Genomic DNA, 54,667 nt, shown 5'->3' on the forward strand with positions numbered 1-54,667 from the left:
TTGGTGTCCATCAGGTCTCTCGGTTGCCAGGGCATGGGGCTCTTCCTCGGTCGTCTCGACCTCGAAAGTGTTTCCTATGTCCGCGCACACCTGTTTCCAAGGTCCCCGGTCCATACAGCGAAGCAAAAGAAAGTGAGTCGGCCGCCGGGCCGAGACCCGGCCCCGGAAAGAAAAATCTCACCGAGCGTGAGTAACCCCCCCATCCACAACCAACGTAGACCCCATCACATAGTCCCCAGCCCGGGAAGCAAGGTAGATAGCAGCCCCAGCCATGTCCTCAGGCACACCAATGCGCCCCGCCGGAATCCGCTCCTTCACCTCATCCCCATGGTCCCGCGCCAGCTTGTTCATGTCCGACGCAAACGCCCCAGGCGCAATAGCACTAACCACGATCCGATCCTGCGCCAACCGCAGCGCCATCCGCCGAGTCAACTGAATCAGCCCAGCCTTGCTCGCCGCATACGAATAAGTCTCCTGCGGATTGACCGAAATCCCGTCGATAGAAGCGATGTTGATCACCTTCGCAAGATGATCCGTCGCAGCCTTCTTCAGCATCGGCGTCAACGCCTTGGTCAAAAAGAACGGCGTCTTCAGGTTCAGGTCCACCACCTTGTCCCATCCACTCTCGGGAAACTCTTCATAAGGCGCGCCCCAGGCCGCACCGGCGTTGTTCACGAGGATGTCCAGCGAGCCTTCGTGCTTCGAATAGGCATCGACCAGCGCCTGCGCACCTTCGAGCGTCGACACGTCCGCCGGCAGCGACACGCAATGCCCGAAGGCCGACAGCTCTTTCGCTGTCTCGTCGCAAGCCGCGGCCTTGCGAGCCGAGATGTACACGCGCGCGCCTTGGGCCAGGAAGCCCTCGGCGATCATGCGGCCAATGCCGCGCGAGCCGCCGGTGATCAGCGCCGTGCGGCCCTTCAGCGAGAAGAGTTGGGTGGTGTCCATGGTGTGGGTGTCTCCTGAATGACTGATTGATCGGCAAGGCAAATCCAGGAAACGAGCTTAGTGCGCGCCGCGCCGCGCGCGCGTCACCTCGGTGTCAGCGACAGGCTCCGGGGGCTGGTGAAGCTGCGCAGGTCGCCGGTCACCGGGTCGAGAAAAGCCAGCGATCGGGCCAGCAGCTGCAAAGGCTTGCCGAAGTCGTCTGCACCCTCAGGCAGCAGCACTGGGTAGATCGGGTCGTTCACTATCGGCATGCCCAGCGCCATGCAATGCACGCGCAGCTGGTGCTTGCGGCCCGTGATCGGCGAGAGCTTCAGCAGCGCGTGGCCGTCGCGCATCTCCTGCACCTCGATGCGGGTTTCGGAGTTGGGCTCGCCGGGCTCTTCCCGCACGCGCATGAAGTGCTCGTCGTCGACCAGCCGGCTGCGATAAATCTCGGGCACCGACGACACGCCCTCGCGCCACGGCACGATGGCCTCGTAGTGCTTGGCGATGCGGCGCTCGGGAAACATCGCCTGGTAGGCGCCGCGCGTGGCGTGCCGCACCGAGAACAGCACCAGCCCCGAAGTGCTGCGGTCGATGCGGTGCATAGGCACGAGCTCGTCGAGCTTCAGCTTGCGTTTGAGGCGCACCAGCAGGCTTTCCTGCAGGTATTTGCCGGTGGGCGTGACGGGCACGAAGGGGGGCTTGTCCACGACAAGCAGTTCGTCGTCCTGGAACAGGATCTGCTCTTCGAAGGGGATGCGTACCTCGTCGTAGAGCGTGCGGTAGTAGTACACGCGCAGCGGCGACTCGTAGCGGCGCATCGCGGTCACGGGCACGCCGTGCTCGTCGATGACGTCGTTCGCTTCGATGCGTTCGAGCCAGGCCTCGCGCGTAATCGCGGGAAAGCGCTCTATCAGGAATTCGGCAATGGTCGGCCAGGGGCCGGAAGACAGGCCGACGCAGCTCGGGCCTACGCCGTCGCGCGTGGGTAGCGGCAGCTGCGGCGGTCGGCGCCGGGTCATGGCGATGAAGATGCTTGCTGCAGCAACGACAGCGCTTGGGCGAACGTCGGGCGCGCGGTGGGGTCGGGCTGCAGGCAGCGGTCTTTCAGTGCGGCCACCGATGCGGGCACCGCGTCGATGCAGCGTTCGAGCAGCTCTTCCAGCAGGCAGCCAAAGGCGCGCATCTCCAGCGCCTGGAACGCGCGCGCCTGTGCCGCGTCGAGCGCGCCGGTCATCCAGGCCGCGCCGAAGTCGCCGAGCCGGCCACCGCGTTGTGCGTGCCACAGGATGTTGTGTGCGTAGAGGTCGCCGTGAAGAATCCCTCGCGCATGCAGGTGCTGCATGGCCGAGGCGATGTCGCGGGCAATGCGCAGTGCCACGCCGGACGTCCACCGTGCTTCTTCGGCATAGACGTCGCGCGTGCATGAAGCGAGGCTCGGTGGCCCTGCGAGCGTGACGAATGACGGATCGACCAGCGCCATCACGAGGCCTTCCGTGCCTTCGGGATGGCCGTCGATGCGGCTTTGCGCAGCGATCAGCGTGGGGTGCATGCCTGCTGCGATGCAGGCGGCCATTTCACTGTGCGGCCAGCCGTCGCTGGTGACGGAGCCCTTGAAGAGCTTGACCGCCACCTGCTGCGCTTTGCCGAGCGCGGCTTGATGGATCACACCCGACGCGCCTTCGCCGAGCTTCTGGCCCAGCGTCAGCTCGCGCCAGTCGATGTGCGGCACCGACTGCGCGGTGATCGCCGCATCCTCGGCCTGTGTGTCGAAGGGGTTGCCCGCGCAGGCTAGCCATGACAGGCGCGGCAGCGAGGGCAGCCACGCGGGCAGTGTCTCGAAGCGGTTGGCCGAGATGCGCAGCAGTTCGAGCTGCTTGAGCGCGGCCATCGACTGCGGCAACGTGCGCAGGCGATTGCCCGCCAGCATCAGCTTCTGCATCCGCGTGCATTCGCCGAGGGAGTCAGGCAGCTCTTCGATCTGGTTGTCGGTGAGGATCAGCCAACGCAGCGAGGCCGGCAGTGCTGCAGCCGGCACGGTGCGGATCTGGTTGGCCTTGAAGCCGACGATGTCGATACCGTGGCACTGGCCGATCGACTCGGGCAGCGTGGTGAACCGGTTGTCCGAGCAGAACAGCACGCGCAGCCTGTGCAGGCGGTTCAGATCGTCGGGCAGCGTGTCGAGCGCATTGCCCGACAGGTTCAGCACCTCGAGAGAATCCGCGAGGTCGAAAAGCTCGCGCGGAAACTCGGTGAGTCCGCACGAGAGATCTATTCTTTTTGCGCCTGCCAGCCGGCCCGCGCGCAGCTCAGCCAGCGTATCGTCCATCCGGGGAGTTTAGGCGGCCTTCGCGCCGAAGCGGTAGATGCCGTCCTTGCCCAGTTCGCGCTTCACCTGGCCGGAGAACCACAGCAGGTGCAGGTGGGCCACCGTTTCGCCCATGGCGAAGGTCATCTGGTGCAGGTCGAGCTCGCGCTTGAACAGGATCGGCAGGCCCTCGGCCGCGGTCAATGCGCGCACCGTGCAGGCTTCGAGCAGTTCCGCCAGGCGGTCGCGGTGGTGCTCCTGCAGCTGGTCGACGCGGCGGTGGATGCCCCGGAAGGGCTTGCCGTGCGAGGGCAGGCCCAGCGTGTCGGCGGGCAGCGCCTTGAACTTGTCGATGCTGTCGAGAAAGAGGCGCAGCGAGTTCGCCTCGGGCTCGCCCGCGTGAACGCTCACGTTGGTGGAAATGCGCGGCAGCATCATGTCGCCGCCCAGCAGCAGCTTCAGGTCGTCGCAGTACAGCGCGATGTGCTCGGGCGCGTGGCCGTAGCCGCTGATGCAGCGCCAGTCGTGGCCGCCGATGGTGACGATGTCGCCGTCGAGCATGCGCACGTAGCTTGCGGGCACCGACGGCACCATGTTCGCGTAGTAGTTGGTGCGCGCACTGATCTTGGCGATGGACTCGGGGTCGGTCAGGCCGTGCGAGGCAAAGAAGCGCGCCGCCGGTTCGCCGCCCGCCAGAGTGTCGCCGGCAGTGCTGAGCACGCGGGCCACGTGGTAGTCGGTCGAGCTGATCCACAGCGGCGCGTTCCAGCGCTGGCACAGCCAGTCGGCCAGGCCGATGTGGTCGGGATGCATGTGCGTGACGATGACGCGCAGGATCGGCATGCCCTGCAGCTGCGTCTCGAACACCTGCTCCCACTGCGCGCGCGCCTCGTCGCGGGCGATGCAGCAGTCGACCACCGTCCAGCCCTCGACGCCGTCGAGGGTGTCGCGCAGCAGCCAGAGGTTGATGTGGTCGAGCGCAAAGGGCAGCCGCATTCGAATCCAGCGCACGCCAGGCGCCACTTCCAGGGTTTCGCCGGGCTCGGGGAGCGTGTCGCCGAGGGGGTAGTGGAGTTCACGTTCGAGGAGGTTCATGTAAGATTGACGTTTACGTAAACGTCATGGAGTAGTGGCACCATTGTAGGGATCGCAGCGCAAACCTGCTGTCGCGCCCGTAACGCCCCTTCTCCAGACCATCGCCGCCATGCCTGCGCAAACCTTCACCATCAGCCAGCTCGCGAAGGAATTCGACCTCACGACGCGGGCCATCCGCTTCTACGAGGACATGGGCCTGCTCACGCCCGAGCGCGTCGGCTTGCAGCGCATCTACAGCGCGCGCGACCGCGCCCGGCTCACGCTCACGCTGCGCGCCAAGCGCCTCGGCCTGAGCCTGACGGAGGCAAAAGACATCCTCGACATGTACGACAGCCCGCGCGACACCGTGCCGCAGCTGGAAAAATTCCTCGGCGTGCTGGGCGTCCACCGGGCCCAGCTCGAGGCGCAACTGGCCGAGCTGCAAGCCAATCTCGCTGAAGTGCGGGAGCACGAAAAGAAGGGGCGGGCCACCCTTGCCAAGGCGCAAAAAGCGAAAGAGGTGAACAAGACCCGCAAGCCCGCCGAAGCCAGAGCCTGAAAAAACACGACTCATCGACAATAGCCGCCTATGTCCGACAACACCGATAACCTCGACGACCTCTTTGCCCACAACCGCGCCTGGTCCGCCCAGATGGAGCGCGACCGGCCCGGCTTCTTCACCAGCCTGGTCAAGCAGCAGACGCCACGCTACATGTGGATCGGCTGTTCCGACAGCCGCGTGCCCGCCAACCAGATCACCGGCCTGGAGCCGGGTGAAGTGTTCGTGCACCGCAACGTGGCCAACATCGTGGTGCACTCCGACCTCAATGCGCTCTCGGCGATCCAGTTCGCGGTCGAGCACCTGAAGGTCGAGCACATCATGGTGGTCGGCCACTACGGCTGCGCCGGCGTCAAGGCCGCACTGAGCGGCAAGCGCATTGGCCTGGCCGACAACTGGATCCGCCACATCCAGGACGTGCGCGACCGCCACAGCGTGATGCTCGAAAGCCTGCCGGAAGAAGCGCGCGTCGATGCGCTGTGCGAACTCAACGTGGCCGAGCAGGTGGTCAACGTGGCCGTCAGCACCGTCATGGTCGATGCATGGGCGCGCGGCCAGAAGGTGCGCATCCACGGCTGGACCTTCGGCGTGCACGACGGCCTGCTGCAGGACCTGGGCCTGAGCGTCGACGGCGCCAAGCCGCTCGACGCGGTGTATAAGGCCGCGGTGCAGCGCATCCGCTACAAGTGGAGCAAGCCCGGCGAAGTGATCCAGTCGCTGACGCTGCAGGGCACGCAGGTGAACCAGTCGGTGCAGGAGGCGCAGGCCATGACGCCGCAGCCCGAGGCCGACGGCACGGCCGACCCTGCCGCTACCTGAGCGACTAAACCGGCCCTCCACCAGCTGCCTGCCATGTTCCCGCAGCGCCTCGATTCGCCGCTGGCCTACGACATCGCGAAGGCGATGATGGACGGCTTCAACCGGCACTACCGGTTGTTCCGCGCCGAATCGGCACGTGCCAAGCACCGTTTCGAAACCGCTGACTGGCACGGCCAGCAGCGCGCGCAGCGCGAGCGCATCGAGTTCTACGACCTGCGCGTGAGCGAGGCCGTGGCCCGGCTCGAAAAAGAGTTCAAGGCCGGCGACCAACCGATGGACGTGTGGCACCAGGTCAAGCTGCACTACATCGGCCTGCTGGTGGACCACCACCAGCCCGAGCTGGCCGAGAGTTTTTTCAACTCGGTGACCACGAAGATCCTGCACCGCGCGTATTTCCAGAACGACTTCATCTTCGTGCGCCCGGCCATCAGCACCGAGTACATCGAGCCGCGCGGCGCGCCCACCTACCGGCCGTACTACCCAGAGCCCGACACGCTGGCCGACACCCTCGAGCAGATGCTCGACGACTTCGCATTGCTCGGCAGCTTCGCCAACAGGCGGCGCGATGCGGAGCGCGTGGCGCACGTCATCCTGAACCGCTTCCACCAGGTCAAGCTGCGCGCCAATTTCCAGCTGCAGGTGCTGTCGGGCCTGTTCTTTCGCAACAAGGGCGCGTACGTGGTCGGCAAGATCATGAACGGCTTCACCGAGATTCCGTTCTCGCTGCCGATCCTGCACGACAGCCACGGCAAGTTCTACATCGACGCGGCGCTGTTCGGCGAAGACGACCTGCAGATGCTGTTCAGCTTTGCGCGCGCGTACTTCATGGTCGACATGGAAGTGCCCTCGGCCTGGGTGCAGTTTTTGCGCTCGCTCATGCCGCGCAAGCCGCGCGCCGAGATATATAACGCGCTCGGCTTGGCCAAGCAGGGCAAGACGCTGTTCTATCGCGACTTCCTTTCGCACCTGAACTATTCGAGCGACCGATTCCGCATCGCGCCAGGCATCAAGGGCATGGTGATGCTGGTGTTCGACCTGCCGTCGTTTCCGTTCGTTTTCAAGGTCATCAAGGACTTCTATCCGCCGCAGAAGGACACCACGCGCGAGCAGATCAAGGGCAAGTACATGCTCGTGAAACAGCACGACCGCGTGGGCCGCATGGCCGACACGCTGGAGTACAGCGACGTGGGTTTTCCGCTCGACCGCTTCGAGCCCGAGCTGATCGAGGAAATCCGCAAGTTCGCGCCCAGCCAGCTCGAGATCGGCGACCGCGACGGCAACGGGGAAATGGAAGTCGTGGTCAAGCACGTCTACATCGAGCGGCGCATGATCCCGCTCAACATCTACCTGCAGGAAGCCTTCGACACGCTGGCCCACCCCGAGAGCCCGGCGCATGCCAAGCGCGCGAAAGACCAACTGGAGCACGCGGTGATCGAATACGGCAACGCCATCAAGGACATGGTCGCGGCCAACATCTTCCCGGGTGACATGCTGTGGAAGAACTTCGGCGTCACGCGCGGCGGCAAGGTCGTGTTCTACGACTACGACGAAATCGAATACGTCACCGACTGCAAGTTCCGCAAGGTGCCCACGCCGCGCACCGAAGAAGACGAGATGAGCGGCGAGGTCTGGTACTCGGTGGGCCCGAAGGACGTGTTCCCAGAAACCTTCGAACCCTTCCTGCTGGGTAACAGCGACGTGCGCGAGGCCTTCATGGCGCACCATGCCGACCTGCTCGACGCCGCCTTCTGGCAGCACCACAAGGAACGCATCCAGGCCGGGCAGATGCTCGATGTGTTCCCGTACGAAGAATCGCAGCGCTTCCAGCACGAAGGGCACGCGACGCATTTCTGACCGATCGCTTTTCGATTCCGCTTTCACACCTTTGAAGGAGACCTCCATGTCCGAATCCATCGTCATCGTCGGCGCCGCCCGCACCCCCATGGGTGGCTTTCAAGGCGACTTCTCGTCCCTCTCCGCGCACGACCTCGGCGGCGCAGCCATCAAGGCCGCCGTCGAGCGCGCCGGCATCGCACCCGACACCGTGGGCGAAGTGCTGTTCGGCAACTGCCTGATGGCGGGCCAAGGCCAGGCCCCGGCGCGCCAGGCGGCATACAAGGGCGGCCTGCCCGACAGCGCAGGCGCGGTCACGCTCAGCAAGATGTGCGGCTCGGCCATGAAGGCCGCGATGCTCGCGCACGACCTGCTGCTGGCCGGCACGCACGACGTGATGGTGGCCGGCGGCATGGAAAGCATGACCAACGCGCCCTACCTCATGCTCAAGGGCCGCGGCGGCTACCGCATGGGCCACGACCGCATCTTCGACCACATGATGCTCGACGGCCTCGAAGACGCCTACCAGCCGGGCCGCTCGATGGGTACCTTCGGCGAAGACTGCGCGGCCAAGTACAAGTTCACGCGCGAGCAGCAAGATGCGTTTGCCATCGCCAGCGTCGAGCGCGCCAAGAAGGCCACCGACACCGGCCTCTTCAAGGACGAGATCGTGCCCGTCACGGTCAAGGGCCGCGGCGGCGACACCGTCATTTCCATCGACGAAGGCCCGGGCAAGGTCAAGCTCGACAAGATCCCCACGCTCAAGCCCGCGTTCAAGAAAGAGAACGGCACCATCACCGCCGCATCGAGCTCGTCCATCAACGACGGCGCCGCAGCGCTGGTCATGATGACCGAGTCGCAAGCGAAGAAGATCGGCGCCAGGCCCATCGCCCGCATCGTCGGCCACGCCACGCACGCGCAGCAGCCCGAGTGGTTCTCGACCGCACCGGTCGGTGCCGTCGCCAAGCTGTTCCAGAAGACCGGCTGGAAGGCGCGCGACGTCGACCTGTGGGAAGTGAATGAAGCCTTTGCAGTGGTGCCGATGGCGCTGATGCACGAGCTCGACGTGTCGCACGAGATCGTCAACGTGCACGGCGGCGCCTGCGCGCTGGGCCACCCGATCGGCGCCAGCGGCGCTCGCATCATGGTCACGCTGATCCATGCGCTGAAGGCGCGCGGCAAGAAGCGCGGCGTGGCCACCTTGTGCATCGGCGGGGGCGAAGGTACCGCGGTGGCACTCGAATTGCTATAAAAGCAACGGCCGGGAGCGCCCGAGGGACGGGTGCTTGCCGGCTTTTTCATTCAGATACTTCAAACAATGCGTAGAGCAGGAGATTTCATGCGCCCATCCATCCACCGTACCGCCGTCGCCGCCGTGCTGGCCACCGCCTTCGTGGCGGGCGCCGCCTGGGCCCAGAAGCGCGACAACGTGCTGTTCCAGGCTGCCACCGACGAACAGCCCGCGGTGATCAAGACGCTGGAAAAGCTGGTCAACATCGAGACCGGCACAGGTGACGCCGAAGGCATTGCCGCCGCAGGCAACTACCTCGAGGGCGAACTCAAGAACCTGGGCTTCACCGTCACGCGCAGCAAGTCGGCCGGCATCGTGGTGGGCGACAACATCGTCGGCAAGATCAAGGGCCGCGGCGGCAAGAACCTGCTGCTGATGTCGCACATGGACACCGTGTACCTGAAGGGCACTCTCGCGAAGGCGCCGTTCAAGATCGAAGGCGACAAGGCCTACGGCCCCGGTATCGCAGACGACAAGGGCGGCAACGCCGTCATCCTGCACACGCTCAAGCTGCTGAAGGACTACGGCGTGCGCGACTACGGCACCATCACCGTGTTGTTCAACACCGACGAAGAGAAAGGCTCCTTCGGCTCGCGCGACCTGATCCAGGAAGAAGCCAAGCTGGCCGACTACGTGCTCTCCTTCGAGCCCACCAGCGCTGGCGATGAAAAACTCTCGCTGGGCACCTCGGGCATCGCCTACGTGCAGGTCAACATCACCGGCAAGGCTTCCCATGCGGGCGCGGCGCCCGAGCTGGGCGTGAACGCGCTGGTCGAGGCCTCCGACCTCGTGCTGCGCACCATGAGCATCGACGACAAGTCGAAGAACCTGCGCTTCAACTGGACCATTGCCAAGGCCGGCAACGTCTCGAACATCATCCCGGCCAGCGCCACGCTGAATGCCGACGTGCGCTATGCGCGCAACGAAGACTTCGACGCCGCAATGAGGACGCTGGAAGAACGCGCGCAGCAGAAGAAGCTGCCCGAGGCCGACGTCAAGGTGATCGTCACGCGCGGCCGCCCGGCCTTCAATGCCGGCGAAGGCGGCAAGAAGCTGGTCGACAAGGCCGTGGTCTTCTACAAGGAAGCCGGCGGCACGCTGGGCGTGGAAGAGCGCACCGGCGGCGGCACCGACGCGGCCTACGCGGCGCTCTCGGGCAAGCCCGTGATCGAAAGCCTGGGCCTGCCGGGCTTCGGCTACCACAGCGACAAGGCCGAGTACGTCGACATCAGCGCCATTCCGCGCCGCCTGTACATGGCCGCTCGCCTGATCATGGACCTGGGCGCCGGCAAGTAAGTCAGCACGAACAGAAGAAAAGACAGGAGACAACGCCATGCTGCTCAGCACCGACCAGGAAGCCATCCGCGACGCGGTGCGCGATTTCTCGCAAGCCGAACTCTGGCCCAACGCCCCCAAGTGGGACCGCGAGCACAGCTTTCCGAAGGAAGCCCATCAGGGCCTCGCGGCGCTGGGCGCCTACGGCATCTGCGTGCCCGAGGAGCATGGCGGCGCCGGCCTCGACTACCTCACGCTCGCGCTGGTGCTGGAAGAAATCGCGGCCGGCGACGGCGGCACCAGTACCGCCATCAGCGTGACCAACTGCCCGGTCAACGCCATCCTCATGCGCTACGGCAACGCGCAGCAAAAGAAGCAGTGGCTCGAACCGCTGGCGCAGGGCCAGATGCTCGGCGCCTTCTGCCTCACCGAGCCGCAGGCCGGCAGCGATGCGTCGAGCCTGCGCACCACGGCACGCAAGGACGGCGACGCCTACGTGATCGACGGGGTGAAGCAGTTCATCACCAGCGGCAAGAACGGCCATGTGGCCATAGTCATCGCGGTAACGGACAAGGGCGCGGGCAAGCGCGGCATGAGCGCGTTCATCGTGCCGACCGACGCGCCCGGCTACAACGTAGCGCGGCTCGAAGACAAGCTGGGCCAGCACAGCAGCGACACCGCGCAGATCAACTTCGACGGCTGCCGCATTCCGCGCGAGAACCTGATCGGCGCGGAAGGCGAGGGCTACAAGATCGCGCTCGGCGCACTCGAGGGCGGACGCATCGGCATTGCCGCGCAGAGCGTAGGCATGGCGCGCAGCGCCTTCGACGTGGCGCTGGCCTATGCCAAGGAGCGCCAGGCTTTTGGCGGCTCGATCTTCGATCAGCAGGCCGTGGGCTTTCGTCTGGCCGAATGTGCGACGCAGCTCGAAGCCGCACGCCAGCTGATCTGGCATGCCGCGAGCCTGCGCGATGCCGGCCAGCCCTGCCTGAAGGAAGCCGCCATGGCCAAGCTGTTCGCCAGCGAGATGGCCGAGCGCGTGTGCAGCGCGGCCATCCAGACGCTGGGCGGCTATGGCTACGTGAACGACTTTCCGCTGGAGCGCATCTACCGCGACGTGCGCGTGTGCCAGATCTATGAAGGCACTTCGGACATTCAGAAGCTGCTGATTCAACGCGCGCTGGCGTGAGCGAACGCCGCGCGCGTCCCTGGGGCCGGATTGCCGCGGCACTCGTGCTGGCGGCCCTGGCCGTCTGGGGCTTCGTCATCGAGCCGCGCTGGGTGGCGGCGCGTGTCGAGCCCTTGAGTTCGTCGGAATGGCAGGCGCCCGGCGGCCTGAAGGTCGCGGTGGCGGGCGATTGGCATCTCACTGAACGCTCTGCATGGCGCATCACCAGCGTCGAGCGCGCCGCGCGCATCGTCGACGAGATCAATGCCGCGCAGCCCGACGTGGTGCTGCTGCCCGGCGACTTTCTCGCGGGCTCGGGTGACGACGAGGTGCTGTCCATTGAAGAGATGGCTGCCGTGCTCGGTCGCCTCAAGGCGCCGCAGGGCGTGTACGCGGTGCTCGGCAATCACGACTGGTGGCATGGCGGCCAGCGCACCGCCAAGGCGATGTCCGCGCAGGGCATCCGCGTGCTGGAGAACGCCTCGATGCGTTTGCCCGGCCATGACATCTGGGTGGTCGGCATCGGCGATCACTCGACCGGCCATTCCGAGCCGATGCGGGCGCTGGCCGGCGTGCCTCCTGGCGCCGCGACGCTGGTCATGATGCACGACCCCTTCAGCTTCGCGACCATGCCGCGCACGCGGGGCCTGGTGGTCGCTTCGCACACGCATGGCGGGCAGATCAGCGTGCCGGGCTATGGCGCACTGATCGTGCCCGGTGCCGCGCCGCGCGAATGGGCCTATGGCTGGATCGCGCACAAGGACAAGCGCATGTACGTGACCAGCGGGCTCGGCGTGAGCATCCTGCCGGTGCGCTTCAACATGCGGCCCGAGTGGGTGATGTTCCAGTAGGGCAACCCTCCTGTCATCGGTTTGGATGACAGACAAGCGGCTCGCGACGGCGCACCATGGCTGCCTCTTTCCCGGAGGCCCGTGCCATGACCGTTCAGAAATTCATCCCCTGTGCCACACGGCTGGCGGCGCTGCCCTTCGTGGCAGCGTTCGGCCTGTCCGCACATGCCCAGCCCGACATTGCCACTCTGACCGCGACCGAAGCCGTGCAGCAGCTGTGCGCCGGCACTATCACCAGCGAGCAACTGGTAACGGCCTACCTCGCCCAAGCCAAGGCCAAAGCCAACCTCAACGCCTTCATCACGCTCGACGAAGCCGGTGCACTGAAGGCCGCGCGCGCCGCTGATGCACTGCGCAAGCGCGGTGGCGCCTGCAAGCCGCTGGCGGGGCTGCCGGTGGCCATCAAGGACAACATCCAGGTGCAGGGCCTGCCCGCAACGGCCGGCACGCCCGCGCTCAAGAGCTTCGTGCCCTTGGCCGATGCACCGGTGGTCGCCAGGCTGCGCGCGGCCGGTGCAGTGGTGCTCGGCAAGACGAACATGCACGAGCTGGCCTTCGGTGTCACCGGCTACAACCCCGCGTTCCAGACTGGCCCCGAGGTGGGCGTGCGTAATGCCTACGACCCGACTCGCATCGCGGGCGGCTCGTCGTCGGGCAATGGCGCCGCGCTAGGTGCGCGCATGGCGCCTGCGGCGCTTGGCACCGATACGGGCGGGTCGGTGCGCATCCCGTGTGCATTCAACGGCTGTGCGTCGCTGCGTCCGACGGTGGGGCGCTATCCGCAGCAGGGCATCGCGCCGATCTCGCACACGCGCGACACGGCGGGGCCGATGGCGCAATCGATGGCTGACGTGGCGCTGCTCGACAGCGTCATCGCGGGCGGCAAGCCGCTCAAGCCCGCCGACCTGAAGCGCGTGCGGCTCGGCGTGGTGCCCGCCATGCAGGCCAACCTCGACGCCGACACGCGCGCCGCCACCGATGCCGCGTTTGCGAAACTGCGCGCCGCTGGCGTCACGCTGGTCGATGTGGAAATGCCGAAGCTGATGGAGCTCAACGGCGCGGTCGGCTTTCCGCTCGCCCTCTACGAGGCGCACGACGACATGGTGGCCTACCTCGCGAAGTACCGTACGGGCATCGACATCGCGCAGCTCACGGCCAGCATCGCCAGCCCCGACGTCAAGGGCACTTTCGAGACCTTCGTCATCCCGCGCAAGCTGCCTGCAGCCAGCGGCGTGGTCGATGCGAAGCCGGTCTACGAAAACGCGATGCGCGTCGCGCGCCCCGCGCTGCAGAAGCTCTACCGCGATACCTTCGCCAAGAACAGGCTCGATGCGCTGGTGTTCCCGACGGTGCCGCGCGTGGCACTGGCTGCAGGCGCCGAAGCCAGCAGCCCCGAGAACTTCGGCTCGCTGATCCAGAACACCGACCCGGGCAGCAACGCCGGCATACCGGGCGTGCAGTTGCCATCGGGCCTCGGCGCAACCAGCGGCCTGCCCGTGGGCCTGGAGCTGGACGGCCCTGCCGGCAGCGACCGCAAGCTGCTGGCCGTGGGCATGGCGGTGGAGCAGGTGCTCGGTCGGCTGCCAGCGCCTAAGTGAGCGCGAGCGGCATGGCCCAGCCTGCCAGCGCCGAGCGGCGCTCGATGCCCAGCTTGTCGAAGATGCGCCGCAGGTAGGTGCGCACAGTGGGCACGCCCACCGCAAGGCGTCGCGCGATCTCCTTGTCGGTGAGCCCTTCGCGCACGCAGCGGGCCACTTCCTGCTCGCGCACGCTCAGCAAGGCCCATGCGGCTTCTCGGCCCCCAAGTGTCGAAGCCGCCACACGCTGCGCCCGCTGCAGGGCCCCCGCGAATGCCGGCTCGATCAGGTCGAGCAGTGCCTTCTCGTGATCGCCGAAATCGCCGCGCCCCTTGCGGCGCCAGATGCGCAGGTCGCCCAGCGCGCGCTCGCCTTCGAAGGCATGCAGGTTCATGCCCCAGTGCAGCCTGTCGCGCGCGAGAAAGTCGTTGAAGAACGCGGTGCGCATCAGCTCGCGCTGCGACATCACCTCGGTCACGCGCGTGGCACGGCGGCGCGACTGCAGCACGAAGGTGATCGGGTCGTGGTGCTGGTGCCATTGCGCATAGCTGTCGAGATTCGCGGGGTCCATGTGCAGCGCCACGCGCGCGCCGAAGCTGCCGCTCGCGGCGTCCCACACGAACGAGGCGAACTGGTCCGCATGCAGCAGGTCGAGCAGCGCCCAGCCCAGGCGCTCGCGGATTTCCTGCTCGCCGCGGTCTTCCGCCAGCAGCGTGAAAACGCCGCGCAACGCGTGCTGTTCAGTGCCTGTGAGGTACATACATCGCCGACTTTCTCGAGGGGGTCGTTGTAACGCTAACGTTTAGCAAGCGCCGCGCCAAGGGTGGATGCCCGCAGGGGATGCGCTCTGGCAGGCAATGCGCGCAGAATCGAAAGCCGGTTTCTTCGCCCATGCCGTCGTCTTCCTCCAGCTCCACCCGCACCCCTTTTCCGGGGCAGATGCTGCGCCGCCTGCGGGACTACTGGGTCGAGTCGCCCAACCCCAATCCGCTGGTCGACCAGAGCCTCGCGCGGGCCTACGTGGACGACACCTACGACACGCCGCTGATGGCCGCTACCGTCGCAGCCATCTTCTGGATTACTTTTCTCGTACTCACGCGCAACCCCGGCGCGCTGGTGTGGGGCCTGCTGGTGCACACCTCGCAGTGGCAACGGCACCGGCACCTGCGCCGCGTGGACCCGGCCAGCATCGACGTGGCCACGGCAGTGCGCACGCGCCGGCGGTTGGAGGTGCGCATGCTGGTGCCGGGGCTGATCTGGGGGCTGGCGCCGTGGCTCTTCTTTCCGCACGACAACCTCACGCTGATTTTGCTGATGTATTTCTTCATCAGCGGCGTTTCCAGCGTCGTCATCGCGGCGCTCGCGCAGTGGTGGCTGGCCGCGCTGTGCTTCAGCGTGCCGATGTTCCTCGGCATGGCGCTGCGGCTGGTGGTCGAGCCGGGCAGCGTGACCGTCCTCATGGGCTGCCTGGTGGTCTCGCAGATGTTTGCCGCGCTGTACTACGCGCGCAAGCAGAACCGGCTGATCGTGCGTTCCATAGAGCACGGCTTCGAGAACGCGCGGCTGGCCGATGCGCTCGCGCGCCAGCTCGACCACGTAGCCCAGCTCGCGGCGCAGCGCGCGCGCATCTTCGCGGCCGCCAACCACGACCTGCGCCAGCCGATGCATGCGCTGGCGATTTTTGTCGACGCGCTCAACACCCGCAGCGCGCCGAGCGCCGACAACCTGCGCTTCATGCGCGACAGCGTCGATGCCCTGCGCGCCTCGGTCGATGCCCTGCTCGACATCGCGCAGCTCGACGGCGGCGTGGCCCCGGTGCGGCTGGAGCCCCTGCACCTGGACCCGATCTTCGAGGCGCTGAACGGCCGCTTCGCCGCGCTGGCCGATGCCAAGGGGCTCGATCTGCGCATCCGCCCGACCGAGGCCGTGGTGCGCGCCGATGCGCGCATGCTCGCGCGGCTGCTCGGCAACCTCGTGGACAACGCCATCAAGTACACGCCGGCGGGCACGGTCTTCGTCTTCGCGCGGCGGCTGCAGCGCCCGCCCGAAGGCATACCCGCGTGGCGCATCGAGGTGCGCGATTCGGGCGTGGGCATCGGGGCGCAGCACCAGACGCATGTGTTCGAAGAGTTCTTCCAGGTCGATAACCCGGGCCGCGACCGCAGCCGTGGCCTCGGGCTGGGCCTGTCGCTGGTGGCGAGCATGGCGCACGTGATGGGCTCGCGCATCCAGGTGCGCACCGCGCCGGGACGCGGCAGCACCTTCTCGCTGGTGCTGGAGGAAGCGGCCGCGCGGCCGGAAGCCGAGGCGCAGGCCGGCGAGTCGCTGCTGGAGCCTGTCGGCAATGCACCGCTGGCGCCGATCCGCATCCTCGTGCTCGACGACGAGCAGCCCGTGCGCGAAGCCATGCGTTCGCTGCTCTTCGGCTGGGGCCACGAGGTCGCGGTGGCCGCCAGCCCGCGAGAGGCGCTGCAGCACGGCGGCGTGTTCGACCTGATGCTGAGCGACCTGCGCCTGGGCAGCGGCCTCTCGGGCCTGGCCGCCGCGCAGGCCCTGCAGGCGGTCGGCAAGGCGCGCAACGTGGTCATCCTCACCGGCGAAACCGCGCATGCGACGCGGACCGAAGTCGAGCGCGCGGGCTACGCGCTGATCTACAAGCCGGCGGGTGCGCAGGCCCTGCAGGAAGCCATCGCCGCAAGCCGGCCTTCCTAGCCTCGGGACTTGCCCTGTCGGCGCCCGGCCCGCGAGGTGTTCCAATAGCGGTCTTCATGAGCGCCATCGATCCCACCACCGGACCTTGCCCCTGCGGCCGTACCGACCGCCGCGACAAGCCCATCGGCTACGCCCTGTGCTGTGGCCGCTATCTCGACGATTTCGAGAATGTGCCCGCGCCCGACGCCGAATCGCTGATGCGTTCGCGCTATTCGGCCTTCGTGCTGGAGCGCGGCGAATACCTGCTCGCCACCTGGCACGCGTCGAAGCGGCCGGCCTCGATCGAGTTCGAGCCGGGCGTCAAATGGCTGGGGCTCGACATCCGCTCGCGCTCGGTGCTCGATGCGGACCATGCCGAGGTCGAGTTCGTCGCGCGCCAGCGCAGCGCGGCCACCGGCGCCGCCACGCGCCTGCACGAGCGCAGCCGCTTCGTGCGGGAAGGCGATCGCTGGTACTACCTGGACGGCGACCTGCAAGTACCCCTGGGTTGACGCACCGGGCCGAGGCCCGCACAATCGGCCCCGCTCCGGGGTGCACGCATGTGGCGTGCTGAGATGGCAAAGCAGCCGACCCGCGAACTTGATCCGGGTCATACCGGCGTAAGAAGAGCTGCACTCCCTGACTTCGGTCCGTCACTCCCCCTTCCGTGACGGGCTTCCCGAAGCCCACCGAGCGATTGCGGAGCACCCTTTCCTCAACAAGGAGTGCCTCCGATGAATGCCCCCGACAAGTTCACCACGCTGCTTTCGCTCACGCGCGAGCCCTTTCCCGCGTCGCACAAGTGCGTCATTCCGGGCAGCCGGCCCGACCTGTTCGTGCCCGTGCGCGATGTTGCACTGACCAACGGCGAGACCGTGTCGCTCTACGACACTTCGGGCCCGTACACCGACCCGAAGGTCGAGATCGACGTGCGCCGCGGCCTGCCCGACGTGCGCGGCGCCTGGGTGCTGGAGCGCAACGACACCGAAAGTTACGAAGGCCGCACGCACCACGCGCTCGACGACGGCGCCAAGAACGAAGACCGCGACGCGCAACGCCTGGCCGAGCTGCGCGCCGGCGCATCGGCACTGCAGCGCACGCCGCGCCGCGCGAAGTCGGGCGCCAACGTCACGCAGATGCACTACGCGCGCCGCGGCATCGTCACGCCCGAGATGGAATACGTGGCCCTGCGCGAGAACGGCAAGCGCGAGTGGATGGCCGAGTACCTCGCCAACGAAGAGCGCGCCAGGCGCGTGATGGGCAACCCGATGGGCGCGACCATTCCGCGCATCATCACGCCCGAGTTCGTGCGCGACGAAGTGGCCCGCGGCCGCGCGATCATTCCCGCGAACATCAACCACCCCGAAGTCGAGCCGATGGCCATCGGCCGCAACTTCAAGGTGAAGATCAACGCCAACATCGGCAACTCGGCCGTCACGTCGAGCATCGAGGAAGAGGTCGAGAAGCTGGTGTGGGCCATTCGCTGGGGCGCCGACAACGTGATGGACCTGTCGACCGGCAAGAACATCCACACCACGCGCGACTGGATCGTGCGTAACTCGCCGGTGCCCATCGGCACGGTGCCCATCTACCAGGCGCTCGAGAAGGTGGGCGGCGTGGCCGAAGACCTCACCTGGGAGATCTACCGCGACACGCTGATCGAGCAGGCGGAGCAGGGGGTGGACTACTTCACCATCCACGCCGGCCTGCGCCTGCCGTTCATTCACCTCACGGCCGACCGAATGACAGGCATCGTGTCGCGCGGCGGATCGATCATGGCCAAGTGGTGCATCGCGCATCACAAGGAGAGCTTTCTCTACACGCACTTCGAGGACATCTGCGACATCATGAAGGCCTACGACGTGAGCTTCTCGCTCGGCGATGGCCTGCGGCCCGGCTCGGGCGCCGATGCCAACGACGAGGCGCAGTTTGCCGAGCTACGTACGCTGGGCGAGCTCACGCAGATCGCATGGAAGCACGACGTGCAGACCATGATCGAAGGGCCGGGCCATGTGCCGATGCACATGATCCAGTCGAACATGGATGAGCAGCTGAAGCACTGCCACGAGGCGCCGTTCTACACGCTCGGGCCGCTGACCATCGACATCGCGCCGGGCTACGACCACATTGCCAGTGCCATCGGCGCGGCCATGATCGGCTGGGCTGGCACGGCAATGCTCTGCTACGTGACGCCGAAGGAGCACTTGGGGCTGCCCGACCGCGACGACGTGAAGCAGGGGATCATTGCCTACAAGATCGCAGCGCACGCGGCGGATGTGGCCAAGGGGCATCCCGGCGCTCGCTCGCGCGACGATGCGCTGAGCAAGGCGCGCTTCGAGTTCCGCTGGCAAGACCAGTTCAACCTGGGCCTCGACCCCGACACGGCACGCGAATTCCATGACGAGACGCTGCCGAAGGATTCGAGCAAGGTGGCCCACTTCTGCTCGATGTGCGGGCCCAAGTTCTGCTCGATGAAGATCACGCAGGAAGTGCGCGAATACGCGGCGAAGAAGGGTGTGGCCGAGGCGGCAGCCATGGCTGAAGGCATGGAGGAGAAGTCGAAGGAATTCATGGCGGGTGGCGGCGAGATGTACATCCCGATCCGTCCGATAGCCTGAGCTTCCTCCTGCGAAAAGGGGGCGTTGCTACCATGGGGCCAATCACCGAACTCCGGCACCGCAATGACCCCCTTTCCTTTTTCCGCCGTTCTCTTCGATTGCGACGGCGTGCTCGTCGACTCCGAGCCCATCACCAACCGCGTGCTCGCCGAAATGCTCGGCGAGCTCGGTTGGCACATCACGACCGAAGAATCGATGAACACCTTCACCGGCAAGGCCGTGAAGGACGAAGCTGCGCTCATCGAGACGAAGACCGGCGTCAGGATCACCGACGACTGGCTCAAGACCTTCCGCGCCCGCCGCAATGAAGCGCTGGAGCGCGACCTCGTCGCCATTCCCCACGCGCCTGCCGCCATCCGCGAAATCCATTCAAGGCTCAAGGGCCGCATCGCCTGCGCATCGGGTGCAGACCGCCACAAGGTCGAACTGCAGCTTGCCAAGGTCGGCATGCTCGACTACTTCCAAGGGCGCATCTTCAGCGGACACGAGATGCCGCGCTCCAAGCCGCACCCCGACGTGTACCTCGCCGCGGCGGAAGCCCTCGGTGTCGACCCGAAGCGCTGCGCCATCGTCGAAGACACCGTCACCGGCGCAATGGCCGGCGTGGCTGCAGGAGCCACTGTGTTCGGCTACAGCACCGGCGAATCGGGCCACAGCGGCCCCGGGCCGCTGCTGAGCGTGGGCGCGGTGAAAGTGTTCAGCGACATGGCCGAACTGCCGGCGCTGCTTTCGGGCTACGGGCTGCAGGCGGCCTGAGTTTCTGGTGGAATGAAGAGTCCAACTCCCGAGCCGCAGGAACCCCATCCCATGACTTCCGAATACAAAACCGAGCAGCCCGACCGCAGCGAGATCGACGCGCTCACCGGCCCCGCCGTGGTCGAGTTCGGCACCAACTGGTGCGGTATCTGCAAGGCCGCGCAGCCGAACATCGCCGAGGCCTTTGCCAAGTACCCGGACATTCGCCGTATCAAGGTCGAAGACGGCAGCGGGCGTCCGCTGGGTCGTTCGTTCAACGTACGGCTCTGGCCCACGCTGGTGTTCATGCGTGACGGCAAGCAGGTTGCGAAGCTGGTGCGGCCGGAGGACAGCCAGTCCATCGCCGATGCGCTTGCGCTGATCGCGCAGCCCAGCTGACGCGTCATTCGGGGGTGCGCTCACGCCGACGGCGTGCTCTGCTCCGCGAATGTCCCCCGGCCTGCGGCCTCCTCCTTTATTTCGCTGCGCAGAGCACACCATCGACGTGATCGTTGGGCGCAGCGGTCGATCGGCCGGCACAACGGCAGCGCTCATGTGCGAATGGCACCGGGTGCTCCCCGCAGCGAAATAAAGGAGGAGCCGAAGGCGGGGGACATTCGCGGAGGGGAGCACCCGGTGTCATTCGCACGCACCCCGAACGTGCCCGCCAAATGCCCTCCGCTATAGCCCCAACTGCCGGAAGTCGCGCGGCGCATGCCCCGTCCACTGCAGGAACGCGCGCGAAAAACTCTTCTCGTTGCGAAACCCCACCGCCAGTGCCACCTGCTTGATCGGCCGCGTGGTGCGGCGCAGCTGGTCGATGGCCATTTCGTGGCGCACCTCGTTCTTCAGTGCCTGCAGCGAGGTGCCTTCCTCGTGCAGCTGCCGGTGCAGCGTTCGGCTCGATACGTTGAGCAGCCCGGCCAGCGCCTCGGCCGTGGTGGCCTCGCTGGCGCGTGAGCGCAGCAGCTCGCGCACGCGCTGGCCCAGCAGGCGGTCGCGCCGGTACTGAAGGATTGTGAGTGGCAGTGCGCGCCTGAGCATGGTGCGCAATGCGCGCTCGTCGCGCTGCAGGGGCAGGGCGAGATAGCGCTCGTCGAAACTGATGCCCGCCTGCGGCGCGTCGAAGCGCACATCGGGCGTGAACATCAGCGGATAGGCGTCGCTGTGCGGCGGTGCGGCAAACGGAAAGCTCGCGTGCCGCAGCGAGATGCGCGAGTCGATGGCCCAGCACATGTAGCCATGCACGAAGCGCAGGGTGGTCACCAGGCAGAACTCGCGGAAGGCGTCGTCGAGCGGGATGTTCTCGGCGATGCGCAGCGTGGCCACGCCGCCGGCCACTTCGAGCGACAGGCCGATGTCCTCGGTCAGCAGCCGATGGTGGCGGCACCAGCGCTTGAGGGCCACGCCCAGGTCGGGCGAGGTCAGCGAGGCGCGGCACAGCAGGCCGTAGGTGCCCCAGGGCAGGCGCCGCGAGAACCAGCCGAGCGTTTCGTCGTCGAGCTCCTGCATGGCGTGGCCTGACAGCGCTTCGAACTGCGCGGCCGTTACCCGCGCACCCGGCCGGGCCAGTTCGCGCGGCGTGATCTGTGCCGCTTTCAGGGCCTCGGCAGGGTCCATGCCGTAGCGCTCGTAAGCCTGCACGATGGCTCTCACGAAGGCCATTGGTGTGACGGCGCGGGCGGGTCTGAGGAACGACGGGGGCGACATGGTCCGGTGGCTTGGTCGTGGCGTAATTTGCAACCATTGTGGCGCCAATTGCGGCACGGTGAGGCGTAAGCTGCGATCTTTCGCAAGCGCCACTCAGCGCGGGTGGCATTGCGCGCAGACCCCTTCAGAGGAGACAAACCCCATGCACGATCCCGGCCTGAACTTCGACCTGGGCGACACCATCGACTCGCTGCGCAGCGCGATCCAGGACTTCGCCGCCAACGAAATCGCACCCCGCGCCGCCGACATCGACCGCGACAACCTGTTCCCGCACGACCTGTGGCAAAAGCTCGGCGACCTCGGCCTGCACGGCATGACGGTGAAAGAGGAGTTCGGCGGCACCGAGCTGGGCTACCTGGCACACATCGTGGCGATGGAAGAAGTCTCGCGCGCCTCGGCCTCGGTGGGTCTGTCGTACGGCGCGCACTCCAACCTGTGCGTGAACCAGATCCACCGCAACGGCAACGACGCACAGAAGAAGAAATACCTGCCCAAGCTGGTGAGCGGCGAGCACGTCGGCGCGCTGGCCATGAGCGAGCCCAACGCCGGCTCCGACGTGGTGAGCATGAAGCTCAAGGCCGAGAAGAAGAACGGCTACTACGTGCTCAACGGCGGCAAGATGTGGATCACCAACGGCGGCGACGCCGACACGCTGGTCATCTACGCCAAGACCGAGCCCGAGATGGGCGCGCGCGGCATGACGGCCTTTATCGTCGAGAAGAACTTCAAGGGCTTCTCCGCCGGCACCAAGCTCGACAAGCTCGGCATGCGCGGCTCCAACACCTTCCCGCTGTTCTTCGACAACTGCGAAGTGCCGGAAGAGAACGTGCTGGGCGGCGAAGGCCAGGGCGCGAAGGTGCTGATGAGCGGCCTCGATTACGAACGCGCGGTGCTCTCGGGTGGCCCGCTGGGCATCATGGCTGCGTGCATGGACGCGGTGCTGCCCTTCATCCACGAGCGCAAGCAGTTCGGCCAGAGCATCGGCGAGTTCCAGCTCATGCAGGGCAAGCTGGCCGACATGTATTCGACCTGGCAGGCCACGCGTGCCTATGTGTACGCGGTGGGCAAGGCCTGCGACCGCAACGACCATGCGCGCACCTTCCGCAAGGATGCGGCCGGCGCCATCCTGTATTCGGCCGAGAAGGCGACGTGGATGGCCGGCGAGGCGATCCAGGCGCTGGGCGGCGTGGGCTACACGAAGGACTTTCCGGTCGAGCGGCTGTGGCGCGATGCCAAGCTGTACGAGATCGGCGCGGGCACCAGCGAAATCCGCCGCATGCTGATCGGCCGCGAGCTGTTCTCCGAAACCGCTTGAAATAAGGACGCATCGCCATGGCGCTCTTGACCCAAAGCATGGCGCAAGGCGCCACCGATGTTCCGCTGATCGAACAACCCATCGGCGACTTCTTCGACGACATGGTCGGCAAGCAGCCCGAGCGCGAGGCGCTCGTCAGCCGCCACGAAGGCCAGCGCTACACCTACCGCGAGCTGCAGGCCGAATCGAACAAACTCGCGAGCGCGCTGCTGAAGCTCGGCCTCGCGCCCGGCGACCGCGTCGGCATCTGGTCGCACAACAACGTGGCGTGGGTGCTGATGCAGATCGCCACCGCCAAGGTGGGCCTGATCCTCGTCAACATCAACCCGGCCTATCGCACCTCCGAGCTCGAATACGCGCTCAACAAGGTCGGCTGCAAGGCGCTGGTGACGATGGCGCAGTTCAAGACCAGCGATTACCTCGGCATGCTGCGCGAGCTGGGGCCGAAGCGTGTGCCGCAGCTGGCCCACACCTTCTGGATCGACAAGGCCGGGCAGGGTGACGAGCAGCCCGGCATGCAGCGCTTCTCGCAGCTGCTCGCAAGCGGCGATGCCTTGGATCCGCGCATCGCGCAGGTCCAGAAGACGCTGAAGGCCACCGACCCGATCAACATCCAGTTCACCAGCGGCACCACGGGCTTTCCCAAGGGCGCGACGCTCACGCATCGCAACATCCTGAACAACGGCTTCTTCATCGGCGAGTGCATGAAGCTCTCGCCCGCCGACAGGCTGTGCATTCCCGTGCCGCTGTACCACTGCTTCGGCATGGTGCTGGGCAACCTGGCTTGTCTTACGCACGGCTCGGCCATCGTGTACCCGAACGACGGGTTCGATCCGCTCACCGTGCTCGAGACAGTGCAGGCAGAGAAGTGCACCGGCCTGCATGGCGTGCCCACCATGTTCATCGCCGAGCTCGACCATCCGCGCTTCAAGGAGTTCGACCTGTCGACCCTGCGCACCGGCATCATGGCCGGCTCGCCGTGCCCCATCGAGGTGATGAAGCGCGTGGTCAGCGAGATGCACCTGAGCGAGATCACCATCGCCTACGGTATGACCGAGACCAGCCCCGTGAGCTGCCAGAGCAGCACCGACACGCCACTCGACCGCCGCGTGTCCACCGTGGGCACGGTGCAGCCGCACCTCGAAGTGAAGATCGTCGACCCCGAGACCGGCGCCGTCATGCCGCCCGGCCGGTCGGGCGAGCTGTGCACGCGCGGCTATTCGGTGATGCACGGCTACTGGGACGACGAGGCCAAGACCCGCGAGGCCATCGACGCCGAGCACTGGATGCACACCGGCGACCTCGCGACCATGGATGGCGAGGGCTACGTCAACATCGTCGGCCGCATCAAGGACATGGTGATCCGCGGCGGCGAGAACATCTACCCGCGCGAGATCGAAGAATTTTTGTATCGCCACCCGAAGGTGCAGGACGTGCAGGTCGTCGGCCTGCCCGACAGGAAGTACGGTGAAGAGCTGTGCGCCTGGATCATCGTCAAGCCCGGCCAGAGCGCCACCGAAGAAGAAGTGCGCGAGTTCTGCAAGGGCCAGATCGCGCACTACAAAGTGCCGAAGTACATCCGCTTCGTCAGCGAGTTCCCGATGACGGTGACCGGCAAGATCCAGAAATTCAAGATCCGCGATGCCATGACCGAGCAACTCGGCCTTAGCCAAGAAAAGACAGCATGAGCCAACTCGAAACCAAACTCAACGCCCGCTCGGCGGACTTCCAGGCCAACGCCGCAGCCATGCGCGCGCTGGTCGACGACCTGCGCACGCAGTTCGCGAAAGTGGAGCAGGGCGGCGGCGAGGCCGCGCGTGCCAAGCACACCGCACGCGGCAAGCTGCTGCCGCGCGATCGCGTGGCCGAGCTGCTCGACCCGGGCACGCCCTTTCTTGAAATCGCGCCGCTGGCCGCGCATGCGATGTATCTCGACGCCAAGGGAGCCGAGTCGGCGCCGGGCGCCGGCATCATCGCGGGCATCGGCCGCGTGAATGGCGTCGACTGCATGATCGTGTGCAACGACGCGACGGTGAAGGGCGGCACCTACTACCCGATGACGGTGAAGAAGCACCTGCGCGCGCAGGAGATCGCCGAGCAGAACCGCCTGCCCTGCATCTACCTTGTCGACTCGGGCGGCGCCAACCTGCCGAACCAGGACGAGGTGTTCCCCGACCGCGAGCACTTCGGCCGCATCTTCTACAACCAGGCCAACATGAGCGCGCAGGGCATCCCGCAGATCGCAGTGGTCATGGGTTCGTGCACGGCCGGCGGCGCGTATGTGCCGGCGATGAGCGACGAATCGATCATCGTGAAGAACCAGGGCACCATCTTCCTGGGCGGCCCGCCGCTCGTGAAGGCTGCTACGGGCGAAGTGGTGACGGCCGAAGACCTAGGCGGCGGCGACGTGCACACGCGCCTGTCGGGCGTGGTCGATCACCTCGCGCAGAACGACCTGCATGCGCTGGCGCTCGCGCGCTCGGCGGTGGCCAACCTCAATGCGAAGGCAGCCGACGCCCCGGCGAAGGCCGAGGTGCGCGCGCCCGCATTCCCGCGCGAAGAGCTCTACGGTGTGATTCCCACCGACACGCGCAAGCCCTTCGACGTGCGCGAGATCATCGCGCGCGTCGTCGACGGCAGCGAGTTCCACGAGTTCAAGGCGCGCTTCGGCGCCACGCTGGTGTGCGGCTTTGCCGAGATCGAGGGCATGCCGGTGGGCATCGTGGCCAACAATGGCATCCTGTTCAGCGAATCGGCGCAGAAGGGCGCGCACTTCATCGAGCTGTGCTGCCAGCGCAAGATTCCGCTGGTGTTTTTGCAGAACATCACCGGCTTCATGGTGGGCCGCAAGTACGAGAACGAAGGCATCGCGCGCCATGGCGCCAAGATGGTGACGGCCGTGGCCACCGCCAACGTGCCCAAGTTCACGATCATCATCGGCGGCAGCTTCGGCGCCGGCAACTACGGCATGTGCGGCCGCGCGTACAGCCCGCGCTTTCTCTGGATGTGGCCCAACGCGCGCATCAGCGTGATGGGCGGCGAGCAGGCCGCGAGCGTGCTGGCCACGGTGAAGCGCGACGGCATCGAGCTCAAGGGCGGCAGCTGGAGCAAGGAAGAGGAAGAAGCCTTCAAGGCGCCGATCCGCCAGCAGTACGAAGACCAGGGGCACCCCTACTACGCCACGGCGCGCATCTGGGACGACGGCATCATCGACCCGGCGGACACGCGGCGCGTGCTGGCGCTGGGGCTTGCGGCAGCGCGCAACGCGCCCATTCCAGAGCCGAAGTTCGGCATCTTCCGCATGTAAGACGAAGGACGGAGACGCTCCCATGACGCTGCGCCAGCTCACACTCATCGCCGCCTTGCTCTGCGCGGCGCTGGGCGCGCACGCGCAGAGCGTGGCGCGCCGCGACATCGAGATACCGATGACGGTCAAGGGCTTCTTCGGCGAGTCGCACATCAAGCTGGCCGCTACCGAATACAGGCCGGAGGGCGACGGGCCGTTCCCGGTGCTGGTGATCAACCACGGCACGCCGCGTTCGTCCGCCGACATTCCGAAAGTGCAGAACCGCTACGCGCGGCAGGCCGAGATGTTCGCGAAGCACGGCTTCCTGGTCATCAACCCGCTGCGGCGCGGCTACGGCAAGTCCGACGGGCCGTGGGCCGAGAACTACTTCAGCTGCGCCAACCCCGACTACGTGCAGGCCGGCCTCGAAAGCGCGAAGGACATCAGCGCCGCGCTCGACTACGCGCGCACGCTGCCGTATGCCGACGCGCAGCACATGGTGTTGCTCGGCAAGTCGGCCGGCGGCTTCGGTGTGCTGGCGTTGTCGAGCCTGAACCCCGAGGGCGTGGTCGGAACCATCAACTTTGCGGGTGGCCGCGGCTCGCGCGGGCCGGACGACGTGTGCAACGAAGCGAAGCTGGTCGATGCCTTCGGCCGCTACGCATCGACCACCAAGGTGCCGATGCTGTGGGTCTATTCGGAGAACGACCACTTCTTCGGCCCCGCACTGGCGAGCCGGTTGCTGCAGGCCTACAAGGCCAGGGGCGTGGACGTGCGTTTCGAGGGCGTGCCACCCTACGGCAACGACGGCCACGCCTTCTTCGAAGGCCGCGACAACGCCGCGATCTGGGTGCCGATGGTGGATCAGTTCCTCGCGAAGCTGGGGCTGCCCCGGCACCTGCAATGACGACAAGACAACGGACATGAGCGACTACACAAAATTGCAATTGAGCTTCGAAGGCGCCATCGCCCGCATCTGGCTCGACCAGCCCGACGCACGCAATGCCTTCGACGACGCCGTCATCGCCGAGCTGACGCAGGCCTTCACCGAAGCCGGCGCCGCGCCGCAGGTAAAAGCCATCGTGCTCGGCGCAAACGGCCCCGCCTTCTGCGCGGGCGCGAATCTCAACTGGATGCGCCGCATGGCCGACTACACGCGCGACGAGAACATCGCCGACGCGGGCAAGCTGGCTGCCATGCTGCGCACCATCGCGGAGTGTCCCAAGCCCACCATCGCGCGCGTGCAGGGCGATGTGTATGCGGGCGGCATGGGGCTGGTCGCCGCGTGCGATATGGCCGTGAGCGTGGACACCGCGTGGTACTGCCTGAGCGAAGTGAAGATCGGCCTGGTGCCCGCGACCATCAGCCCGTACGTGCTGCGCGCGATGGGCACGCGTGCGTCGCAGCGCTACTTCCTCACGGCCGAGCGCTTCACCGCCGCCGAGGCGCACCGCATCGGCTTCGTGCATGAAGTGGTCGCCGCCGATGCGCTCGATGCGAAGGTCGACGAACTCGTGAAGGCGCTGGCCGGTGCGAGCCCGGCCGCCGTGCGCGCCTGCAAGCAACTGATTGCCGACGTGGCCGGCCAGGAGATCGACGACGCGCTGATCGCGAAGACCGTCGAGGGCATCGCCGACATCCGCGCGAGCGACGAAGGCCGCGAGGGCGTGCAGGCCTTCCTGCAGAAGCGCAAGCCGTCGTGGCTGGAAGCCGGCAAGGCCTGACGATCCACGCCCCGGAGGTCCCGCCATGAACACCAGCCTCGACATGCCCCAGCTGATCGCACTGGCTGCAGCCATCGGCTGGGCCAGCGGCGTGCGGCTTTACCTGGTCGTGCTGTTGACGGGCCTTGTCGGCTACTTCGGCTGGGTGCCGCTGCCGAGCGGTCTGCAGTTGCTGGCGCATCCGGTCGTGATCGCGGCCAGCGGCTTCATGGTGTTCATCGAATTCTTCGCGGACAAGATCCCCGGCCTCGATTCGCTGTGGGACGTGGTGCACACCGCCATCCGCATTCCTGCGGGTGCGGCGCTCGCGGCCAGCGTGTTCGGCGCCGACCACGGCGTGATGGCCATCGTCGCGGCGCTGGTGGGCGGCAGCTTCGCGGCCACGGCGCATGCGGCCAAGGCCACGACGCGCGCGGCCATCAACACTTCGCCCGAGCCGTTTTCCAACGTGGGCGCCTCGCTGGTCGAAGACACGATGGTGCCGGCGGGCCTGTGGCTCGCGGTGGCACATCCCTTCGTCTTCCTCGTGCTGTTCGTGCTGGTGCTTGTGCTGAGCGTGTGGCTCATCCGCAAGAGCTGGCGTTTCCTCAAGGCGCTGTTCGGCCGCGTGGCCCGCATCTTCAGCGGCCGACCCGATCCGGGCGTGGTGCCCGCGTTCCAACTGAAAAAGAATCCTCCGGGAGACACTCCGAATGTTTAAGAAGATCCTGATCGCCAATCGTGGCGAGATCGCTTGCCGCGTTGCGGCTACTGCACGCCGCATGGCGATCCGCACCGTGGCTGTGTACTCCGATGCCGACGCGCACGCCAACCACGTGCGCGCCTGCGACGAGTCGGTGCACCTCGGCGGCAGCGCCCCCAAGGACAGCTACCTGCGCTGGGAAAAGATCCTCGAAGCCGCCAAGGCCACGGGTGCCGAGGCCGTGCATCCGGGCTACGGCTTCCTCAGCGAGAACGAAGAGTTCGCGCAGGCCTGTGCCGACGCGGGCCTGGTCTTCATCGGCCCGCCGCCCTCGGCCATCAAGGCCATGGGCCTGAAGGCCGAGTCGAAGCAGCTGATGGAAAAGGCCGGCGTGCCGCTGGTGCCGGGCTATCACGGCCACGACCAGAACCCGCAGCTGCTGCAGCGCGAGGCCGATCGCATCGGCTACCCGGTGCTCATCAAGGCCAGTGCCGGCGGCGGCGGCAAGGGCATGCGCGCGGTCGACAAGGCGGAAGACTTCGCCGCCGCGCTGGCCTCGTGCCAGCGCGAGGCCATCAACAGCTTTGGCGATGACGCGGTGCTGATCGAGAAGTACGTGCAGCGCCCGCGCCACATCGAGATCCAGGTGTTCGGCGACACGCATGGCAACTACGTCTACCTGTTCGAGCGCGACTGCTCTGTGCAGCGGCGCCATCAGAAGGTGCTCGAAGAGGCTCCTGCGCCTGGTATGACCGAGGCGATGCGCAAGCAGATGGGCGAGGCGGCGGTGGCTGCTGCGCGTGCTGTGAACTACGTGGGTGCGGGCACAGTGGAGTTCATCGTCGAGCAGCGCGAAGGCGGTGAGATGAACTTCTTCTTCATGGAGATGAATACGCGGCTGCAGGTGGAGCATCCGGTGACCGAAGCGATTACCGGCCTCGACCTTGTCGAATGGCAACTGCGCGTGGCTTCGGGCGAGACGCTGCCCGCGAAGCAGTCGGAATTGCAGATTCATGGCCACGCCATCGAGGCGCGCATCTGCGCCGAGAACCCCGACAACAACTTCCTGCCCGCCACCGGCACTTTGCGCGTGTACCGCAAGCCGCAGGCGACGGCCTTCCAGCGCAGCCGCGTGCGCATCGACGACGGGGTGCGCGAGGGTGGCGAGATATCGCCCTTCTACGACTCGATGATCGCCAAGCTGATCGTGCACGGCACCACGCGCGAAGAGGCGCTGGCCCGGCTCGATGCGGCTCTGGCGCAGGTGCAGATCGTGGGCGTGTCGACCAATGTGCAGTTCCTGCGCGGCATTCTGGCGACGGAGTCGTTCTCGAAGGCCAACCTCGACACCGCGCTGATCGAGCGCGAGCGCGCCGTGCTGTTCGACCGCGAAGCGCTGGGCCTGCCGCTGGCGGCCGCCGCCGCGATCACGCGCACGCTGGTCACCGAACGGCCGACCGGCGTGCCCGACCCGTTCGAGCGCCGCGATGGCTGGCGCTCGCACGGCGAATACCTGCGCCGCTTCGACTTCGAGTTTCGCGGCGCCGAACAGATCGCCCTGCTGACCTACAGGCGCGACGGCAGCCTGTGGCTCGAAGCCGGTGGCGCCGAGGGCCCGCTGGTGGTCGGGCAGTTTCCGAGCGGTGAATTCGAAGTCGAGTTTGCCGGCACGCGCCAGACGCTCGACGTGCATCTCGACGGCGCAACGGCCCACGTATTCGCTTCGAAGGGCGCCACGAAGATCACCGCCATCGACCGCCTCGCCCATGCCGGCGACACGCAGGCCGAAGGCGGCCGGCTCACGGCGCCGATGCCCGGCAAGGTCGTGTCCTTCGCGGTCAAGGCCGGCGACAAGGTCAGCCGCGGCCAGCCACTGGCGGTGATGGAGGCCATGAAAATGGAGCACACCATCGCAGCACCGGCCGATGGCACGGTGGAAGAGCTGATGTTCGCGCCGGGCGAGCAGGTGGCCGAAGGCGACGAGTTGTTGAGAATGGGCGCGGCGGCCGCCTGAAAAAAACTTAACCCCGTTCCGGGCGCCTGCCCGTACCAGCTGCGGTAGTCATCACTCAAGGGAACTCTCCATGACCTATCGCACGCCTTCCGGTTCGCCCCGTTTCCTCTTTGCCCGCCACCGCGCGGGCATCGTCCTGCTGACCCTGGCGGCCGCGCTGTCGCTGGCCGGCTGCGACCGCAAGAACAACGAGACTGCCACGCTTGTCGAGCCGGCCTCGCCGCCGCCCGCGCCCATGCAGGCTGCTGCTGGCTATGCCGGTGGCATGGCCATGAGGAAGGAGGCGCGGATGCGTTCCGCGGAACCGGCCTCCGCACCGTCGGCCACCGACCAGTCGCAGGACAGCACGCCGCTGCAGCGCTTCCTCGCCGTGCGGCAGGACTTGAACGTCGAGGTGCCGGCCGAACAGCTGGCCGATGCCTGGGGCAAGGTGCGCGACCTGTGCGGCACGCTGAAGTGCGAGCTGCTGTCGTCCTCCCTGCTGCGCGAGACGCCGCAGCAGCCCGGCAACGCCATGCTCGAGATGCGCGTGGAACCCGCCGACGTCGACAAGCTGCTCGGCGGCCTGGCCGGTGTGGCCAATGTGGTTTCGCACACCACCACCAGCGAGGACAAGACCGCCGAGGTGATCGACGTCGAGGCCCGCATCAAGAACCGCACCGAGTTCCGCGACAGCCTGCGCACGATGCTGCGCGACACCGTCACCAAGCGCACCATGGCCGACCTGCTGGCCATCCAGCGCACGCTGTCGGATACGCAGGCCGAGCTCGACGCCAATGCCACGCAGCGCAAGGTGCTGGCGCAGCAGACCAGCAAGCAGCACATCCAGATCCAGTTCACGCCCAAGCGCGCGCTGGTGAGCAGTGGCGAGGGCTACAGCCCGATGCGGCAGGCGCTTCGCAATGCGGGCTCGGTGCTGGCGGAGAGCGTGGGCTCGCTGATCACCTTCATTGCGGCGGTGTTGCCGTGGCTGGTGCTGGTGGTGCTGCCGGTGGGATGGCTGGTGCGGGTGCTGTGGCGTCGTCGCCGCGCCACAATCAAGTAAGCCAAGTAAGTAAGATCGCGGGCGGGCTGGTTTGAGGCCCTTTTTCTTACGCAGGAGCCTTTCTTGATGCCGGATCCGCTACGTCTTTACGTGGATGCCCAGTTCGCCAGCCCCTATGCCATGTCGGTGTTCGTGGCGCTGCATGAAAAGCAGCTGGACTTCGACTTGTCCCCCGTCGACCTTGGGGCGCTGGAGCACCGGGCCGCCGGCTTCTCGCAGCTGTCGCTGACGCAGCGCGTGCCCACGTTGGTGCATGGTGGCTTCTCCCTGTCGGAGTCGTCCGCGATCACCGAGTACATCGACGAAACCTTTGCGCAAGGAACCGCGCTGTACCCGGCCGAGCGGCGCAACCGCGCCCGCGCGCGACAGGTGCAGGCATGGCTTCGCAGCGACCTGATGCCGATCCGCCAGGAGCGTTCGACCGAGGTGATCTTCTACGGCCCGGCGAGCGCACCGCTGTCGGCGGTGGCGCACCAGTCGGCGAAGACGCTCTTCCAGGTGGCGCAGGCGCTGCTTGCTGATGACGCGGAGAACCTGTTCGGCGAGTGGTGCATCGCCGACGTCGACCTGGCGCTGATGCTGAATCGTCTGGTCATGAATGGAGACGCCGTGCCGCAGCAGCTGGCGTCGTATGCGGACCGGCAGTGGCAGCGGCCTTCCGTCCAGCGCTGGGTGGCGCTGGAGCGGCCGCTGCGCTGAGGCATGTCGTCTGTGCCCACGCTGGACCGGCGTGCCGCACTGGTGGCACTGGCTGGTGCGCTTGTGCCGACGTTGGCGCTCAGTGGCGAGTCGATGCGGCCAGTCGAGCGCGAAGCCATTGCTGCCTATCTGAACACGCTCGATCCGGGCGTGGTGTCGCCGAAGACGCTGGTCGTCGAGCAGACCACGGCAGACACTGGGAGCGCATTCGTCGGGGCCACCGGATTCGAACGCGAAACTCTCAGAAAAGAGATGCCACAAGCGACGGGGAGAGTGATCGATGATTTTCTTCGCGTGCTTGCCAAGCTATCCCCGCTGCAGATTCCTTCCCATCTGGTGCGCCGCAATGTCCGATTTCAGATGGTCCGGGTAGAAGATATCAACTATCTTTTCGACACGGCAAAAAACCTCGGCCTGGCTTGGGAAAGCTTCTACAAGGCGTACCCGGACGCCACGGGTCTTGTTCGCTTCTCACGTGTGGGCATCGACGAGTCTGCATCCCAGGCGCTCTTCTTCATGTCGATCGGGCAGGGCGGCTTGCGGGCCATGGGCCATTTTGTGCTGCTGCACCGGCCTCTCGGCATGTGGCGTGTGCTCGACAGCGCGCAGGCCTGGATCAGCTGATGCCCGTCAGCCCACCACCACTTCGCTCATCTGCGTCACCGGCGCGATGTCGGTGTAGTTCTTCACGTCGCCCCTGATCTCCTTCGCATGCGGTCCGAAGGCATTCTGGAAGGCCTCGACCGATTCGGCGAACACGTGGCACATGGCGATGTAGGTGGGCGCGGAGCCCGGCGCGCCGCCGGCCAGGCCCTTGTCGATGGTGTACGAGAGGCAGGCGTCGCCCATGCGTGCCTTGAGCAGGGGCATGTGCTTTTCGCGGTAGTAGTCGTGATCGAACCGTGCGCCGGGGGTGTGGGGGTACATCACGCTGAACTTGATCATGCAAGGGTCTCCTGAGGTGAGCGTTCAAGGATAGGAGATGGCCAGTGCCCGCACAAGCCGAGGGCGAGCCGGGTGCGACCTAAGATGCGTGCCCATGCGAATCACCGTCTACCTCACCGACAACCGCCCAGACCCCTGGATCGAAGGCCTGAAGGCCGAACTCCCCGACGCCGTCATCGAGGCCTGGAAGCCAGGTGCTCCCCAGGCCGACCATGCCGTGGTCTGGGCGCCGCCGCAGGAATTTCTCGACGAGCAGCCGAAGCTGCGCGGCATCTTCAACATTGGCGCGGGCGTCGACGCGCTGCTCAAGCTCAAGGTGCCGGCGCACACGCGCATCGTTCGGCTCGACGACGCGGGCATGTCGGTGCAGATGGCCGAGTACGTCTGCCACACGCTCATTCGCCACTTCCGCGAGTTCGATGCCTACGAGGCCGATGCACGCGAAGGCAAGTGGAGCTACCGCAAGCCGAAGCTGCGGCGCGATTTTCCGGTCGGCATCATGGGGCTGGGCGTGCTCGGCGAGCGCGTGGCCAAGGCCGTGGCGCAGTTCGAGTTTCCGGTGCTGGGCTGGAGCCGCTCGCCAAAGGAGATCGACGGCGTGCGGGTGTTCAGCGGCGAGGCGCAGTTCGACGAGTTCCTGTCGTCCACGCGCGTGCTGGTTAACCTGCTGCCGCTGACCGAGGCGACACGCGGCATCCTCAATCGCAACACGCTGGGCAAGTTGCGGCCCGAGGGCTATCTCATCAGCATCGCGCGCGGCGGCCATCTGGTCGAAGACGACCTGATCCCGATGCTCGACGCGGGCCAGCTCGCGGGCGCGACGCTCGACGTGTTCCAGGTCGAGCCGCTGCCGGCCGACCATGCCTTCTGGCGCCATCCGAAGATCACCGTGACGCCACACGGCTCGGCGCGCACGCTGCGCGAGGAGTCGATCACCCAGATTGCCGGGAAGATCCGCGCGATGGAGCAGGGCCTGCCGGTTGCCGGCGTGGTCGATCCCGAGCGCGGTTACTGACCGGCCCTCGCCTCGAACAACCCGCAGGAAGGCGCTGCGGGCAGGGGAAACCCTGAAACATTAGTTTTTCACAAGTATGAAAATCTTTTCATGACTGTGAAAACTGCGTTTCGGGTGATCGAGATCGTCGAGCTCTTCGCCCGCGAGAAGCAGCCGCTGGCGTTGTCGGAAATGGCGCGCCTGCTCGACATGCCGGTGTCGAGCTGCCTGGGCCTGATCCGCACGCTCGAAGAGCAGGGCTACATGTACGAAACCGGCCGCCGCCAGGGCTACTACCCGACGGGCCGGCTGCTTGCGATGGCGCAGGTCATCGCCGCCCACGACCCGGTGCTCGACCGGGTGAAGGCCACGCTCGAAGAACTGCGCGACGCAGCGCGCGAGACGGTGGTTTTCGCCAAGTTCCGCGATGCGGGCCTGGTGGTCTATCTGGAGGTGCTGAGCGCGCCGCAGAGCATCCGCTACACGGCCGAGTCGGGCGAAACGCGCCCGGCCTACGCCAACTCGCTGGGCCGCGCGCTGCTGTCCACGCTCGACGCCGAAACGCGCCGTAAGCTGCTCGAAGGCATGACGCTCGCGCCGCTGACCGAGGCCACGCTCACCACCGCCGACGCCATCGAGGCCGAGCTGCAGCGTTCCGCCGCGCGCGGCTGGTACGGCAACCTCGGCGAAAGCATTCCCGACCTGGTCGGCCTGGCCTGGCCGCTGCGCATCGGCGGCGAGGCCTATGCCATCTCGGTCGCCGGCCCGCGCTACCGCATGGAGGCGCGCATCGAGGAAATCGCCGCGATGCTGCGCTCCGCCTGCCTCGCCATCGAACCCAAGACAGAAAGCCCCCGATGACTGCAACGACCGCTGCCCCACGCTACTTCGTCCGCGAGGACGAGATCGTCGGCTACCACCCCGCCAACCACACCGGCACGCTGAACAAGCGCCTGATCGGCCCCGAGACCGTGGGTGCGAAGCAGCTCGAAGTGCTGGTTGGCCACATCCAGAAGGGCAAGGGCGCGCTGCCGCATGCACACCCGGGCATCGAGCAGGTCTGCTACATGCTCGAAGGACGCGCGGTCGCCGAGGTGGGCGGCCAGCGACAGGAGCTGCACCCCGGCGACAGCTGCTTTTTTCCGGCCGATGCCATGCACACCTTCACGGTGGTGAGCGACGAGCCGGTGCGCGTGCTGGTGATCTACAGCCCGCCGTACGAGGAATCGCCGGAGCGCGTGATCCGGCCCTGAACCGACACAACAACCCGGAGACAAACCACATGCAGACGACGAAGAACGCGACAGGTCAAACAGTCGCGGTGGCGAACCGCCGCCGTTTCATTTCCATCGGCGCGGCCGCGGGGCTTGCCAGCGCCGTGCCATGGGCCTTCGCGCAGGACGGCTACCCGAAGCAGCCGATCAGGCTCGTCGTGCCCTTCGCGGCCGGCAGCGGCACCGATGCGGTGGCGCGCATCACCGGGCAGATGCTCGGCGAGGCGCTCAAGGCTTCGGTCATCGTCGACAACAAGGCTGGCGCCAACGGCGTGATAGCAGCCGAGTTCGTCGCCAAGGCGCCACCCGACGGCTACACGCTGTTCATGACGACCAACACCACGCACTCGGCCAACCCGAGCCTGATGAAGTCGCTGCCCTACGACCCGGTGAAAGACTTCGCGCCCGTCAGCCGCATGGGCAACCTGCCGTTCATGCTGGTGGTGAACAACGAGCTGCCCGTGAAGAGCGTGGCCGAGCTGCTGGCCTGGGGCCGCGCGCACCCCGGCAAGCTGACCTACGCAAGCGGCAACAGCACCGGCATCGTGAGCGGCGCCACGCTGTCGCGCATGAGCGGCGTGCCGATGCTGCACGTGCCCTACAAGAGCACGCCGCCGGCAATTGCCGACCTGATCGGCGGTCAGGTGTCGATGATGGTGGTCGATCTTGCCGCGGGCCTTGCCACGGTGAAGGCCGGAAAGATGCGCGCGATTGCTGTCACCACGCAGGAGCGCACCAAGCTCTTTCCCGAACTGCCGCCGCTGGCCGACACGCCGGAGCTCAAGGGCTTCGATATCACTTCGTGGAACGGCGTGTTCGCACCGGCGGGGACGCCGCGCGACATCGTGCTGAAGCTCAACAAGGCGCTGTCCGAGATGGCCAACGGCGCGGCCTTCCGCGAGCGCGTGGCGAAGCTGGGCTTCGATGCCTTCGGCAGCACGCCGGAAGAGCTGGGCGCGTTCACCGTGTCGGAACTGGCGAAGTGGAAGAAGCTGATCCAGGCCGCGGGGATCCAGCCCGAATGAGCGCGACCGGACCGCTCGGACCACTGGAAGGCATCCGCATCCTCGACCTCACGGCCGTGGTGATGGGGCCGTATGCGACGCAGACGCTCGGCGACCTTGGCGCCGACGTCATCAAGGTCGAGCCGCCCGGCGGCGACAACCTGCGCGCCGTCGGCCCGATGCGCCACCCCGGCATGGGCGCGATGGCGATGCACCTCAACCGCAACAAGCGCTCCATCGTGCTCGACCTCAAGCAGACCGAGGGGCGCGAGGCCTGCTTGAAGCTGGCGGCGGGGTGCGATGCGCTGATCTACAACACGCGGCCGCAGGCGATGGCGCGGCTCGGGCTCGGCTATGAAGCCGTGGCCGCAGTCAACCCGAAGATCGTCTACCTTGGCGCCTTTGGCTATGGCGAGCAAGGGCCCTACGCCGGAAAGCCCGCCTACGACGACCTCATCCAAGGTGCAGCGGGCGTCGCCTCGCTGTTCGCGCAGCAAAGCGGCGGCGCGCCGCGCTACGCGCCCGTCACGCTGGCCGACCGCGCCGTTGGCCTGCAAGCCGCCATCGCGCTGCTCGCCGCCGTGCTGCATGCGCAGCGCACCGGCAAGGGCCAGGCCGTCGAAGTGCCCATGTTCGAAGCGCTGTCGCAGTTCGTCATGGGCGACCACCTCGGCGGCCACAGCTTCGAGCCGCCGCTCGGCCCCACCGGCTATGCGCGCCTGCTCGCGCCGCATCGCAAGCCCTACGCCACGGCCGATGGCTACCTCAGCGTGCTCATCTACAACGACAAGCACTGGCAGGCCTTCTTCGACGTGATCGGCCGGCCCGAGCTGCGCAGCTCGCCGATGTTCGGCACTCACACGGCGCGCGCCGCGAACATCGGTGCGGTCTATGCCTTCGTGGCCGAGGTGATGGCCACGCGCACCAGCGACGAATGGTTTGCCGCGCTCAATGCCGCGGACATTCCCGTCGCGCGCCTGCACAGCACCGACAGCCTGCTCGATGACCCGCATCTGCGCGCCGTCGGTTTCTACCCCGAGTTCGATCACCCGACCGAGGGCCGCATCCGCACCCTCGCGCCGGTCGGCCGCTACAGCGCCACGCCCACCGCCATCCGTCGCCCCACGCCGCGTATCGGCGAGCAGAGCGTCGAGCTGCTGCGCGAAGCGGGCTATGGCGACGAGGCCATCGAACGCATGCTCGAAAGCGGCGTCACGCTGCAACCGGGCCCATCGAAGAAAGACAGCGAAGAATGAATTTCTCCCTGAACGAAGACCAGCGCTCGCTGGTCGCGGCCGTCGAACGGCTGTGCGAAGACTTCCCCGCCGACTACTGGCGCGACCACGACGACCGCGCCGTGTTCCCGCATGAGTTCCACCGCGCGGTGGCCCAGAGCGGCTGGCTCGGCATCGCCATGCCCGAGGCGCAGGGCGGTGCGGGGCTCGGCATCACCGAGGCGGCGCTGATGATGCGCGCCATCAGCGCCTCGGGCGCAGGCATGTCGGGCGCGTCGTCGGTGCACATGAACATCTTCGGGCTCAACCCGGTGGTGGTATTCGGCAGCGAGGAACAGCGCCAGCGTTTCCTGCCGCCGCTGATCGCGGGCACCGAGAAAGCCTGCTTCGCGGTGACGGAACCCGACGCGGGGCTCGACACCACCAGCCTCAAAACACAGGCGGTGCGCCAGCCGAACGGCGGCTACCTGCTGCACGGCCGCAAGATCTGGATATCGACCGCGCAGGTGGCCGACCGCATGCTGATCCTCACGCGCACCACGCCGCTGGACCAGGTGAAGAAGCCCACGCAGGGCCTCACGCTGTTCTACACGCCGCTGGACCGCAGCAAGGTCGAGGTGCGCGAGATCCACAAGCTGGGCCGCGCGGCGGTGGACTCCAACATGCTCTTCATCGACGGGCTCGAAGTGCCGGAAGAAGACCGCATCGGCGAGGAAGGGCGGGGCTTCGAGTACATCCTGCACGGGCTCAACCCCGAGCGCATATTGATCGCGGCGGAAGCCATCGGCATTGGCCGCGCGGCGCTGCGCATCGCCTCGCAGTATGCGCAGGAGCGCGTCGTGTTCGGCCGGCCCATCGGGCAGAACCAGGGCGTGGCGCATCCGCTGGCGCGTGCCTGGGCCAACCTGGAAGCGGCCGATCTGATGATGCTCAAGGCCGCCACGCTGTACGACGCGGGCGAGCCCTGCGGCATCGAGGCCAATGCCGCCAAGTACCTCGCGGCAGAAGCGGCACACGACGCCTGCCAGAACGCAGTGCTCACGCTGGGCGGCATGGGCTATGCGAAGGAATATCACGTTGAGCGCTTGCTGCGCGAGAGCTACATTCCGCGCATTGCACCCGTGAGCCCGCAGATGATCCTGAACTTCATCGCCGAAAAGGCGCTAGGGCTGCCCAAGTCTTACTGATCCGTGCCATGCCATGAACAACAACGTCACCGTCACCCGCCATCTCGTCATTCGCGGCCGCGTGCAGGGCGTGGGCTACCGCTGGTCGATGGTGCAGGCCGCGAAGCGGCTCGGCGTGCGCGGCTGGGTGCGCAACCGGCGTGATGGGAGCGTGGAGGCGCTTGCAGCCGGCGAGGCTGTCGCGGTGGAAGGGTTGATCCGCTGGGCGCGCCAGGGGCCGGACGGTGCGCGCGTGGATGCGGTCGAGGCGACCGATGCCGCGACCACGGACAGCCCCGACGACTTCGAGCAGCGCGAAACCGCCTAGCGCCCGGCTGGCACCATTTGCAACCCCGCAGGCGCGCATTGCTACCTTCCGCGACTTGTGTACCGAGCAGGGCGTTTCCATGTGTCGGACAATTGACGACGGTTTCTCATTCTCCCGAGACACAAGAGACATCCCATGAAACTCCCCACCAAAGTCAAGATCGTCGACGTCGGCCCGCGCGACGGCCTGCAGAACGAAAAGCAGCCGGTCTCCGCCGAAATCAAGATCGGCCTCGTGCACCGCCTGCAGGACGCAGGGCTCAAAGAGATCGAGGTCACCAGCTTCGTCAGTCCCAAGTGGGTGCCGCAGATGGCCGACAACGCCGAGGTGATGCACGGCATCCAACGCAAGCCCGGCGTGCGCTATTCGGTGCTCACGCCCAACATGAAGGGCTTCGAGGCCGCCATTGCCGCGCCGCGCGAAGAGTGGCCCGACGAGATCGTGGTGTTCGGCGCTGCGAGCGAGGCCTTCAGCCAGAAGAACATCAACTGCTCCATTGCCGAGAGCATCGAACGCTTCGCGCCCGTGGTGGCTGCGGCGCGCGAGAAAGGCATCTACGTGCGCGGCGCCATGTCGTGCACGGTCGGTTGCCCCTATGAAGGCGAGATTGCGCCGGCCAAGGTCGCATACCTGGCGCAACTGATGAAGGGCATTGGCGTGCAGCGCGTGGACGTGGCCGACACCATCGGCGTGGGCACGCCGCGCAAGGTGCAAGGGGCGATGGAGGCCACGCTGGCGCACTTCGATGTCGACGCCATTTCCGGCCACTTTCACGACACCTACGGGCAGGCGCTGGTCAACACGCTGGCGGCGCTCGAGATGGGCGTGTGGAACTTCCAGTCGTCTTCGGCCGGCCTGGGCGGCTGCCCCTACGCCAAGGGTGCGACGGGCAACGTGGCGACGGAAGACGTGGTCTACATGCTGCACGGCATGGGCATCGAGACCGGCATCGACCTCGACAAGCTGATCGACGCGGGCGTGTACATCAGCGAGGCGCTGGGCCGCGAACCGAGTTCGCGGGCGTCGAAGGCCATCCGCACCAAGCGGGCGGGTTGAAGCATGGATCTGCATGTCTGGCTCGCATTTCTGGTGGCGAGTTGCGTCATCGCCGTGTCGCCCGGTTCTGGCGCGGTGCTCAGCATGAGCCATGGGCTCAGCTACGGCGTGCGGCGCACCACGGCGACCATCGTCGGGCTGCAGCTGGGGCTTGCCGTGATCCTGCTGGTGGCCGGCCTTGGTGTGGGCGCGGTGCTCACCGCCTCGGCCACCGCGTTCACGGTCATCAAGGTGGTCGGCGCGTGCTACCTGTTGTGGCTGGGCTGGCGCCAGTGGCGCGCGCCCGTCGCGAAGATCGACGGCAACGACGCGCAGGAGGCCGCCGGCGAGCCCGACCTCACGGCGCCGCAGCGCGTGCTGCGCGGCTTCCTGACCAACGTGACCAACCCCAAGGGCATCGTCTTCATGGCGGCCGTGCTGCCGCAGTTCATCCAGCCGACGCGGCCGTTGTGGCTGCAGCTGCTGGTGCTGCTGGCCACGACGGTGATGGTCGACGTGACCGTGATGCATGGCTACGCCTGGCTGGCCGCCAGGTTGCAGGGCGTGCTTCGCAGCGTGCGCGCACGGCGTGCGCAGAACCGCGTCTTCGGTGGCGTGCTGATGGCGATGGGCGCGTTCCTGTTCGCGTTCAAGCGCAGCGCGTAGCCGCTGCGAACCCGTTCCCCTTTTTCCGGCACCACGGTGCCAGGTGCCTGATAGATTCGAATCCATGTGCGGCTCTGAACTCCACTCCCTCCCCGAAGGCGTCCAACGCGTCTCCCGCGTGCTGCAAGATGCCGGTCACCCCCATTCCCCCCGCATGCTCGACGACGCCTGCCGCACCGCGCAGCAGGCGGCCGACGCGCTCGGCATCTCCGTCGGGCAGATCGCCAAGAGCATCATCTTCCGCCGCAAGAGCGACGAGGTGGCCGTGCTGGTCATCACCTCGGGCGACAAGCGCGTGGACGAGAAGAAGGTCGATGCGCTGGTCGGCAAGACCGGCCGTGCCGATGCCGACTTCGTGAAGGCGCGCACCGGCTTCACCATCGGCGGCGTCTCGCCGGTGGGGCATGTGACAAAGCCCGTGGTGCTGATCGACCGCGAGCTGTTCCGCTTCGAGGAAATCTGGGCGGCCGCAGGCCATCCGCATGCGGTGTTCCAGCTGCGCCCGCACGACCTCGAAAAGCTCACCGGCGCGCCGGTGGCGGACGTGGTGTGAACTTCGACGAGGCCGAAACGCTCGCCGAACGCGCCGTGGCCGTGCAGGCCATGGTGGAAGACGTGCCCTCGCCGTGCTCCTCGGTGTGCCGCATGGACCGCCTCAGCGGCTTCTGCGAAGGCTGTCTGCGCACCATTCCCGAGATCGCGGGCTGGAGCAAGATGGAAGACGAAACGCGCCGCCACGTCTGGCGGGCGATAGAGTTGCGGGCCAAGGCCGGCATCTGGCGGGCTCCAGCCGACACAGGAGACAGGCACGCATGAAGCACATCGACTTCTATCTCGATTTCATCTCGCCCTACGCGCACCTTGCGTTCGAGCACCTGCCCGAGGCGCTCGAAGGCCTGAACTACAGCGTGGCCTACAAGCCGGTGCTGTTGGGTGCACTGCTCAAGCAGCACGGGCAACTCGGCCCGGCGGAGATTCCGTCGAAGCGCAGCTGGACCTATCGCCATGTGCTCTGGCTGGGCCACGCGAACGGCATCGAGATCGAGATGCCGGCCTCGCATCCTTACAACCCGCTGGCCCACCTGCGGCTCGCGCTGTCGACCAGTGACGACGGCAGCATCAGCCGCCTCGTGGCGGAGACCGTCTTCCGCCACGTGTGGCGCGGCGGCGAAGAACCTGGCGACGCCGCGCGCCTTGCCGCGCTCACTGCACAGCTGAAGCCGAAGCGCGAAGCGAACAGCGACGAGAGCAAGGCCCTGCTCAAGCGCAACACCGACGAGGCCCTGCAGCTTGGCGTGTTCGGCACGCCGGCCTATGTGGTCGACGGCCGCCTGTTCTGGGGCTTCGACGGCCTCCAGATGCTGCGCGCCTACCTGGCGGGCGACGCATGGTTCGACGGCCCGCAATGGACCTCGGCTGACCAGCGCCCGTCCCTGCTGCGCAGCAGCAAGAACTAGGCACTAGGCAAAACCCGGTAAGAGCCGGATTTCTTACAAGCTGAAACGCGCTGCGCGGGTTTCACCCTAATCCGTAAGCGTCGGTTCAGTTTCGCGCAAGCCTCGGGTCAGTCGCGCCTCCAAGAATGCCTCACGGTCCCGAATGCCGGGAACCGCAACGAACGCATACACACAGGAGATGACCAATGGCAGCCACACTAGATTCGAGGGGAGTGCCGCATCCGGCCCCCCGGCCCATGTCCTCGGAGGAGAAGAAAGTCATCTTCGCCTCCTCGCTCGGCACCGTGTTCGAGTGGTACGACTTCTACCTCTACGGTTCGCTGGCCGCGATCATCGCCAAGCAGTTCTTCAGTGGCCTGGATGCGGGCGCGGCCTTCATCTTCGCGCTGCTGGCGTTCGCCGCGGGCTTCCTGGTGCGTCCGTTCGGCGCCATCGTGTTCGGCCGCCTGGGTGACATGATCGGGCGCAAGTACACCTTCCTGGTCACGATCCTGATCATGGGCCTGTCGACCTTCATCGTCGGCCTGCTGCCCAGCTACGCGACCATCGGCGTTGCGGCGCCGGTGATCCTGATCGCGCTGCGCATGCTGCAGGGCCTGGCGCTCGGCGGCGAGTATGGCGGTGCCGCCACCTACGTGGCCGAGCACTCGCCGCACGGCAAGCGCGGCGCCTACACCTCGTGGATCCAGACCACGGCAACGCTCGGCCTGTTCCTGAGCCTGCTGGTGATCCTGGGCGTGCGCGAGTGGCTCGGCGAGGCGGTGTTCAATGACTGGGGCTGGCGCATTCCGTTCCTGGTCTCGATCCTGCTGCTGGGCATCTCGGTGTGGATCCGCCTGTCGCTGAGCGAATCGCCGGCCTTCCAGAAGATGAAGGCCGAGGGCAAGACCTCGAAGGCGCCGCTGTCCGAGTCCTTCGGCGAGTGGAAGAACCTGAAGATCGTGATCCTGGCGCTGGTCGGCCTCACGGCAGGCCAAGCGGTGGTCTGGTATTCGGGCCAGTTCTACGCGCTCTTCTTCCTCACGGCACAGCTGAAGGTCGATGCGACCACGGCCAACCTGATGATTGCCGCCGCGCTGCTGCTCGGCACGCCGTTCTTCGTGGTGTTCGGCACGCTGTCGGACAAGATCGGCCGCAAGCCGATCATCATGGCCGGCTGCCTGCTGGCCGTGATCACCTACTTCCCGGTCTTCAAGATGCTGACCGAAGCGGCCAACCCCGACCTGGCCCGCGCACAGGCCACGGCCGCCGTCACGGTGACGGCCGACCCGGCGACCTGCTCGTTCCAGGGCAATCCGGTGGCTCGCGAGATCGACTTCCGCAGCTCGTGCGACATCGCCAAGCGCTACCTCGTGCAGAACTCGGTGAGCTATGAGAACGTCGCCGGCGCGCCGGGCTCCAAGGCCACCGTGAAGATCGGCGAGAAGTCGGTCGAGGCGCCCGTCGGCAACGTCGTGAACTCGAAGTTCGACGAGAACTCCGCCAAGGAGATCGCCACCTTCAAGAAGGGCGTGGCCGAAGACCTGAAGGTCGCGGGCTACCCGGCCAAGGCCGATCCCGCCAAGATCAACAAGGTGATGACCATCGTGCTGCTGTTCTGGCTGGTGCTGCTGGTGACGATGGTCTACGGCCCGATCGCCGCGATGCTGGTCGAGCTGTTCCCCACGCGCATCCGCTACACCTCGATGAGCCTGCCGTACCACATCGGCAACGGCTGGTTCGGCGGCCTGCTGCCGACCACGGCCTTCGCCATCGTGGCCTCCACCGGCAACATGTACAACGGGCTTTGGTATCCGATCATCATTGCCGGCATCACGCTGGTGGTGGGCACGATCTTCATCCGCGAAACCAAGGACGTGGACATCTACGCGAACGACTGATCGTCGCTCGCACAGGAGGGCGCCATGCCCTCCGTTCAACAAAGAGGCTTCATGCCAACCGCATGAGGCCTTTTTCTTGAGCCCCCCGAATCAATCAACCTCGTCAGGAGACAACACCCATGTGGAAACTCGTCGTCGGCTTCGTCATCTTTGCCGCCATTGCTCTGTACGTGATCTCCAAGGCCGGCGACAAGGTCGACATGTCGGGCGAGAAGCACGGTGGGGATACCACCACGCACGAGCCAGCGCCCGCCGCCGCGCCCAAGTAAGGCGCCGCCTTATCTTTTGAATTTGCCGTCGCTGACGATCGACAGGTCCACGAAGTCGATGCCCGTGTGATCGGTCGGCGAGTAGCTCACCTCGAGCCCGCCGCCCACGTCGTACTGGAAGTTGTTGAGCGTGGCGATGAGCTTTGCGCGCGTGGGCTTCGGGCCCGTGCGGCGCAGCGCCTCCACCATCACCTTGGTGGCGACGAAGCCTTCGAGCAGCGCGGGCGACAGGTCGTTCTGGCCCTTGGCCTTGGCCAGCGCCAGCGCTTCCTTGATGAGCGGGTGGCCGAAGGAGCGCTCGTAGGGCAGCACCTGCGTGATGATCACGCCGGCACTGGCCGAGCCCAGTTCCTTGATGAAGCCCGAGGCCGCGTTGTTCGACAGCGTGATGATCTGCGCCGCCGAGCCCGCGGCGCGCAGCGCCTTGATGCCATCCGTCACGGCAGTGCCCGAGCCGATCCACAGCACCGCCTGTGCGTTGGCCTTGGTCAGCTGCGGAATGATCGCCGCGAAGTCGGGCTTGTTGCGGTCGGCCAGCGCGATCACGGCCGGCTTCAGGTTCGCTTTCTCGAAGCCCTTGTTCGCGCCTTCCATCGCGTCCTTGCCGAAGGAGTCGTCGGCCTGCACGACGGCGATGCGCTGGATGCCGGTGGTCTGCAGGTGCTGCACGGCCTTCTCGGCCTCGCGCTGGTAGGTCGAGCGCACGTTGAAGATGTTCTTCTGCAGCGGCTTGTGCAGCGCCATCGCGCCCGTCGAAGGGCCGACCAGCGCCACGCCGTACTTGTCGAGCAGCGGAATCACCGCGAGCGTGTTGGGCGTGCCGCGGTTGAGCAGCAGCGCGACGACCTTCTTGTCTTCGATGAGCACGCGCGTGTTCTCCAGCGAACGCTTGGCGTCGAGGCCGTCGTCCATGCGGATCACCTCGATCTGCTCGCCGTTGATGCCGCCCTGGGCGTTGACCTGGTCGATGACCAGCTGCGAGCCCATGATGGTTTCCTTGACGCTGGCCGCCACCGGGCCTGAAAGGTCGGCCGACTGGCCGATCAGGATCTGGGCCGATGCGCCCTGGGCCGCCATGGCCAGGAGCAGCGCCACGGCGCAGGACGTGAACGTCTTTTTCATCGAGCAAAGCCTTTCCACGAAGCGGAGCGCTTCTGTCAGCAGGTGTGTAATGTGTTGCTGAACGTCACTTGCCGCCAGTTCGCGGAAACCCTGTCAAACCAAGGTTTGCAGAACGCCCAAAGCCAACGGCCCGCCGGTTGTGCCAGCGGGCCGTTGGTTCGGAAGGCGTTGTCGAGGGGCGGGGCTCAGCGCTTGAAGCGACCATCGCTGATGATCGAAAGGTCCGCGAAGTCGATGCCGCTGTGGTCCTGCGGCGAATAACTCACCTCCAGCCCGCCGCCCAGGTCGTAGCCCTTGAGGCTTTCGAGCGCAGCGACCATCTTCGCGCGCGTGGGCTTGGGCCCCGCGCGGCGCAGCGCCTCCACCAGCACCTTGGCCGAGGCGAAGCCTTCGAGCATGGCCGGCGACAGCTCCACCTGACCCTTGGCCTGTGCGAGTGCCAGTGCTTCCTTCACCATCGGCTGGCCGATCGAGCGCTCGTTCGGGAACACCTGCGTCACGATCACGCCCTTGCTCGCGTCGCCCAGCTGCTTGATGAAGCTCGACGAGGCGTTGTTCGACAGCGTGACCACCTGCGCCGCCGAGCCCGCCGCGCGCAGCGCCTTGATGCCGTCGATCACCGCAGCGCTCGAGCCGATCCACACCACGGCCTGCGCGTCGGCGCTCTTGATGGCAGGCACGATGGTCTTGTAGTCGGGCTTGTCGCGGTCGGCCGGAATGGTCACGGTCGGCTGGGCCTTGCCCTTGGTGAAGCCGGTCATCGCGCCTTCGAGCGCGTCGGTGCCGAACGAGTCGGTCACGTGCACCACCGCGATCCGCGTGAGGCCGATGGTCAGCAGGTGCTGCACCGCCTTCTCGGCCTCACGCTGGTAGGTGGCGCGCACGTTGAACACGTGCTTCTGCAGCGGCTTGTGCAGCACCATTGCGCCGGTGGAGGGGGCGATGAGCGCCACGTCGTACTTGTCGAGCCACGGGATGATGGCCTGCGAGTGCGGCGTGCCGCGGCTCATGAACAGCGCCAGCACCTTCTTGTCCTCGATCAGCACGCGCGCGTTCTCGCTGGCGCGCTTCACGTCGAAGCCGTCGTCCATGCGCAGTATTTCGATCTTCTCGCCATGGATGCCGCCCTGGGCGTTGACCGAGTCGATCACCAGCTGCGCGCCGCCGATGGTCTCGTTCACGCTCGCGGCCACCGAGCCGGTCACGCCAGTGGTCTGGCCGATCAGGATCTGGGCCGATGCGCCCACGGCGCTGAAGGCCAGGAGGGCGGCGGCGCAAAGCATGCGCGTCGTCGTCTTCGTCATGGAAATCTTTCGAGGGAATGGGGGAAGCGGTTTGTGAGAAGGTGAAAACTAATGTCGTATTTGTTTCTGAAAGTATCGTGAATTCCATTCGGACAAACCCCTGCGCAGCCACCGACCTTGTGACGTAGTGCACAAATCCGTCATTGCGCACTCCCTAGAATGTTTGCCCCACCCCCCAAGGCACTCATGACACAGGGCTCCATCCGGATTCGCGGCGCGCGCCAGCACAACCTCCAGAACCTCGACCTCGACATCCGCACCGGCGAGATGACGGTGGTCACCGGGCCCAGCGGCTCGGGCAAGTCCAGCCTCGTTTTCGACACCCTCTACGCCGAAGGCCAGCGGCGCTATGTGGAAACCTTTTCCGCCTATGCGCGCCAGTTCCTGGACCGCATGGACAAGCCGGCCGTCGACAAGGTGGAGGGCGTGCCGCCCGCCATCGCCATCGACCAGACCAACCCGGTGCGCTCCTCGCGCTCCACGGTCGGCACGATGACCGAGCTGAACGACCACCTGAAGCTGCTCTTCGCGCGCGCGGCCAACCTGTTCGACCGCGAAACCGCGCTGCCGGTGCGCCACGATTCGCCCGACAGCATCTATGCGCAGATCGTCGAGCGCGCGGCGGTCGCGGGCGATCCGCGCCTCGTCGTCACCTTTCCGGTCGAGCTGCCCGCGAGCACCACGGCCGAAGAGGTCACCCAGTGGCTGTCGGCCAGCGGCTTCACGCGCGTGCAGGCCGAGCGCGAGGTGGCCACGCCCACCGGGCCGCGCAAGGTGCTCGACGTGGTGGCCGATCGGTTCCGCGCTTCCAGCGCCGAGCGCTCGCGCGTGGTCGAGGCGATCGAGGTGGCGCTCAAGCGCGGCAGCGGGCGCGTCACCGTGCATGCCACCGGCGCTGAAGAGAACGCTCCTACCGACGTGTGGAAGTTCTCGACCGGCCTGCACTGCCCCGAGAGCGACATCCGCTACGCCGACCCGATCCCGTCGATGTTCTCGTTCAACTCGGCCGTGGGCGCCTGCGAAACCTGCCGCGGCTTCGGCCGCGTGATCGGCGTCGACCTGGGCCTGGTGATTCCGAACGACAAGCTCACGCTGCGCGCCGGCGCCATCAAGACCATCCAGACGCCCGCCTGGAAAGAAGCGCAGGACGACCTCATGCGCCACGCCGAAGCTGCCGGCATCCCGCGCGACACCCCCTGGAACAAGCTCACCGACGAGCAGAAGCACTGGGTGATCGAAGGCACGCCCAACTACAAGGAAGGCAACTGGAACAAGCAGTGGTACGGCGTGCGGCGCTTCTTCGGCTACCTGGAGAGCAAGGCCTACAAGATGCACATCCGCGTGCTCTTGTCCAAATACCGCAGCTACACGCCGTGCCCCACCTGCAGCGGCGCGCGCCTGAAGCTAGACAGCCTGCTGTGGCGCATCGGCAGCAAGGAAGACGCCGACGCGGTGCTGCCGCCCGAAAAGCGCTTCATGCCCACCGGCGCCAAGTGGGCGCGCGCGCAGCTCGAAGCCCTGCCGGGCCTATGCCTGCACGACCTGATGCTGCTGCCCATCGAGCGGCTGCGCAGGCTCTTCGACCGCGTCGAGCACCACGGCAACGGCCACACGGTGAGCGAAGGCGAGACCCAGGCGCTGAAGCTGCTGTTCGAAGAAATCACCACGCGCCTGCGCTACCTGCATGACGTCGGCATCGGCTACCTCACGCTCGACCGCCAGAGCCGCACGCTGAGCGGCGGCGAAGTGCAGCGCATCAACCTCACGACTGCGCTCGGCACCTCGCTGGTCAACACGCTGTTCGTGCTCGACGAGCCCAGCATCGGCCTGCACCCGCGCGACATGAACCGCATCACCGAGGCCATGCTGCGCCTGCGCGACGCCGGCAACACGCTGGTGGTTGTGGAGCACGACCCGGCCGTGATGCTGGCCGCCGACCGCGTGATCGACATGGGCCCCGGCCCCGGAGCGCGCGGCGGGCAGATCGTGTTCGACGGCACCACCGACCAGCTGCGCGACGCCGACACGCTCACCGGCCAGTACCTGGGCGGGCGCAAGAAGATCGGCATGGGCTTCAAGCGGCTCGTGAGCGAGAACACGCACCGCCTCATCCTCGAAGGCGTGCGCGAGCACAACCTGAAGAACATCGCGGTCGAGTTCCCGCTGGCGCGGCTGGTGTGCGTCACCGGCGTCAGCGGCTCTGGCAAGTCCACGCTGATCCAGGACGTGCTGGCGCCCGCGCTGATGCGCCACTTCGGCAAGGCTACGGAAACCCCTGGCGCGCACGACCGCATGCTGGGCGCCGATCACCTGGGCGACGTGGTGTTCGTCGACCAGTCGCCCATCGGCAAGACCGCGCGTTCTAACCCCGCGAGCTACGTGGGCGCGTGGGACGCCATTCGCGAGATCTTCGCCACCGCGGCGCTGTCTCGCCAGCGCGGCTACACAGCGAGCAAGTTCAGCTTCAACTCCGGCGACGGGCGCTGCCCGACCTGCGGCGGCTCGGGCTTCGAGCACGTCGAGATGCAGTTCCTGTCCGACGTGTACCTGCGTTGCCCCGACTGCGATGGCAAGCGCTACCGCCCCGAGATTCTCGAAGTGCGCGTGGAGCGCAAGGGCAAGAGCTACAACGTGGCCGACGTGCTCGACCTCACCGTGGCCGAAGCGGCGGTAGTGTTCGAGGCCGACCGCGACGTGCTGCGCGTGCTGCAGCCGATTTCCGACGTGGGCCTCGACTACGTCAAGCTCGGCCAGCCCGTGCCCACGCTGAGCGGCGGTGAAGCCCAGCGCCTGAAGCTCGCGGGCTTCCTGGCGGAAGCCGCCAAGAGCGCGACGTCGAGCAAGCAGTCAGTGGCGCGCAAGGGCACGCTCTTCCTGTTCGACGAGCCGACCACCGGCCTGCACTTCGACGACATCGCGCGCCTGATGCGCGCGCTGCGCAAGCTGCTCGACGCCGGCCATTCGCTGATCGTCATCGAGCACAACCTCGACGTGATCCGCGCGAGTGACTGGCTCATTGACCTCGGCCCCGAAGGCGGCGAGGGCGGTGGCCAGGTGGTGGCCGAAGGCACGCCCGAGCAATTGCGCGAGAACCGCGCTTCGCTCACCGGCGCCGCGCTGGCCGACTACGAGCTGGCCATCGGCCCCGATGCCTACAAGGTGGCCGAGCGCGCCGCGCGCCGCTACATCGCCAACGCGAAGACGGCACCGGGCAGCAACGCGATCGAGATCGTCAACGCGCGCGAGCACAACCTGAAGAATCTCAGCGTCGACATTCCGCGCGGCAAGTTCAGCGTGGTCACGGGCGTGAGTGGTTCGGGCAAGTCGACGCTGGCCTTCGACATTCTTTTCAACGAAGGGCAGCGCCGCTATCTCGAATCGCTCAATGCCTATGCGCGCAGCATCGTGCAGCCGGCCGGCCGGCCCGAGGTGGATGCGGTGTACGGCATTCCGCCGACCGTGGCCATTGAGCAGCGCCTGTCGCGCGGCGGCCGCAAGAGCACCGTGGGCACCACCACCGAGGTGTGGCACTTCCTGCGCCTCTTGTATGTGAAGCTAGGCATCCAGCACTGCATTCACGATGGCGCGGCCGTGCAGCCGCAGACGCCCGACAGCATCGCCGCGCAGCTGATGCGCAACTTCAAGGGCCAGCACATCGGCCTGCTCGCGCCGCTGGTGAGCAACCGCAAGGGCGTGTACACCGAGCTGGCCGATTGGGCGCGTCCGCGCGGCTTCACGCACCTGCGCGTGGACGGCGACTTCCTGCCGACCACCGGCTTCCCGCGCATCGACCGCTTCAAGGAGCACAGCATCGAGCTGCCGGTGGCCAGCCTCGACGTGCTGCCCTCGAAAGAGACCGAACTGCGCGAGGCGCTGACCAAGGCGCTCGAACACGGCAAGGGCGTAGTGCACGTGCTGAGCCAGCTCGACGGCCTGCGCGCCGCGATGATGGCGGGCGTGTCCGCCGCCGGCATCGGCCGCGTGAACGTGTTCTCCACGCTGCGCGCCTGCCCGGTGTGCAGCACCAGCTATGCCGAGCTCGATCCGCGGCTGTTCAGCTACAACAGCAAGCACGGCTGGTGCCCCGATTGCGTGGGCACGGGCGTCAAGCTCAGCAAGGACCAGCGCAAGGTGTTCGACGACTCCGTGCTGGCCGACGACAACAAGGGCCGCGAGCAGACCTTTGCAGAACCCGAGGTCGAGGACCTGGCCGACGTGGTCTGCCCCACCTGCGAAGGCACGCGCCTGAACGCCACGGCCCGCGCCGTGGGCTTCGGCACCACGGCCGACGGCTCGGGCGGCATCGGCATCACCGAACTGGCGCGCATGAGCGTGACCGAGGTGCGGCAGTGGTTCGAAGGGCTGTCGCTCGCGGGCCGCGAGGCGGAGATCGCGCGCGATCTTGTGCCCGAGATCAAGAGCCGGCTCGAATTCCTCGAAGAAGTGGGCCTGGGCTACCTCACGCTCGACCGTGGCGCGCCCACGCTTTCAGGCGGCGAGGCGCAGCGCATCCGCCTGGCGGCGCAGCTCGGCAGCAATCTGCAGGGCGTGTGCTACGTGCTCGACGAGCCGACCATCGGCCTGCATGCGCGCGACAACCAGATCCTGCTGAACGCGCTGCACAAGCTGGGCGACAAGGGCAACACGCTGGTGGTGGTGGAGCACGACGAAGACACCATCCGTCGCGCCGACCACATCATCGACATCGGCCCGAGCGCGGGCAAGCGCGGCGGCCGGCTGGTGGCCGAGGGCTCGGTGGCCGACATCCAGAACGCCGGCGATTCGCAGACCGGCCGCTACCTGCGCGATGCCATCAAGCACCCGCTGCAGGCGCGCCGCCTGGTGCCTTCGCCCAACCCCAAGGCCACGGACAACGGCGAATGGCTCACCGTGCATGGCGCCGACCTGCACAACCTGCAGGACGTGACCGCCACGCTGCCGCTGCACCGCCTCGTGGTGGTCACCGGCGTGAGCGGCTCGGGCAAATCGACGCTCGCGCGCGACGTGCTGCTGGCCAACGTGCACGGCATCGTGGTGCAGCGCATGACCAAGGCGGGCCGCGATGCGGACGCCGCGGGCAAGCGCCCGGCGTGGGCCGGCTGCAGCAAGGTCGAGGGCTATGAAACCATCGACCGCGTGCTCGAAGTCGACCAGACGCCCATCGGCAAGACGCCGCGCAGCTGCCCGGCCACCTACATCGGCTTCTGGGACACCATCCGCAAGCTCTTCGCTGACACGCTCGAGGCCAAGGCGCGCGGCTACGGCCCGGCGCGCTTCAGCTTCAACACCGGCGAAGGCCGCTGCCCCGGCTGCGACGGCGCGGGCGTGCGCACCATCGAGATGAGCTTCCTGCCCGACGTGAAGGTGCCCTGCGAGGTGTGCCACGGCGCGCGCTTCAACCCCGAGACGCTGGCCGTGAGCTGGCGTGGCAAGAGCATCGGCGACGTGCTGAAGATGGAAGTCGACGAGGCCGTCGAGTTCTTCGCCAGCATGCCCAACATCAGCCACCCGCTGCAGCTGCTGAAGGACGTGGGGCTCGGCTACCTCACGCTGGGGCAGCCCTCGCCCACGCTCTCGGGCGGCGAGGCGCAGCGCATCAAGCTGGTGACCGAACTGAGCAAGGTGCGCGACGACATCACCCGCCGTGGCCAGAAGGCGCCGCACACGCTGTACGTGCTCGACGAGCCGACCGTGGGCCTGCACATGGCCGACGTCGAGAAGCTGATCCACGTGCTGCACCGGCTGGTGAACGGCGGCCACAGCGTGGTAGTGATCGAGCACGACCTCGACCTGATCGCCGAGGCCGACTGGATCCTCGACCTGGGTCCCGAAGGCGGCAACGCCGGTGGGCGCATCGTCGCGGCGGCGCCGCCGGAAGAGGTGGTGCGGCTGGGCACGCACACCGGCGTGGCCTTGGCGCCAGTGCTGGCGCGATAGGACAGGGCGGGGCTCGCCCCGCCCTCCTGTTTCTGGCCTATTTCTGGATATCGCCCAGGCAGAGGTACTTGATCTCCACGTAGTCGTCCATGCCGTGGTGCGAGCCTTCGCGCCCCAGGCCCGACTGCTTCACGCCGCCGAACGGCACATGCTCGGTGGCGATCACGCCGGCATTGATGCCGACCATGCCGTATTCCAGCGCTTCGGCCACGCGGAAGATCCGGCCCACGTCGCGCGTGTAGAAGTAGCTCGCCAGGCCGAACTCGGTGTTGTTCGCCGCGTCGATGCCGTCCTGCTCGGTCTTGAAACGGAACACGGGCGCGAAGGGGCCGAAGGTTTCTTCTCGCGCGCACAGCATGTCGGGCGTGGCTTCGGCAATCACGGTCGGCTCGAAGAACTGGCCCTGCATCCTGTGGCCGCCCGCCAGCACCTTGCCGCCCTTGGCGATGGCGTCGGCTACATGGCGCTGCACCTTGTCGATGGCCGCATCCTCGATCAGCGGGCCCTGCGTCACGCCGTCCTCGAAGCCGTTGCCGACCTTGAGCGCCTTCACCTTGGCCGCGAATTTCTCGACGAAGGCGTCGTAGATGCCTTCCTGCACATACAGCCGGTTCGCGCACACGCAGGTCTGCCCGGCGTTGCGGTACTTGCTCGCGATGGCGCCTTCGACAGCCGAATCCACATCCGCGTCGTCGAACACCAGGAAGGGTGCGTTGCCGCCTAGCTCCAGCGACAGCTTCTTCACCGTCGGTGCGCACTGGCTCATCAGGATGCGGCCCACTTCGGTCGAACCCGTGAAGCTCAGGTGGCGCACGACGTCGCTCTCGCACAGCTCCTTGCCGATCGCGATGCTGTTCTGGCTGTCGGCCGTGAGCACGTTGAGCACGCCCGCCGGAATGCCGGCCCGCACCGCCAGCTCCGCTGCAGCAAGCGCGGTCAGCGGCGTGAGTTCGGCCGGCTTGATGACAACAGTGCAGCCCGCGGCCAGCGCCGGCGCCACCTTGCGGGTGATCATGGCGAGCGGAAAATTCCACGGCGTGATCGCCGCGCACACGCCGATGGGCTGCTTCATCACCAGCAGGCGGCGGTTGTTGTCGAACTGCGGCAGCACCTCGCCATTCACACGCTTGGCTCCCTCGGCAAACCACTCGATGAAGCTCGCGCCGTAGGCAACCTCGCCCTTGGCCTCGGCAAAGGGCTTGCCCTGCTCGGCGGTCATCAGGCGGCCGAGGTCTTCGGTGTTGGCGATCAGCAGGTCGAACCATTTGCGCAGCACGATGCTGCGCTCCTTGCCGGTCTTGCCGCGCCAGGCGGCGAGCGCCTTGTTGGCGGCGGCGATGGCGTGCGCGGCGTCCGCACGCGTGAGGTTGGCGACGTCGACCAGCTTCAGGCCGGTGGCCGGGTCGTTTACGTCGAAGCGGCTGGCACCGGCGATCCATTCGCCGGCGATCAGCGCATCGGTCTTGAGCAGGGTCGGGTCGTTCAGCAGTGCGAGGGGAGAGGTTTTCATGTTCATGGTGTTTGGGCTTGTCTATGTTCTATTTGGGTTGGAGTGAGGGTTGGGGAGCGATCACGCCGACGGCGTGCTCTGCTCCGCGAATGTCCCCCGGCCTGCGGCCTCCTCCTTTATTTCGCTGCGCAGAGCACACCATCGACGTGATCATTCAGCGCAGCGCCTGATCCGGCGGCACTACAGCCGCGTCCATGTGCGAATGGCATCGGGTACTCCTCGCAGCGAAATAAAGACACCGTTGTGCCTGTCAAGCACCGGCCGTCTTGAGGTAGTTCGCGTCGAAGGGTTTTCGAGACCTCAGGACGCCGTAGGCGATGGCCAGAAGCTTGTGCAT

The 54,667-nt window shown here is 66.7% G+C and carries 48 protein-coding genes and 1 riboswitch; of the genes, 38 read left to right on the forward strand and 10 right to left on the reverse strand.

Annotation, left to right across the window (positions count from 1 at the left end):
• Positions 1 to 177: 177 nt before the first annotated feature.
• The 4 genes from ACSFBF_RS34535 to ACSFBF_RS34550 all read right to left on the reverse strand — a co-directional run bounded on the left by ACSFBF_RS34535 (position 178) and on the right by ACSFBF_RS34550 (position 4,333).
• Positions 178 to 948, reverse strand: a complete 771-nt coding sequence (locus ACSFBF_RS34535) for an SDR family oxidoreductase (protein ID WP_093078323.1) — start codon at positions 946 to 948, stop codon at positions 178 to 180.
• An 83-nt stretch (positions 949 to 1,031) separates the two neighbouring features.
• Positions 1,032 to 1,952 (reverse strand): pseudouridine synthase, encoded by a 921-nt coding sequence (locus ACSFBF_RS34540; RefSeq protein ID WP_435474818.1) that lies wholly within the window; start codon positions 1,950 to 1,952, stop codon positions 1,032 to 1,034.
• On the reverse strand, positions 1,949 to 3,259 hold the full coding sequence (locus tag ACSFBF_RS34545) for a leucine-rich repeat-containing protein kinase family protein (RefSeq protein ID WP_435474820.1): 1,311 nt from the start codon (positions 3,257 to 3,259) through the stop codon (positions 1,949 to 1,951). Before ACSFBF_RS34545 ends, ACSFBF_RS34540 begins: the two co-directional genes overlap by 4 nt.
• Before the next feature lie 9 nt (positions 3,260 to 3,268).
• Positions 3,269 to 4,333: an MBL fold metallo-hydrolase gene (locus ACSFBF_RS34550; protein ID WP_435474822.1), complete on the reverse strand. Its 1,065-nt coding sequence runs from the start codon at positions 4,331 to 4,333 to the stop codon at positions 3,269 to 3,271.
• Between the two features lie 109 nt (positions 4,334 to 4,442).
• Between ACSFBF_RS34550 and ACSFBF_RS34555 the strand changes: the two genes are divergently transcribed.
• From ACSFBF_RS34555 to iaaH, 8 genes are all read left to right on the forward strand, one after another.
• Positions 4,443 to 4,871, forward strand: a complete 429-nt coding sequence (locus ACSFBF_RS34555) for a MerR family transcriptional regulator (protein WP_435474823.1) — start codon at positions 4,443 to 4,445, stop codon at positions 4,869 to 4,871.
• 30 nt (positions 4,872 to 4,901) lie between these two features.
• Complete coding sequence (gene can, locus ACSFBF_RS34560) at positions 4,902 to 5,690, forward strand: carbonate dehydratase (protein ID WP_435474825.1); 789 nt, start codon at positions 4,902 to 4,904, stop codon at positions 5,688 to 5,690.
• 33 nt (positions 5,691 to 5,723) lie between these two features.
• A complete protein-coding gene (gene aceK / locus ACSFBF_RS34565; RefSeq protein ID WP_435474827.1) occupies positions 5,724 to 7,544 on the forward strand; it encodes a bifunctional isocitrate dehydrogenase kinase/phosphatase in 1,821 nt (606 codons plus the stop codon).
• Between the two features lie 46 nt (positions 7,545 to 7,590).
• Positions 7,591 to 8,775: an acetyl-CoA C-acyltransferase gene (locus tag ACSFBF_RS34570; protein WP_435474829.1), complete on the forward strand. Its 1,185-nt coding sequence runs from the start codon at positions 7,591 to 7,593 to the stop codon at positions 8,773 to 8,775.
• 87 nt (positions 8,776 to 8,862) lie between these two features.
• Positions 8,863 to 10,110, forward strand: coding sequence for a glutamate carboxypeptidase (locus ACSFBF_RS34575; RefSeq protein ID WP_435474831.1), 1,248 nt, complete (start codon positions 8,863 to 8,865; stop codon positions 10,108 to 10,110).
• A 37-nt stretch (positions 10,111 to 10,147) separates the two neighbouring features.
• Positions 10,148 to 11,278 carry an acyl-CoA dehydrogenase family protein gene (locus ACSFBF_RS34580; protein WP_435474833.1) on the forward strand — a complete coding sequence of 377 codons (1,131 nt, stop codon included), beginning with the start codon at positions 10,148 to 10,150 and terminating at the stop codon, positions 11,276 to 11,278.
• A complete protein-coding gene (locus ACSFBF_RS34585; RefSeq protein ID WP_435474836.1) occupies positions 11,275 to 12,108 on the forward strand; it encodes a metallophosphoesterase in 834 nt (277 codons plus the stop codon). The genes ACSFBF_RS34580 and ACSFBF_RS34585 overlap by 4 nt, the downstream gene beginning before the upstream one ends.
• An 86-nt stretch (positions 12,109 to 12,194) precedes the next feature.
• Entirely contained in the window at positions 12,195 to 13,706 is a 1,512-nt protein-coding gene (gene iaaH / locus ACSFBF_RS34590; protein WP_435474838.1) for an indoleacetamide hydrolase, read from the forward strand.
• On the opposite strand, the gene ACSFBF_RS34595 is transcribed toward iaaH, so the two are convergent.
• On the reverse strand, positions 13,699 to 14,445 hold the full coding sequence (locus tag ACSFBF_RS34595; protein WP_435474840.1) for a helix-turn-helix transcriptional regulator: 747 nt from the start codon (positions 14,443 to 14,445) through the stop codon (positions 13,699 to 13,701). The genes iaaH and ACSFBF_RS34595 overlap by 8 nt on opposite strands.
• Before the next feature lie 131 nt (positions 14,446 to 14,576).
• Between ACSFBF_RS34595 and ACSFBF_RS34600 the strand changes: the two genes are divergently transcribed.
• The 5 genes from ACSFBF_RS34600 (at position 14,577) to ACSFBF_RS34620 (ending at position 20,128) form a co-directional block, all read left to right on the forward strand.
• Positions 14,577 to 16,397, forward strand: a complete 1,821-nt coding sequence (locus tag ACSFBF_RS34600) for a hybrid sensor histidine kinase/response regulator (protein WP_435474842.1) — start codon at positions 14,577 to 14,579, stop codon at positions 16,395 to 16,397.
• Positions 16,398 to 16,453: 56 nt separating this feature from the next.
• Positions 16,454 to 16,888 (forward strand): YchJ family protein, encoded by a 435-nt coding sequence (locus tag ACSFBF_RS34605; protein ID WP_435474844.1) that lies wholly within the window; start codon positions 16,454 to 16,456, stop codon positions 16,886 to 16,888.
• Between the two features lie 26 nt (positions 16,889 to 16,914).
• A riboswitch (TPP riboswitch) is annotated at positions 16,915 to 17,020 on the forward strand.
• 90 nt (positions 17,021 to 17,110) lie between these two features.
• Complete coding sequence (gene thiC, locus ACSFBF_RS34610) at positions 17,111 to 18,994, forward strand: phosphomethylpyrimidine synthase ThiC (RefSeq protein ID WP_426390540.1); 1,884 nt, start codon at positions 17,111 to 17,113, stop codon at positions 18,992 to 18,994.
• 63 nt (positions 18,995 to 19,057) lie between these two features.
• Positions 19,058 to 19,750: an HAD family hydrolase gene (locus tag ACSFBF_RS34615; protein ID WP_093056755.1), complete on the forward strand. Its 693-nt coding sequence runs from the start codon at positions 19,058 to 19,060 to the stop codon at positions 19,748 to 19,750.
• A 51-nt stretch (positions 19,751 to 19,801) separates the two neighbouring features.
• The gene (locus tag ACSFBF_RS34620) at positions 19,802 to 20,128 is read left to right on the forward strand and encodes a thioredoxin family protein (RefSeq protein WP_093056754.1); all 327 of its coding nucleotides are present in this window, start codon (positions 19,802 to 19,804) and stop codon (positions 20,126 to 20,128) included.
• A 282-nt stretch (positions 20,129 to 20,410) separates the two neighbouring features.
• Here the strand turns inward: ACSFBF_RS34620 and ACSFBF_RS34625 are convergent, their stop codons facing one another.
• Complete coding sequence (locus tag ACSFBF_RS34625; protein ID WP_435474847.1) at positions 20,411 to 21,439, reverse strand: AraC family transcriptional regulator; 1,029 nt, start codon at positions 21,437 to 21,439, stop codon at positions 20,411 to 20,413.
• 142 nt (positions 21,440 to 21,581) lie between these two features.
• Between ACSFBF_RS34625 and ACSFBF_RS34630 the strand changes: the two genes are divergently transcribed.
• The 10 genes from ACSFBF_RS34630 (at position 21,582) to ACSFBF_RS34675 (ending at position 32,828) form a co-directional block, all read left to right on the forward strand.
• Positions 21,582 to 22,754, forward strand: a complete 1,173-nt coding sequence (locus tag ACSFBF_RS34630; protein ID WP_435474849.1) for an isovaleryl-CoA dehydrogenase — start codon at positions 21,582 to 21,584, stop codon at positions 22,752 to 22,754.
• Positions 22,755 to 22,771: 17 nt separating this feature from the next.
• Entirely contained in the window at positions 22,772 to 24,442 is a 1,671-nt protein-coding gene (locus tag ACSFBF_RS34635) for an AMP-binding protein (protein ID WP_435474851.1), read from the forward strand.
• Positions 24,439 to 26,061, forward strand: a complete 1,623-nt coding sequence (locus ACSFBF_RS34640; RefSeq protein WP_307615962.1) for a carboxyl transferase domain-containing protein — start codon at positions 24,439 to 24,441, stop codon at positions 26,059 to 26,061. The genes ACSFBF_RS34635 and ACSFBF_RS34640 overlap by 4 nt, the downstream gene beginning before the upstream one ends.
• A gap of 22 nt (positions 26,062 to 26,083) precedes the next feature.
• A complete protein-coding gene (locus ACSFBF_RS34645) occupies positions 26,084 to 26,947 on the forward strand; it encodes an alpha/beta hydrolase family protein (RefSeq protein WP_435474854.1) in 864 nt (287 codons plus the stop codon).
• 16 nt (positions 26,948 to 26,963) lie between these two features.
• Entirely contained in the window at positions 26,964 to 27,764 is an 801-nt protein-coding gene (locus ACSFBF_RS34650) for an enoyl-CoA hydratase/isomerase family protein (RefSeq protein ID WP_435474856.1), read from the forward strand.
• 25 nt (positions 27,765 to 27,789) lie between these two features.
• Complete coding sequence (locus tag ACSFBF_RS34655) at positions 27,790 to 28,464, forward strand: DUF4126 domain-containing protein (RefSeq protein ID WP_435474858.1); 675 nt, start codon at positions 27,790 to 27,792, stop codon at positions 28,462 to 28,464.
• Positions 28,457 to 30,460, forward strand: coding sequence for an acetyl/propionyl/methylcrotonyl-CoA carboxylase subunit alpha (locus ACSFBF_RS34660; protein ID WP_435474860.1), 2,004 nt, complete (start codon positions 28,457 to 28,459; stop codon positions 30,458 to 30,460). The genes ACSFBF_RS34655 and ACSFBF_RS34660 overlap by 8 nt, the downstream gene beginning before the upstream one ends.
• 70 nt (positions 30,461 to 30,530) lie before the next feature.
• Positions 30,531 to 31,505, forward strand: a complete 975-nt coding sequence (locus tag ACSFBF_RS34665; protein ID WP_435474862.1) for a DUF4349 domain-containing protein — start codon at positions 30,531 to 30,533, stop codon at positions 31,503 to 31,505.
• A 66-nt stretch (positions 31,506 to 31,571) separates the two neighbouring features.
• Complete coding sequence (gene yfcF / locus ACSFBF_RS34670) at positions 31,572 to 32,204, forward strand: glutathione transferase (RefSeq protein ID WP_435474864.1); 633 nt, start codon at positions 31,572 to 31,574, stop codon at positions 32,202 to 32,204.
• A gap of 12 nt (positions 32,205 to 32,216) precedes the next feature.
• Complete coding sequence (locus ACSFBF_RS34675) at positions 32,217 to 32,828, forward strand: hypothetical protein (RefSeq protein ID WP_435474866.1); 612 nt, start codon at positions 32,217 to 32,219, stop codon at positions 32,826 to 32,828.
• 6 nt (positions 32,829 to 32,834) lie between these two features.
• On the opposite strand, the gene ACSFBF_RS34680 is transcribed toward ACSFBF_RS34675, so the two are convergent.
• A complete protein-coding gene (locus ACSFBF_RS34680) occupies positions 32,835 to 33,149 on the reverse strand; it encodes an EthD family reductase (RefSeq protein WP_435474868.1) in 315 nt (104 codons plus the stop codon).
• A 94-nt stretch (positions 33,150 to 33,243) separates the two neighbouring features.
• On the opposite strand from ACSFBF_RS34680, the gene ACSFBF_RS34685 reads away from it, so the two are divergent.
• The 14 genes from ACSFBF_RS34685 (at position 33,244) to ACSFBF_RS34750 (ending at position 44,457) form a co-directional block, all read left to right on the forward strand.
• Entirely contained in the window at positions 33,244 to 34,164 is a 921-nt protein-coding gene (locus tag ACSFBF_RS34685; protein ID WP_435474870.1) for a 2-hydroxyacid dehydrogenase, read from the forward strand.
• Positions 34,165 to 34,254: 90 nt separating this feature from the next.
• Positions 34,255 to 35,004, forward strand: a complete 750-nt coding sequence (locus tag ACSFBF_RS34690; protein ID WP_435474872.1) for an IclR family transcriptional regulator — start codon at positions 34,255 to 34,257, stop codon at positions 35,002 to 35,004.
• Positions 35,001 to 35,396, forward strand: a complete 396-nt coding sequence (locus ACSFBF_RS34695) for a cupin domain-containing protein (protein ID WP_435474874.1) — start codon at positions 35,001 to 35,003, stop codon at positions 35,394 to 35,396. The genes ACSFBF_RS34690 and ACSFBF_RS34695 overlap by 4 nt, the downstream gene beginning before the upstream one ends.
• Positions 35,397 to 35,425: 29 nt before the next feature.
• A complete protein-coding gene (locus ACSFBF_RS34700; RefSeq protein WP_435474876.1) occupies positions 35,426 to 36,442 on the forward strand; it encodes a Bug family tripartite tricarboxylate transporter substrate binding protein in 1,017 nt (338 codons plus the stop codon).
• Positions 36,439 to 37,677: a CaiB/BaiF CoA transferase family protein gene (locus ACSFBF_RS34705; protein ID WP_435474878.1), complete on the forward strand. Its 1,239-nt coding sequence runs from the start codon at positions 36,439 to 36,441 to the stop codon at positions 37,675 to 37,677. The genes ACSFBF_RS34700 and ACSFBF_RS34705 overlap by 4 nt, the downstream gene beginning before the upstream one ends.
• Positions 37,674 to 38,843 (forward strand): acyl-CoA dehydrogenase family protein, encoded by a 1,170-nt coding sequence (locus ACSFBF_RS34710; RefSeq protein WP_435474880.1) that lies wholly within the window; start codon positions 37,674 to 37,676, stop codon positions 38,841 to 38,843. The genes ACSFBF_RS34705 and ACSFBF_RS34710 overlap by 4 nt, the downstream gene beginning before the upstream one ends.
• Before the next feature lie 13 nt (positions 38,844 to 38,856).
• Entirely contained in the window at positions 38,857 to 39,150 is a 294-nt protein-coding gene (locus ACSFBF_RS34715) for an acylphosphatase (RefSeq protein WP_435474882.1), read from the forward strand.
• Between the two features lie 135 nt (positions 39,151 to 39,285).
• Positions 39,286 to 40,206: a hydroxymethylglutaryl-CoA lyase gene (locus tag ACSFBF_RS34720; protein WP_435474884.1), complete on the forward strand. Its 921-nt coding sequence runs from the start codon at positions 39,286 to 39,288 to the stop codon at positions 40,204 to 40,206.
• A 3-nt stretch (positions 40,207 to 40,209) separates the two neighbouring features.
• The gene (gene rhtB / locus ACSFBF_RS34725; protein WP_435474886.1) at positions 40,210 to 40,851 is read left to right on the forward strand and encodes a homoserine/homoserine lactone efflux protein; all 642 of its coding nucleotides are present in this window, start codon (positions 40,210 to 40,212) and stop codon (positions 40,849 to 40,851) included.
• 64 nt (positions 40,852 to 40,915) lie between these two features.
• The gene (locus tag ACSFBF_RS34730; RefSeq protein ID WP_093056785.1) at positions 40,916 to 41,404 is read left to right on the forward strand and encodes a YbaK/EbsC family protein; all 489 of its coding nucleotides are present in this window, start codon (positions 40,916 to 40,918) and stop codon (positions 41,402 to 41,404) included.
• Positions 41,401 to 41,667 carry a DUF1289 domain-containing protein gene (locus tag ACSFBF_RS34735; protein WP_258352773.1) on the forward strand — a complete coding sequence of 89 codons (267 nt, stop codon included), beginning with the start codon at positions 41,401 to 41,403 and terminating at the stop codon, positions 41,665 to 41,667. The genes ACSFBF_RS34730 and ACSFBF_RS34735 overlap by 4 nt, the downstream gene beginning before the upstream one ends.
• Positions 41,664 to 42,308, forward strand: a complete 645-nt coding sequence (locus ACSFBF_RS34740) for a 2-hydroxychromene-2-carboxylate isomerase (protein ID WP_435474888.1) — start codon at positions 41,664 to 41,666, stop codon at positions 42,306 to 42,308. Before ACSFBF_RS34735 ends, ACSFBF_RS34740 begins: the two co-directional genes overlap by 4 nt.
• A 185-nt stretch (positions 42,309 to 42,493) precedes the next feature.
• Positions 42,494 to 44,188 carry an MFS transporter gene (locus ACSFBF_RS34745; protein WP_435474890.1) on the forward strand — a complete coding sequence of 565 codons (1,695 nt, stop codon included), beginning with the start codon at positions 42,494 to 42,496 and terminating at the stop codon, positions 44,186 to 44,188.
• Positions 44,189 to 44,307: 119 nt separating this feature from the next.
• Positions 44,308 to 44,457 carry a hypothetical protein gene (locus ACSFBF_RS34750; RefSeq protein ID WP_019656389.1) on the forward strand — a complete coding sequence of 50 codons (150 nt, stop codon included), beginning with the start codon at positions 44,308 to 44,310 and terminating at the stop codon, positions 44,455 to 44,457.
• Positions 44,458 to 44,466: 9 nt separating this feature from the next.
• On the opposite strand, the gene ACSFBF_RS34755 is transcribed toward ACSFBF_RS34750, so the two are convergent.
• Positions 44,467 to 45,579, reverse strand: a complete 1,113-nt coding sequence (locus ACSFBF_RS34755; protein ID WP_435474892.1) for an ABC transporter substrate-binding protein — start codon at positions 45,577 to 45,579, stop codon at positions 44,467 to 44,469.
• 185 nt (positions 45,580 to 45,764) lie between these two features.
• Positions 45,765 to 46,883, reverse strand: coding sequence for an ABC transporter substrate-binding protein (locus ACSFBF_RS34760; RefSeq protein ID WP_435474894.1), 1,119 nt, complete (start codon positions 46,881 to 46,883; stop codon positions 45,765 to 45,767).
• A gap of 186 nt (positions 46,884 to 47,069) precedes the next feature.
• Here ACSFBF_RS34760 and uvrA point away from each other — a divergent pair, with 186 nt between their 5' ends.
• Positions 47,070 to 52,820, forward strand: a complete 5,751-nt coding sequence (uvrA, locus tag ACSFBF_RS34765; RefSeq protein WP_435474896.1) for an excinuclease ABC subunit UvrA — start codon at positions 47,070 to 47,072, stop codon at positions 52,818 to 52,820.
• A 37-nt stretch (positions 52,821 to 52,857) separates the two neighbouring features.
• Here uvrA and ACSFBF_RS34770 read toward each other — a convergent pair whose 3' ends face one another.
• The gene (locus tag ACSFBF_RS34770; RefSeq protein WP_435474898.1) at positions 52,858 to 54,336 is read right to left on the reverse strand and encodes an NAD-dependent succinate-semialdehyde dehydrogenase; all 1,479 of its coding nucleotides are present in this window, start codon (positions 54,334 to 54,336) and stop codon (positions 52,858 to 52,860) included.
• Positions 54,337 to 54,667: the final 331 nt, after the last annotated feature.

The sequence above is a fragment of the Variovorax nivicola genome, assembly GCF_051216475.1.
In the GTDB taxonomy this organism is placed as follows: Bacteria; Pseudomonadota; Gammaproteobacteria; order Burkholderiales; family Burkholderiaceae_C; genus Variovorax.

Excerpts from the sequence above, each read along its gene's own strand:
- ACSFBF_RS34535 (WP_093078323.1), bottom strand. The coding sequence starts at position 948 with ATGGACACCACCCAACTCTTCTCGCTGAAGGGCCGCACGGCGCTGATC.
- ACSFBF_RS34540 (WP_435474818.1), bottom strand. The coding sequence starts at position 1,952 with ATGACCCGGCGCCGACCGCCGCAGCTGCCGCTACCCACGCGCGACGGC.
- ACSFBF_RS34545 (WP_435474820.1), bottom strand. The coding sequence starts at position 3,259 with ATGGACGATACGCTGGCTGAGCTGCGCGCGGGCCGGCTGGCAGGCGCA.
- ACSFBF_RS34550 (WP_435474822.1), bottom strand. The coding sequence starts at position 4,333 with ATGAACCTCCTCGAACGTGAACTCCACTACCCCCTCGGCGACACGCTC.
- ACSFBF_RS34555 (WP_435474823.1), top strand. The coding sequence starts at position 4,443 with ATGCCTGCGCAAACCTTCACCATCAGCCAGCTCGCGAAGGAATTCGAC.
- can (WP_435474825.1), top strand. The coding sequence starts at position 4,902 with ATGTCCGACAACACCGATAACCTCGACGACCTCTTTGCCCACAACCGC.
- aceK (WP_435474827.1), top strand. The coding sequence starts at position 5,724 with ATGTTCCCGCAGCGCCTCGATTCGCCGCTGGCCTACGACATCGCGAAG.
- ACSFBF_RS34570 (WP_435474829.1), top strand. The coding sequence starts at position 7,591 with ATGTCCGAATCCATCGTCATCGTCGGCGCCGCCCGCACCCCCATGGGT.
- ACSFBF_RS34575 (WP_435474831.1), top strand. The coding sequence starts at position 8,863 with ATGCGCCCATCCATCCACCGTACCGCCGTCGCCGCCGTGCTGGCCACC.
- ACSFBF_RS34580 (WP_435474833.1), top strand. The coding sequence starts at position 10,148 with ATGCTGCTCAGCACCGACCAGGAAGCCATCCGCGACGCGGTGCGCGAT.
- iaaH (WP_435474838.1), top strand. The coding sequence starts at position 12,195 with ATGACCGTTCAGAAATTCATCCCCTGTGCCACACGGCTGGCGGCGCTG.
- ACSFBF_RS34595 (WP_435474840.1), bottom strand. The coding sequence starts at position 14,445 with ATGTACCTCACAGGCACTGAACAGCACGCGTTGCGCGGCGTTTTCACG.
- ACSFBF_RS34600 (WP_435474842.1), top strand. The coding sequence starts at position 14,577 with ATGCCGTCGTCTTCCTCCAGCTCCACCCGCACCCCTTTTCCGGGGCAG.
- ACSFBF_RS34605 (WP_435474844.1), top strand. The coding sequence starts at position 16,454 with ATGAGCGCCATCGATCCCACCACCGGACCTTGCCCCTGCGGCCGTACC.
- thiC (WP_426390540.1), top strand. The coding sequence starts at position 17,111 with ATGAATGCCCCCGACAAGTTCACCACGCTGCTTTCGCTCACGCGCGAG.
- ACSFBF_RS34615 (WP_093056755.1), top strand. The coding sequence starts at position 19,058 with ATGACCCCCTTTCCTTTTTCCGCCGTTCTCTTCGATTGCGACGGCGTG.
- ACSFBF_RS34620 (WP_093056754.1), top strand. The coding sequence starts at position 19,802 with ATGACTTCCGAATACAAAACCGAGCAGCCCGACCGCAGCGAGATCGAC.
- ACSFBF_RS34625 (WP_435474847.1), bottom strand. The coding sequence starts at position 21,439 with ATGTCGCCCCCGTCGTTCCTCAGACCCGCCCGCGCCGTCACACCAATG.
- ACSFBF_RS34630 (WP_435474849.1), top strand. The coding sequence starts at position 21,582 with ATGCACGATCCCGGCCTGAACTTCGACCTGGGCGACACCATCGACTCG.
- ACSFBF_RS34635 (WP_435474851.1), top strand. The coding sequence starts at position 22,772 with ATGGCGCTCTTGACCCAAAGCATGGCGCAAGGCGCCACCGATGTTCCG.
- ACSFBF_RS34640 (WP_307615962.1), top strand. The coding sequence starts at position 24,439 with ATGAGCCAACTCGAAACCAAACTCAACGCCCGCTCGGCGGACTTCCAG.
- ACSFBF_RS34645 (WP_435474854.1), top strand. The coding sequence starts at position 26,084 with ATGACGCTGCGCCAGCTCACACTCATCGCCGCCTTGCTCTGCGCGGCG.
- ACSFBF_RS34650 (WP_435474856.1), top strand. The coding sequence starts at position 26,964 with ATGAGCGACTACACAAAATTGCAATTGAGCTTCGAAGGCGCCATCGCC.
- ACSFBF_RS34655 (WP_435474858.1), top strand. The coding sequence starts at position 27,790 with ATGAACACCAGCCTCGACATGCCCCAGCTGATCGCACTGGCTGCAGCC.
- ACSFBF_RS34660 (WP_435474860.1), top strand. The coding sequence starts at position 28,457 with ATGTTTAAGAAGATCCTGATCGCCAATCGTGGCGAGATCGCTTGCCGC.
- ACSFBF_RS34665 (WP_435474862.1), top strand. The coding sequence starts at position 30,531 with ATGACCTATCGCACGCCTTCCGGTTCGCCCCGTTTCCTCTTTGCCCGC.
- yfcF (WP_435474864.1), top strand. The coding sequence starts at position 31,572 with ATGCCGGATCCGCTACGTCTTTACGTGGATGCCCAGTTCGCCAGCCCC.
- ACSFBF_RS34680 (WP_435474868.1), bottom strand. The coding sequence starts at position 33,149 with ATGATCAAGTTCAGCGTGATGTACCCCCACACCCCCGGCGCACGGTTC.
- ACSFBF_RS34685 (WP_435474870.1), top strand. The coding sequence starts at position 33,244 with ATGCGAATCACCGTCTACCTCACCGACAACCGCCCAGACCCCTGGATC.
- ACSFBF_RS34690 (WP_435474872.1), top strand. The coding sequence starts at position 34,255 with ATGACTGTGAAAACTGCGTTTCGGGTGATCGAGATCGTCGAGCTCTTC.
- ACSFBF_RS34695 (WP_435474874.1), top strand. The coding sequence starts at position 35,001 with ATGACTGCAACGACCGCTGCCCCACGCTACTTCGTCCGCGAGGACGAG.
- ACSFBF_RS34700 (WP_435474876.1), top strand. The coding sequence starts at position 35,426 with ATGCAGACGACGAAGAACGCGACAGGTCAAACAGTCGCGGTGGCGAAC.
- ACSFBF_RS34705 (WP_435474878.1), top strand. The coding sequence starts at position 36,439 with ATGAGCGCGACCGGACCGCTCGGACCACTGGAAGGCATCCGCATCCTC.
- ACSFBF_RS34710 (WP_435474880.1), top strand. The coding sequence starts at position 37,674 with ATGAATTTCTCCCTGAACGAAGACCAGCGCTCGCTGGTCGCGGCCGTC.
- ACSFBF_RS34715 (WP_435474882.1), top strand. The coding sequence starts at position 38,857 with ATGAACAACAACGTCACCGTCACCCGCCATCTCGTCATTCGCGGCCGC.
- ACSFBF_RS34720 (WP_435474884.1), top strand. The coding sequence starts at position 39,286 with ATGAAACTCCCCACCAAAGTCAAGATCGTCGACGTCGGCCCGCGCGAC.
- rhtB (WP_435474886.1), top strand. The coding sequence starts at position 40,210 with ATGGATCTGCATGTCTGGCTCGCATTTCTGGTGGCGAGTTGCGTCATC.
- ACSFBF_RS34730 (WP_093056785.1), top strand. The coding sequence starts at position 40,916 with ATGTGCGGCTCTGAACTCCACTCCCTCCCCGAAGGCGTCCAACGCGTC.
- ACSFBF_RS34740 (WP_435474888.1), top strand. The coding sequence starts at position 41,664 with ATGAAGCACATCGACTTCTATCTCGATTTCATCTCGCCCTACGCGCAC.
- ACSFBF_RS34745 (WP_435474890.1), top strand. The coding sequence starts at position 42,494 with ATGGCAGCCACACTAGATTCGAGGGGAGTGCCGCATCCGGCCCCCCGG.
- ACSFBF_RS34750 (WP_019656389.1), top strand. The coding sequence starts at position 44,308 with ATGTGGAAACTCGTCGTCGGCTTCGTCATCTTTGCCGCCATTGCTCTG.
- ACSFBF_RS34755 (WP_435474892.1), bottom strand. The coding sequence starts at position 45,579 with ATGAAAAAGACGTTCACGTCCTGCGCCGTGGCGCTGCTCCTGGCCATG.
- ACSFBF_RS34760 (WP_435474894.1), bottom strand. The coding sequence starts at position 46,883 with ATGACGAAGACGACGACGCGCATGCTTTGCGCCGCCGCCCTCCTGGCC.
- uvrA (WP_435474896.1), top strand. The coding sequence starts at position 47,070 with ATGACACAGGGCTCCATCCGGATTCGCGGCGCGCGCCAGCACAACCTC.
- ACSFBF_RS34770 (WP_435474898.1), bottom strand. The coding sequence starts at position 54,336 with ATGAACATGAAAACCTCTCCCCTCGCACTGCTGAACGACCCGACCCTG.